The following is a 57671-nucleotide window of genomic DNA, read 5'->3' on the forward strand; positions in this document are numbered from 1 at the left end:
CCTCGGCCGGCCCGGACCTGGACTGCCACACGAGGTCGTACTCCGCGATCCCCGCTTCGGCCGCGACCAACCGGGCCGCTTCCGCGATCTGCCGCGAATAGCGCCGACCGCCTTCCACCGGCAGCCCCGCGGCGCGATCGGCCGACTCCGGCACCGAGTGCGCGGTGAACACCGTCCGCGCTCCCCCGCCAGCACTGCGGTGCGCGGCACGCACCGCATCGGCCGCGGCCGCCACGAACAGGGGGTGATCGAAGTACTGCCGGATCTTGACCATCTCCGGAGCAGCCGGGCCGGCCGCGGTCCGCGCACGGAGGATGTCCTCGTGGTACTGGCGGCACGCCGAGTAGCCACCGTAGGCGCTCGTGGGGAAGACCAGTACCCGCCGCGCTCCCTGTCGCGTCAGTTCGGCGACGGCGTCCTCGACCGTGGGCGCCCAGTTGCGGTTGCCGAAGACCACCGGCAGGTCGATCGACGCCGCCGCGAGCTGCTTCTCCACGGCCGTGATGAGCTCCCGGTTGAGCCGGTTGATCGGCGAGACCCCGCCGAAGTGGTGGTAGTGCTCGGCGACTTCGAGCAACCGGGAACGCGGGACGCCACGCCCGCGAGTGACGTTCTCCAGGAACGGCAGCACGTCATCGGGGCCTTCAGGACCGCCGAAGGACAACCACAGCAACGCGTCGTACTCGATCGGGGTCAATACTTCACCTTTTCCGGTAGTCCGAAGTGCACGGGAACGCCTTCGGAATAGAGAGCGCTGACCGGAGGTCCACTGGGAGGTGGGCAAGCCGGCCGCCGCCACGAGGTCTTCATCCAGAGAAATGATTTCGGCTCGGCGAAGGCGCCAAGGCGGGTGCACGGTGGGGATCCGCCAGGTCTGCGGTTCCGGAGACCGAAACCGACCGGGCTGGTGGGCGCGGTGCTCACCGAGGATCATCACGCCACCGCGCCCGGGTCCCTGCGGCACACAGCCCACACGGCGACTCCGCGCTCACCGCACGCCAGACGACCCACAGCCACCTCACCGCATCGATTCACCACCGATTCAAAAACATCGTAATCCTCGCACCACGTGTCCGCGCATCGACCGGCAGCGACCTTCCTCACGCAGCCCGAGGATGCGACAAGACCACCGTGAGCTGCAGATATGCGGCACTATCGACTCGCGCCGTCTTCGCGCAGTCCGAGCAGCGCGATCCCAGGGTCCGTCGTTTTGCATCGCCATCGAATCGGTCAGCCCGAGCGCGACCGGCGAGAGAGAGCCGGGCGCTTTCCGGGGTCAAGACGGCGTCAAAGTTGCGCCGGCGGGCTCGTCAAGACGGCAGAGCACGTCCATCCTCTGTCCCATGAACGATTTCGCGTGGGCGTCGGCGCTGATGGGCGGCTTCGCGCTGGTGGCCGTCCTCCTGCGGCTCGCCGGCACGTGGCTCGCCACCCCACGACGACGATCCCGGTGAGCTCGTTCAGTCCTCCAGCCCCGCGTACTCCAGGTCCAGCAGCCGCTGGATGCGGCGCCGGGTGCCGTCGGTGATCTCGCCCGCCTCGAACAGCCGGGTCAGCTCGGCCGCTTCCACGTCGATCAGCTCCCGCCGCAGGGCGCGGTAGTCGATCCCGCGCACCCAGTCCGCCGCCTCCTCGCCGGTGTCGCCGCGGATGTGCTCGAGCCGGGCCTGCCAGCCCGCCCGCAGCTGGTCGACCACGAACGGCGGCGCCGACTCGGTCTCCGCCAGGTGGTCCAGGTGGCTCAGCCCGGCTTCGGCGAGTTTCCGGCGCGCGGTGCCGTATTCGGTGCGCAGGTCGGCGGGGTCGAGCGCGATACCGGCCCGGCGGACCAGCGGCGCCAGCGTGAAGCCCTGGACCACCAGCGTCAGCACGATCACCGCCGTCGTCAGCAACAGGACGAGGTCCCGCGCGGGTAGCGCTGATCCGTCCAAAGTGGCCACCGGCAGCGACAGCACCGCCGCCAGCGGAACCACGCCCCGCGCGCCCGCCCACGAAACGACCGCGGGTACCTGCCAGGAGATCCGGCCCTCCACCCGCCGCTGCCGCAGCGCCGACAGCACGAACACCAGCAGCAGCCGCGCGAGCACCAGCGTCGCCGCGATGGCCAGCGCCTGCAGCAACCACCACGGCCCGCCGCCGGCGACCCGCCGCACCAGCGCCGGCAACTGCAGCCCGATCAGGCCGAACACGACGCTCTCCAGCAGGAACACCACGGTCTGGTACACCGCACCGACCTGCAGCCGGATCCGCGCCGTCGTCAGCCGCTCCGCCTGGGTCCCGAGGATCACGCTCGCCACCACGACCGCCGTCACGCCCGACCCGCCGAACGACTCCGCCACGACGTACCCCGCATACGGCGTGACGAGGGAGATCACCGTCTCCAGCACCGGGTCTTCGGTACGCCGCCGGATCAGGAACGCGCCGAGCGCCGTCAGCACCCCGACCGCCACCCCACCGCCCGCGAGCATCCCGAACTCCGCGAGCGTCCGCCCCCAGGACGCGGCCCCGCCGGCGACGGCCAGGAACAGCGCCACCCGGAACAGCAGCAGGCTGGTGGCGTCGTTGAACAGACTCTCCGCCTGGATCAGCGCCTGCACCCGCGGCGGCAGCGCCAGCCGCCGCGCCAAGGCCGTCACTGCGACCGGGTCCGTGCTCGCCAGCACCGCACCCAGCACGAACGCCATCCCCACCGGCAACGGCGTCACCGCGACCGCGATCCCGATCACCGCCGCGGCCGACAGCAGCACCAGCCCCACCGACAGCACCGCAACCGGCCGCCCCACCGCCCGCAGGTCGCGCCACGGCAGCTCCTCCCCCGCCGCGAACAGCAGCGGCGGGAGCACGACCAGGCTGATCACCTCCGGTGTCACCTGCACGACCGGGACACCGGGCAGCAACCCGACCATGACTCCGACGACGACCAGCAGCGACGGCGCGGGCACCCGCAGCCGCCGGGCGAACGTGGCCACCACGGTCGCCACGACCACCAGGAACAGGACGGTTTCGACCCCGCGCATCAGCCGGTCCTTCCGATCCGAAATCCGGATGCCGACCAGACTTCCCGGCGCGCCGCGCTCAGCCTACGCGACGCGCCCGCGGACGACCCGCCACCGGCCTGAGGCGGTGACGGTCGAGCCGATCCTGCTGCCGCGGGTGGCCTACCGCGGCCGGGAGATCACCGGCCCCCGCCCGCTTCGACCGGCAGCATGCCGATCCAGGCCGAGCCGACGGAGGAAGCAGCCGAAGGTCGATCGGCGGCCCTCGTGCTCAATCGAGCACCGTCAGGTCACTCCGGATCGCCGGCCGCCACGGCAGAATCCCTTGATACGGCAGCACTTCCCGCCCGGGAAGCACCACGCCCGCCCAGTCGCGCGGGCCGCCGTCGTAGACGGACACCGAAATTCGGCGGCCGATCAGCGAGGGGTCGCCAGCCGTCGTCACCGTTGCGGTGGCGATCACCGCCGGGCCGCTCGCGTCGAGTTCCGTGACCGTCGCGTCGAACTTCATTGCCGCCCCGCCCTTGACGGTGATCGTGCCCGTCGCCGCCGACGGTAGGGCTCCGGCGGGTGCCTGCGCGTTCACCGTGATCGTGCGGTCACCCAGCTCGAGGGTGCCCGCGACGTGGCGTCCGGGCAGGCCGACCCGGCTGCCGGGGACGCCGCCGTGCGGGCCCGGCACCGGTGTGCGGACGGTGAGCGTGCTCTCGTCGAGCGCGAAGAACGGCACGTGTGCCTGCCCCGGGGCGACCGGCTCGCCGGCGAAACCCCAGACGAAACCGACGCGGTCGCCGTCGGGGCGGTCGGCGACGCTCAGCGCGACCGGGGTGCCGATCATCGGAAGATCCGGGTTGTCCGGGTTGTCCTTCCAGGTGACGACGCCGTTGAGCACGGCGACCGAGCCGGCCGCCGTCAGCGTGTCGACGGTGCCGCCGAACGCCGCGTGGAGCGTGCCGTCCGGCCGGGTGTGCACCGCCTGCCACCGCCCGGTGGCGTTTCGGGGGTTCCCGGGCCGCGGTGTCGCGCGGGCGTCCAGGCCGAGGGTGATCGGGTCGCCTGCCCACATCGGGAACCGGTCCCCCGGCAGCAGCCCGCGCCCGGAACCACTGACGCTGACCGTCGTGGCCGGATCGGCCACGGCCGCGGCGGTGCCGACCGGCAGCGGCAGCGTGGCGGCGAGCGCGACAGCGAGCGCACGCAGACGTGATCGAGTGGTCATCGTGGATCTCCCCAGAGTCGTCGACGGAGTGGTAACACCGTTATAAGACGCCGGAGTTGAAAGTCCTGACCGGTTTTCTCAGCCAGCCGCCTACGCTCGGTCAGGCCGGGCGCAGGGGGACCCACGAGCCGCCGATGCGCAGGTCCGCGCGGGCGGCGTCGACGAAACCCGCGATCGCCTGGTCCAGCCGCCCCTGGCCGGCCTCCTCCTCCGCGCGGTACTTCTCGTCGACCCGGCCACCGAAACCCGGTCGGCTCCCCGCGTGGATCTGCCGGACGATTTCGACGCGGGCGTGCACCGCGGCGAGCACCCGCTCGAGGGTGGCGTTGAGCTCCCTGTCGCAGAAGAACGCCAGCTGCAGCACCGCTTCTTCGACGGTCTCCGCCACCGAGGACGGATCGACCGCGTCGCGCCCCCGCCAGACCGGCAGGCACCGGAGCCGGTGTGCCGCGGCCACGACCTTGGGGAACAGCTGGCTCTTGCGCTGCAACACGACGTACCGGTCGGCGTCGTCGATCGCGTCCGCACCGTCGATGCGTGCGGTCGCCATGACGTCGACCTGCGCCTGAGCGAGGTCGTGGCCGGAAGACTCGTTCACCGTCGATCTCCTTTCACCGGGCCGGAATTCGAGACGCTGCGTCGGGGCACGGAGGGCGGGCACCCGCGCGCAGAACGCCCGGCGAGCACGCGCAAAAGCGCCCGCAGGGCCCGCCGGACGCCCTTCGGGGCCATCGCCGCCGGAGAAGTGCCGGGGGCGTCCGGGGGCAGGCGCACCCGCAGGACACCGGGCAGGACGCCGATCCGCAACGGCGACGGGAGGCGCTGGGGTTCGCCGTCCACGGCCACGTCGATGAGCGGGTCCGCCGACTCCACCGCGAACTCCGGCGTGCTCCAGGCCCGGTAACCGGGGAACCGGGTGATGTCGCCGCACAACTCGGCCGCGACCAGCTCCGGCACGTCCCGCACCCGGCCGACCGCGACCGTGACGATCCCGAGGACACCCAGGTCGAGCCGTTCGCGGCGGCCGAGGCCGGTCAACCGCTCGAGCCGGTAGGGGCCGTTGGACACGAGCACGATGTCCGCGGCCGCCGCGGGATCGCCGTCCGGGCCGGGAAACCTCAGCGGGCGGCGGGCGTCCGGGCCGAACAGGTCGGGCAGGCAGCCGGCGATCGTGGCGGCCTTGGCCTCCCGGTAGCCGGGTGCCCGGACCAGGGCGGCGTACGCCCCGAGCGAAACGTTGTTGACGAACACCCGGCCCCCGGCCACGCCGAGATCGACCCGCCGCTCGACAGCGTGGCCGAAGGCGGCCAGCGCCTCGGCCGGTGCGTCCCGGTCCAGGCCGAGGTCTCGCGCGAAGTGGTTGCGCGTTCCCGCCGGAACGCAGACGAAGGGCAGGTCGTGCCGGCGGGCCACGTCGGCGACCACGGCCTGGCTGCCGTCGCCGCCGGCCATCCCGAGCACGTCCGCGCCGTCGGCCACCGCCTGTTCCGCGAGTTCCCGCAGGTCGTCGTCGACGTGCAGCTCGATCGGCCGGATTCCGAGCGCCCAGGCCCGCTCACCGAGCCGGGACGCGGTGGCCACGCCGTGGCCGGACAGCGGGTTGAGCAGCAGGACGCCCGCCGACGCCGGCTCCGCGCGGCGGATCCGGGGCGTGCGCGCCAGATCGTGGCCGAGAACGGTCCTGGCCGCCGCGAACGACAGCGCGACCAGCCCCGCGGCCGTCGCCAGCAGAGCGTAGGCGTGCAGGCCGGGCAGCAGCCCCAGCAGGACCGCGGCGGCGATTCCGGCCGTCGCCGCGGCCGCCCGCGCGAAGCCACGGCGCACCAGCGCGGCCCACCCGGCACCGAGCACGCTCCCGAGCAGGAGCACCGCGAGCACCAGCTGCAGCGGATGCCGGATCAGCGCGCCCAGGACCACGACCAACGACGCCGCCGATGCCGCCAACGAGATCGCCGCGGCCACCTGCCGGGTGACCGTCGGCCGCCCGTCCGCTCGCTTCGCCATCGCCACACCTCCGCGGCCGACCCTGCGGTCCGGGCGGCCCCGGGTCGTCACCCGTCGCGGGTGACCCTGCGCCGCCCACCGTCGTGGCCCGGCCCGAGGGCCACCCGATGCCGGACGAACTCGCACGATCCGGGTGAGGCGCCCGCCTCGCCCGGACCGCCGACGGCAGCAAGAGGACGTCCATGACCGCCTTCGCGCTGCGCCTGGTCGTGGCGGCCGCCGAATGCCGCAGCCTGCCGGCGTCGGCAGGGCTCGGTCATGACCGGGCCGGCCCCTACGCCGGGTTCTCCGCGACGGCGAGGTAGTCCGTGTAGATCTGCGGCGAACCGGAGAACGAGGCCAGCTGCTTCCACTCCTCGTACATCTGCTTGGTGTCGCGGTGGGCGGCCGCGAACTCCGCGGCCTCGCCGGTGGCGATGTCGGGCTCGGGGTAGAAGACGTCCAGCGCGTCCAGGCTCGCGATCTCCATCATCATCACGTACTGGTCGAGGCGGTTGCCCCGCTCGCCCTTGAGCACGTGGAACCGCCAGTCCGGGTAGTCGTCGATCCGGTGGTGGTTCTCGGCGATGAACCGGTCGAACACCTCCTCGGTGACCCCGGCGCGCAACGCCAGGTTGTGGATCCCGATGACCCGGGCGACCGGCTCCTCCCCCGGGCGGTCGCGGTAGCGGGGGCCGGGCGTGACCGTGCTCCGCGGGTTGTCGGCCAGCAGCCGGTAGTCGGTGAACAAGGTCGGCAGCTCGGCGAACGTGCCCAGCCGCCGCCACCGCGCCAGCACCTCCTCCGCCTCCGGGTGCTCCGCCCAGAACCGCCGGGCCTGCTCGGTCTGCTCACCCCGGGCCGTGACGTACCGGTCGCGCTGCTCGGCGCTCTCGATCTCGTACAGCATCAGGTACTGCCCGGTCCGCTCGCCGCGCAACCCGCGCAGCAGAGTCCACCGCCACCCCGGGTACACGGGCAGGTGGACGCCTTCGGCGCGCACGAAGGTCTCGAACTCTTCCGGCGTGACACCCGCCTCGGTGTCGATGGCGATGTACTGGAAGGTGAACACCGACGAGCGCCCCATTACGCGTCCAATCCTCGAGCCGGAAACGGGATCGCGCGTCCAAGCACGACTCCCCGCACCCCATCCTGCCCGCTCCGGAGCGGCGGGGCCACGCGCCGCACAGTCCACTCGGGCCTGATCCTTACGAAAGAAGAACACGCGCGCCGACCGGCCGCCCGGTGGAATAGCGCGGGTGCGGCGCACGTCTTTACGTCTGCACGTCCAGGTGCGTTTCACCTGGTGCCCCAGCTTCGCGCCGGAAGGCGGGGAAGGGAGAGCTGTGCCTCAGCAGGCCAAGTTCCACAAGAACCCGGAAGCCGTGTCGCGGCTGGATCCGGAACAGTACCGCGTGACCCAGCAGGACGGCACCGAGCGTCCGTTCGCGAACGCGTACTGGGACAACCACGAGCCGGGCATCTACGTCGACGTCGTCTCCGGCGAGCCGCTGTTCGCCTCGGTCGACAAGTACGACAGCCGGTCCGGGTGGCCCAGCTTCACCAAGCCGATCGTCAAGTCGAACGTCGTCGAGCGGGAAGACTTCAGCCACGGCATGATCCGGGCCGAGGTCCGCTCGCTGCACGGGGACAGCCACCTCGGCCACGTGTTCAACGACGGCCCGCTCGACAAGGGCGGCATGCGCTACTGCATCAACTCCGCGTCGTTGCGGTTCATCCACCTCGACGACCTGGAAGACGCGGGTTACGGCGACTACCGCACCCTGTTCACCAGCGACACCGACGGCCAGTGAGGGAAGCCGGCGCGGAGGAGGAGCCCATGCCGGACACGATCTCGGCCCCGGTGGAGATCGTCGCGCTGCTGGTCTCGCCCGTGCACGCCTTCGAAGGCCGTCCCGCGGACGGCCCGCGGCCCGACCCCGAACCCGTCGGACGCGACGAGGTGACCGTGCGCGCCGGGCTCGGGCTCGTCGGTGACCGGTACTTCAACCGGCCCGCCCACCGCCGGGCCGCCGTCACCCTCTTCGCCGCCGAGTCGCTCGACGTGCTCGCCCGCGACCTCGGCCTCGCCGCCGTGCCGGACCCGCACCTGCCGCGACGCAACATCGTCGTGCGCGGCTTTCCCGTCGACGAGCTGGCCGCACCGCGCGGCGGGACCGGAGCCGTCTTCGGCCTCGACTCCGGTGCGGGTGAGGTCCGGTTCCAGGCTTATCGCCCGGCCCACCCGTGCGCCTGGATGGACGTGGTGCTGGCCCCCGGCGCATTCCGTGGGCTCCGCGGCCACGGCGGCGTCCGCTGCGCTCCGCTCGACGACGGGGTCCTGCGGCTCGGTCCCGCAACCCTCACCGTGGTGCACTCCCCTACCGCCTGACGCGGCTCCCACCGCGACTAGGGCCGGTACACGGCGTCCTTGCCGTACAGCGGCTTGGTGAAGCTGGAGATGTAGGTGTGTGAGTCGCCGGCGCCGAGGTTGTACGTCAGGTACACGCCGTAGCCTTCGTTCACGGTCCGCTGGGCAAAACCGGCCGCGGTGCTGGTGGACGTCGCCCCGATCTGGACCGCCGCGGGGGAAAGGCCGGATTTGGGGAGGGCGATGTTCGGTACGCCCCAGGTGCCGTAGTACGGGTTCCAGGCGTAGTTGAACTTCGACGTGATGTCGGTGCCGCCGTAGGACAACCTCGACGCGGCCGGGCCGATGTTGTACAGCGAGATCAGCTTGGTGGGCATCGCCGCGCGCAGGGCCGTGACGAGGTGGACGAACGAGCTGGCGTTGGGCTGGCCCGTGCCGTTGTTGCCGTATTCGGCGTACTCGTCGTCGAAGTCGATGCCGTCGAGCCCGTACTTGGTCACGGTGTCGGACAGCTGTTTGGCGAAGGCCGCGGCCGCTTGCTGGGACGGGAAGTTCGCGAAGCCGGCGCCCTGGTGGTTGCCGAGGATCGACAGCATGACCTTGATGCCCTTGGCCTGCAGCGGGCGGACCTGGGTGCTCACGTTGTCGAGGACGCTCTGCACGTTCGGGTTGAAGTACAGGTACGCCGACTTCGCCGCGGTGTCGTAGTTGATGTTGGCGGCGAAGATCACGCCGATGTCGAACACGTTGCCGCCGTCCTGGGCGAGTGCGTACTTGCCCACGTTCAGCATGCTGTTGCTGTTCACCTCGACGTAGGCCACGGTGATCGGCCCGCTCTTGCGCGGCGCGGCGGACGTGCTCGCCGCACTCGTGCCCGTCGTCGTGGCCGCCAAGAGCGCGGCCCCTGCCAGCAACGCGGTGATCCGGCCCAGTTTGACCACGGTGATCAACTCCTGACGAGTGGTTTGAACCACTGCCCATGTATGTGCTTTTCCGGCACCTTGTCAAGAGAAGTGATCAAGCAACGCGGCCGGTAGCTCGATCGGCCCACGCCGTTCGTCGGACGTGGCGCCCACCGCCTCCGCAGTCACCGGGGATGGTCACTAACGGACTATCGGGGCGGCCGATCAGGTGGCAACCATCGATGGACTGTCGACGGATGGTCGACGGGGTTTGCGACTGTGGCGTCCAGCTTCCCCCGTGTGGACGCACGGGGGGTCGATCGGCTGGGGGATCCACGCATGACAGCGTTCGCGGATCGCGCACTGCGCGAATTGAGCGATCCTGCCGCACTCGGTGCGTTGCTGCTGCCGGACGGCGACGCCGGCCGGGTCAGGACGATGCTCGCGGCGACCTACGACCTGTCGGCGGCACGCATCGACCAGGTCACCGCCGTGCACGTGCGGACCGTGAGCCTGCAGCGGCCGTTGTTCCCGGTCGGCAGGCAGGACGGTTCGTGGTCCCGGCTCGTGCCGTCCTTCACCCGCGGCGAGTTCACGCTCACCCGGCCGGCGCCGGCCGATCCACTGTGGATCGACCTGCTGGCGGGGATCGACGTCACCGTGGTCACCGAGGTGGACCCCAGCGGCGCGGAATCCGTGCTGTCCCGAGCTTTCGACAGCTTCACCACGCTGGACGAGTTCCGCGCGCGGTTCACCTTCTTCGACCTCGACGCGTTCCTCGCCGAGCACCGTATCAGCACCGTCGAACAGCTGCGGGACGCGTTCGACTACGTGGTGACCGAGATCCGGTTGCGCAGGCCGGGGACCTTCGACGCGGACGACCCCGCGAACCGGCACACGCTGCCGGTCACGGTGGCCGCCGTGATCGCCGACCCGTTCGACCTCGCGGCCGGGCTGCGCGCCACGCGGCTGGTGCGGGAAGCCGCGAAGGGGTTGACGGGCCCGGCGCCCGGCGGTCTCCCGGTCGAAGCGACCGAGGCCTACGCGACGGCCGTCGTCGTCGCGGCGGACGGGCTGCCCGGCGGGCTCACCGCGACCGACGTCGAGCAGCTCTACGGCAAAGAGGGCGTCGTCAGCCTCTTTGTGCCCACAACATGAGGAGGATCTGATGGCAGTTCGGTATGTCCGGGTCGACCCGATCGTCAACCTGTTCGCGCCCGCGACCCGCGCGTTCGGCACCATCGCGGTGGTGGGGCGGACGTCGTCCACGGCCGCCGTGATCGCGAAGCCGGTGTTGTTCACCAATCCCGACGACGCGAAGGACGCCTTCCCCGGCGAGCTGGGCACCGCGATCGAGCTCGCGTTCCTGCAGACTCCCGGCCCGGAATTGGTCTTCGGCGTGCCGGTGGCCTCCACCGCACCCGACTGGGCGGCCGGGCTCGACGCCGTCGCCGCGCTGAACGTCCAGCTCGTCCTGCTGGCGAACGTTCCGGTCACCGACACCACCAAGGCCGACGGCGGGCCGATCCACCTGCTCTCCGACCACGTCACCTCGGTGTCGAACACCGGCGCCGACGGCTCGGAGCGCATGGGCGTGGCGATGCTGGAGAAGGGCGAGACCGATCCGGGGGTCATCCTGCCGAACGAGCGGATGGTCTACATCGCCCACAACAGCACCCAGGACGCGGCGGCCGCGGTCGCCGGCACCATCGCCGGCTACGAGCCCTCGGTGTCGCTGCTGCTCAAGCCGGTGAACATCACCAGCCCGCCGTTCAAACCCGCGGACATCGAGACCCTCAACGGCCCGCAGCCGGAAACCGCCAAGACCGGCCCGACCGGGGCCGGCGTCAACTGGCTGACCACCCCGGCGCTCATCCCCGGCAACGGCGTGTTCATGGGCGAGGGCTACACGGGCGACTCGAGCCACGGCAAGAAGTACATCGACGTCGTCCGGTTCACCGACGACGTGGCGTTCCAGCTCAAGGCCCGGCTGATCAACTCCATCGGCAACGTCCGGATCACCCGGTCCGGCCTGCGCACGCTGATCGCCCAGCTGGAGGCGGTCCTCACCCCGCTGCTCGAGGCGGACGTGCTCACCGGCTTCGAGGTCGTCGTCCCGCTGCTGGCCCTGCTCGACAAGGACCCGGCGACGCGGACCGCCGAAGAGACCCAGCGGATCCACGACGCCGAAGTGGCGCGGCTGGTGCAGGTACTGGCCGCGCTGCAGTACGCCGGCGCCGTGCACCGCATCTCGATCAGCCTGAAGTTCGACTAGGAGGAAATCCGATGGCCGACTGGAACACGCGGCTCGAGGTCAAGCTCGGCGACGCGACGATCACGCCGATCTCGACCTTCACGCCGACGTTCAACGTGCCGCACACCGTGCTGCACAGCATCGAGGCGGACAACACCGGCTTCGTCCGCCAGCCCTTCACCTTCACCTTCACCATGGGCGTGCCCGCGGTGGCGGCCGCGGTCGCCGACCTGACCGAACTCGCCACGAGCGGCACCGAGTTCCAGGTCGTGGTGGCCGAGAAGAAGGGCGATGACTGGGCGTTCGACTCGATCAAGTTCGCCCGGTGCGTCGTCACCTCGGCCAACCCGAGCAACGTCGTGATCGACGGTGTCCCGCAGGCGTCCTTCACCTGCATGGCGCTGACCGTCGGCCTGGAGGCGTGAGCCGTGCCGGACGAGGGGGAAGACGGTGTCGAAAGCGTGGTGATGCCGGGGTTCGCGACCGGCGGCCGGGTCGAACGCACCGGGATCGCGCTGGTGCACGAGGGCGAATACATCGTGCCGCAGCCGGGCAGCGAGGCGGCGATCTCGCCGTGGCCGGACGGCGGCGGAGTCGTCAACTACTACTTCCCCGTCCGGATCGAGGTGGTCGGGGCGTTGCCCGACGCCGAGGTCCGGCGCGTGGCCGAGCACGTGTTCGGTGAACTCGACCGCGAACTGAACACCCGCCTCTGACCGGAGAACGCCGTGACCGCACCCAACAAACCGGTTCTCGTCGGCACTGTCGCCCTGCGACACGTGCAGAGCCTGACCGTGACCGAGGGCTACCGCGTCGAGCGGATCATGGGCAGCCGGCTCGTCCAAGCCACTCAGCCGACGAACCAGACGATCGTGATCGAGGCCGTGCTGATCGGCGACGACCGGCTGGACCAGAGGAGGGAGCTGGAGCGCGTCGCCCTCGTCTCGCGGCTGCTGGTGGCCAACGGGCCCACGGGGCAGACCGCGGTCGGGATCGCCGTGGTGGCCGGGCTGACCACCACGCTGAACATGCAGGTGACTTCGTTGCGGTTCACGCAGAGCGTGGCCAAGAAGGAGGCACTCGACGTCTCGATCACGCTCGTGCAGGTCCTTCCCGCCGGGCAGGCCGCGACGCCGAGCGATGCGACGAAAGGGCGTCTCGCGAGCGCCACGGCCGCCGTGCCGAGCGCACCGCCGCCCAACCCCATCGCCCGGGTCCCGGGTGATCCGCTGTGACCGAGGAGTCAGGACATGAGCTTCCGGCGGCTGCCGATCAACCCGGCGGACGGGTTTCCGCAGGCCTTCCGGCTGACCGTGGCCGGCCGGACCTACCGGTTCCGGCTGTACGCCAACATCGCGGAGGAACAGCTCGAAAACACGACGGGGCTGCTCGAACTGCCGGCCGACGGAGCGTTCCTGGTGCTGTCGGTGGACCGCGAGGAGCCCGCCGGGCCGACCACGATCCTGCGGCGGAAGCTGGTGCCCGGGATCACCTACCACGCCGGCGAACTGGCGTTGACGTTCCCCACGATGCAGCTGGATCCCCGCAACCTCAACGGTGTCGGCGAGTTCGGCTCGCAGGTCGTCGGCGGGGTGGCGGCGCGGTGAGACGGGAGGGGAGACCATGACTTTCGCGCTCTGGTACCAGGTCGCCGTCACGTCACCGGGCAGCCTGGCGCAGCCGGTGACCGTGTCCAACGACGTCCTCGCCGGGTCGCTCGTGCTGGACGCCGAGATCACGGTGACGATGACCGAAGGGGCGGCGACCGACACGTTCGAGGTCGTGCTGATCAACCTGCCGACGGACACGGCCGACCTGGTCCGCGCCGCCCAGGCGACGACGGCGGTGACCGCGACCATTCGCCTGGGCTACTTCGACGACGTGGCGACCAGGACCGGCGACGGCGGCTTGGTGCTCGTCGGCCGGGTCACCCGCGTGGTGAACTGCGTCGGCGAGGACGGGTACGGCCGGACGATCCTCTACGGGCAGGAGGAAGCCGGCTACCTGCTGCGGAACACGCCGGCCGCGGGCCAGGCCACCGGCACGGACGCGGTGCGGTTCGCCCGAGACCTGGTACGCCGGGCGGGCGGCGTTCAGCTGGCCCCGAACTCGACGCTGCCGGGCGACCTGACCGGGTTCACCGTGCGCACCGGGTCCACTTTGGACGCCTTGCGCGCACTGGCCACGCGGGCGGCCGTGCCGCTGGTGGTGCGCGACGGCGACGTCTTCCTGGGCGACGCGGTCGGCGCGGCGACCGACACCGCACCGGTGGCCTTCGACCCCGACACCAACATCGTTTCCCTGCACAGCCTCGACGGCGAGGACACCGCGAGCACCCCGGCGCCGCCGGTGCACAGCACGCTGAGCATGACCGTGCTCGGCCATCCGCTCCTGCGGGTCGGCCAAGTCGCGAAGGTGACGGGGTTGTCCGGGGTGCCCTCGGGGACCCTGCGGATTTCCCGGGTGCTGCACCGGTTCACCACCGACGGCGGGTACGTCGCGCGGCTCGAGCTCATCGCGGCCGAAGCCGGGCGGCGGGCCCAGGTCACCACCGGCGTCCAGGTCGTCGTGGACCGGTGGCGGGAACTGGTCGACCGGGCGCAGGACGACCGCCCGGCGATCGACGTCGGCGAGGTCACCGAGTACACGGCGGACGGGCACGTGGCGTCGTTGCAGTACGCGCAGCAACCGGATCCGGCCGTCGCCGCGCCGAGCGTCGCCGGCCCGGTCGACGGCGGGACCGAACTGCACGGCAAGCCGATCTCCTCGGCGTTCGCGTTCGACCGGACGGGCCTGGTCGTGCCGGTGTACCCGCGGATGCGTGCCCTGCTGGCGCACAACCGCGGTCTCGTCAACGACGCCGTGCTGGCCGGGTTCCTCTGGACGGACGAGCCCGAGCTGCGCCGCCCGGCGAACCGGCCGGGTGACCACTGGCTGGCGCTGCCCACCGGTCTCGGTCCGGACGGCCTGCCCACCGGCCCCGGCGTCAACGACCTCACCGACGCCACCGGGCACCGGGTGATCCAGGCCGCCGGGCTGCGCGTCCAGGTCGGTGCCGGCGCGTTGCCCGAGGTGGGCACGCGCCCCGACCCGCCGGCCGACGGCTCGATCACGATCGAGCACGAGAGCGGCACCAGGATCAGCGTCGGCGCCGACGGCGGCGTCACCATCACCACGGACCACCAACCGATCACGCTCACCAACGGCGGGGTCAGCCTCAAGCTCGACGGCACGAAGGTGGCGGTGTCCTGATGGCCGCCGTGCTCACCGCCGCGTCGATCCTGGTGTGCCCGCACCGGTTCCCGTTCAAGGTCGCCCCGAGCCAGGAACTGCTCGCGGTGGACGGCGAGTTCGTCCTCCTCCGGAGCGACCTGCTCAAGGTGAAGATCGAGACCTGCGCGAACAACCCGAAGTGCACGAACATCACCGAGGTCACCGCCGGCCTGTCCACCACGCTGGCGATCGGCGGGGACCAGGTGGTGCTCGACACGGCCGCGGGAACCACGAACGCGGCACCGGGCTGGCAGGTCCAGCTCGCCGCCCAGGACAAGCTGGAGGCGAAATGACCACGCCCGACCCGTTCGGCCGGGGATTCCTCGTGCACGACGGGGATCTGGTGTTCGAGGGCGGCAGGCCGGCCGAAGTCACCGGGCTCGCCAACCTCGTCCAGGCACTGACCCTGCGGGTGCTCACCCCGTTCGGGTCCGACCGCTTCGACCCCGACTACGGGCTGGACGTGAAGCAGGCCTTCACCGCACCGAACAGCACTCGCATCGTGAAGGAACTGCTGAAGCTGAACCTGGTCGGCACGCTGACCGCCGATCCGAGGGTGAGCGCGGTCCGGCGCGTCACCTTCGACGACGACCCGGACCGGCTCGCCACCGATCCGGACGGGGGACGGGTCGCCCGCATCAGTCGCCAGTGGACGGTCGTGGTCGACCTGGAAACGGCGACCGGGGACACGGCGACGCTGCTGGCGAACGTGGAGGTGTGACGATCGTGACCGATTTCGGGGTGACCCCCAGCGGGTTCGTGCTCAAGCCCGTCGACGTGCTGCTCGACGAGGCGATCGAGCGGGCCAGGTCCGTCTTCCCCGGCGCGGACCTGACCACCACCAGCGCGCTGCGCAAGATACTGGAGACCACCGCGGCCGAGGACGGCGAGCTGTGGAAACGGCTGGAGGACCTGTACTTCGGCAACTTCATGTCCACCGCGACCGGCGACGCGCTGGACCAGCTCGGCGAGGACGTCGGGGTGGCCCGCCGTCAGCTGGCGAGCACCGGCACGGTCCGGATCACACTGGACAACCCGGCAGCCGGAGAGCGGCACGTGCTGCCGGAGGGCACCGTCGTGGTGACCGGCGAGCCGGTCCGGGCGTTCGGGACGGTCGCGCCGGTCACGCTCGACACCGCCACCCGCACCGCGGACGTCGACGTGGTGGCGTTCGGCCGCGGCCCGGACGGAGACGTCGACGCCGGTGCCATCACGGCCGTCGATCCGGCGTTCCAGGCCCAGTTCCTCACCGGCACCGCGCGGTTCACCGTGACCAACCGGGCCGCGACGACCGGCGGCACCGGGCGCGAGCCGGACGAGTCCTACCGCAACCGGCTGCTCGGGCTGGCCCGCAACCTCTGGACCGTCGACGCGGTGGCGCAGGCGGCACTGGGCGTCGACGGCGTCGTGGACGTCGTGCTGTCCGACCCGCTGGGCGGCGTCGACGTCTCCCAGAGCCTGTTCGACCTGTTCAACTTCGACCAGCGCGCGTTCAGCAGCGAACGCCGGGTGGGTGAGCCGTACTTCTTCACGGTCGTGGTGGCGCACGACCCGCTCCAGAAGTGGCACACCGTCGGCCCGGTGGAGGGCATCTTCGAGCGGGTCACCACCGCGGTGGACGCGGTGCGCCCGATCGGCATCCACGCGAACGTCGTCGAGGCCGACCACATCGAGGTCGGGGTGCGGGCGACCGCGGTGATCGCGTCCGGTTCGGACGGCACGGCCCTGCTCTCGTCGATCCGCCGCCGGCTGGCGGCCGACATCGGCGCGCTGCGGCTCGGCGGGGACGTCCTGTACTCCCAGGTGGTCCGGGCGTTCGTCGAACAGCCGGGGGTGCTGGACGTGCAGAACCTGCACCTGCGCCGCTCCCCCGCCGCGTTCGGCCGGATCACCTTCGGCGACGTCCCGTTCCAGCGGGTGGTCGCCGAGGCCGCGGTCGGGGAGAACCTGGCCATGGGCCCGACCGAGCTCGCGACCTTCGTGGCCGACGGCGACACCCTCGACGTGACGCTGGTGATCCGATGACCGGGCCGATCGCGGCGAGGCGGATGGGCCGCCGGCTGACCGCACCGTTCGAACGCGGCGCGGACACGCTTCCCCTGGGCCTGAGCCTGTTCACGAGTTCCCAGGCCAGTGTGGACACTTACGACTTCACCGACCACACGGCCCGCTTCGACGCGGCCCCGCAGCCGAGGTACGTGCTGGCCACGGCCCGGGACATCGACGTCGACACCACGGTCCGGCTGGACTACGACGAGCCCGGTGCACCGTCGGGGTTCACCGTCGTGACCGTGCCGGCGGGGTCGGTGGCCGGCACGTCGTTCCTCCTCGAGGCCCCGGTGTCGGCGACCGCCCGGCTGACCCTGCTGACGATGGGCACGGCACCGTTCGACAACCGGCCCGAACTCTGCTGGACCTTGACCGTCCTGCTGGGCAACACGGCGAAGCTGCTGTGGGCGGTGGGCGCCGAACGGGACCAGCTGCGCGGGCACGCGGTCCGGACGTTCGCGCAACGGCACCTGCCGAGCGCGGCCGGGCTGAGCCTCGACCTGATCGGGCACGACCTCGGCGTGCCGCGCTTCCCACCGCAACCTTACGGGTTCGACGGGGAAACGGTCGCGCTCTACCACCTCGGCGACGTGGCGGGGGCCGTCCCGCCGGTGGCCGACCTCACCGCCGGGTTCCCCGGCCGGGCCGGATTCCCCGGCGAACTCGCCGGAGCGGTCCAGCTCGGGGTCGCCGGGCGGTACGGCCAGGCGATGGGGTTCCGCGAGCCGGGAGCCGCCGTCCGGATCCGGACCACCGCGGCGTTCGACATCGGCGCCGAAGACGGGTTCACCTTCGAATGCTTCGTCCGTCCCGATCCGGACGCCGACGGACCGGTGCTGAGCCGGCGTTCCGCGCCCGACGGGGACGGGCCGGGCTGGGTGCTGCGGGTCGGGCGCTTCGACGGGCTGGAGCGCAACGTGCGGTTCGTGATCAGCGACGGCACCACCACGATCGACCTGTGCGCGGACGTCAGCCTGCCGACGGACCGGTTCACCCACCTCGCCGCGGGCTTCGACCGGCTCACCGGCCACGTCAGCCTGTTCGTCGACGGGGTGGTGAAGGACTTCCGGTTCCGGTTCCCGCTCGGCGCGGTCGTGACCACGGCGGATCTGCTGATCGGCGCCGCCGGTGGCGGGTTCCGCGGCGTGGTCGACGAGGTGCGGATCAGCTCGACGGCGCGGGCCGACTTCTCGCCGGCACTCGGCGAGGACGACGAGCACTACCGCCGCCGGCTGGCGCTGTTCCGCCGCTGGACCCTGCCCACCCCGGCCAACCTCGCCGCGGTGCTCAACGAGCTGGCCGGCCCGATCGGCAGCGACCCGGAAGCCGAGGGCACGCTCGTGGTCGACGACACGAACGCGACGCTGGTCCGCGGGACGCGCCTGGTGCACATCCGGCCGAAGGTCCTGCTGCCCGGGGAAAGCATCGACGCGGCCGGTCGCCGCGGAGTGGCCGAGGCGACCGTGGTGGGCAGTGCCGCCGAGGAGGACACCTTCGACCCGGCCCTCCTGCTCCGCTACGACAACGAGGACGTGGACTTCGACCCGCCGCCGGTGCGCGCGCTGGAGCCCGGTGAACGTCCGCCCGACCCGCACCTGGTCCAGATCGGCGTCGCCCAGTGCCTCGACCGGCTGTTCGCCCTCGCCGGTGCCGCCACGGCGCCGCCGGGACGGCTGCTGATCAGCTCGGCGTACGACCCCCGCGCGGCCGACCTGCGGGCCACCGGCCGGGCCGTGCTGCTCGGCCACAGCTCGCTCCCGCTCGGCAAGCTGGCCGCGCTGGCCCACCGGGCCGGCTTCGACTTCGTCGGCTTCCGGGCCAGTGCCGGGCGGGTGTACGCGGCCACCGCCCCCGGTGACTACTTCGCGATCGAACTCACCCCGGCCGGCACCGGGCCGACCGACCTGGACGTGGGCGCGACCGCGACGCTGTCACTGCGTCCCGCGCCGCCGGTGGACGCCTTCCTGCGGTGGCTGGTCGTGCCCGCCGACGGCGGCGGGCGCGCGACGCTCACCCCCGCGGGCAATCCCGGGTCGCCGCACCGGACTGCTTCGCTCGAAGCCACCGCCGCCGGACGGCTGATCGTCAAGGTCGACGTGGTCCGCGGCCGGCACACCGTCTCGGCGACCCGGTCCCTGCGCGTCGGCCTCACCGGACTGGCCGAGGGCGGCAAGATCACCGCGGACGGCACGACCGGCGTCGATTCGTCCGTGGTGGACAGACCGGAGGCTTTCTTCGATCCGGCGTTCCTGGCCGACCACGACGATCCTCGCGTCGACTACGGCTCGGACGCCGCGCACAAGGTGCAACCCGCCGTCGCCGAGCTGCTGGACGCGCTGCTGGCCGAGCTGGCCCGGCGCGGGACCGGCGGCAGGCTGAGCGTGTCGCTGCCGTCCCCGGTCACGCCGGCGTCGCGGCAGGGCAGGCAGCTCCTCCTGCGGCACAGCGTGCTGACGCCGAGCGGGCTGGCCGGGCCCGCGTTCGCGGTCGGCTTCGGCCACCTCGAACACCAGGGCACCGACCTCGTGGTCACCCAGGCACCCGGGCAGCTCGTCCAGGTGCGCGGTCCGGAAGGGATCGAGCGGGGCGCGGTCATCGAGCTGGAGGAGGGCGACACCGTGGACCTCACCGCGAAACCGACGACGGCGGCCCTGCACGACGCCGGGGTCACCGGGCAGGTGCCCGGTGCGGGGCCGAGGCTGGGCTGGGCGTCGGGCACGTTCGACAACGCCGCGATCACGCTCACGTCCACCACCCAGCCCACCAGCACGCTGCACGCCGGATCCGCCGGGACGGCGTGGGTGCAGGCGGGCTACCTGGTCGGCGGCGAGCCGACACCGTACACGTTCCGGGTCCGGCCGCGTGCGGACCTGGACACCCCGGCGACGGTGATCACCAAGGACCGGTTCGACCTGATCATGAACATCCTCAACGTGCTGCACCCGGTCGGCGTCGAGGTCGACACGGCCGCGATCCGCGCGCACGTGGTCGAGCTGCAGGGTGACCTGTCGCAGGTCAACCCCGACTTCACCTACCCGAAGTTCCGGGTCCGCGGCCCCCTGCCGCGCCAGGCGAGAGGGCCGGCCGATGGCTGACATCAGCTTCACGCAAACCTTCCACCACACGGACTGGGTGGACGACGTCGACCGCGTCCGGGCCGCCGAGCCGAACGGTTTCAACGCCCGGTTCGCCGCGATCGAGACGGATCTGGCGCAGCTGTCCGCGGTCGTCGCCGAGGTCGACGACGTGCTGAGCCACGCGGGTTCGCGGCAGCGGCTCACCCTGCCACCCACGCTGGTGCCGCCGGAAGGGGCCACCCCGTGGCTGATCGGCAGCGACGGGACGGCCACGGTGGTGCCGGGTTCGAGTGCTTCCGGGCTGCTGAACGTCGTCCTGCCGAACGGCGCCACCCTGCTGTCGTTCCGGGCGTTCGGGCTGGCGAGGGGCGCGTCGGTGTCGATCTCGCTGTCCCGCGTCCAGATCGGCAGCAGCACACCGCAGGTGCTCGCCACCGTGATCGGCAACGCGACGCCGTACAACCGGGTGGTGCTCATCGATCCGTCGGTGCCGAAAACCGCCGCGGCCACCTCGCGCTTTCTCATCCAGGCCACCGTGCCGGTCATCCCGGCCGACGCGTTCGTGTCGGTCGGCGCCTTCCAGCTCACCTACTCCCTCGACTGAACGGAAAGAGGAACACCGGTGGCACACGTGAGTTTCACCCCGACGTTCCACCACACCCCGTGGGTGGACAAGATCGACCGCGTCGAGGCCGACGGCCCGAACGGGTTCAACACGCGGTTCAACGCCATCGGCGCCGATCTCCAGCAACTGTCCACAGTGGTCAAACAGACCGGCGCGGAGGTCCAGCAGTTCCAGGCGCCGCCACCACCGCGGCGCCAGAACCGGCTGCTGAGCTTCACCCCGGTGTTCCGGAAAGCTCCGCAGGCCGGCAAGCCGTGGGCGACCGAAGCCGACGGCACGGCGGTGGCCAGGACGAACGCGATCGGCGGCGTCTACTTCGGGGTCATGAACCTGACGCTGCCCGGCCGGTTCCAGCTGGCCGCGATGAGGGTGAAGGGCATTTTCGTTCCCGACGACATCGGGGAGGCCTTCGCGGACGTGGTCCTGTCACGCAGTCCGCTTCAGCTCACGCCCGGTCCGCCGGTCGTCGAGCAGGTGGCCGCGTTCAACGTCGGGGCCACGCTCACCACCACCTTCGACGCGCTCGCGACGGTCACGGAGGCGGCCGCCGGGATCGATCCGGACGGCTTCCGCTACTTCCTCACGGCCCGGTTCGAGATGCCCGACGCCGTGCAGCTGACGACCTTGATGTCGATCGAGACGATCCAACTCACGCTCGTGCCCGCCTGAGCAGGCCAAGGACATCGGAGACAGCCATGATTGGTGTTGCCTTTTCGAGCCCGGCACCCGGCAGCAGTGTCGGCCGGACTTTCACCGTGACGGGCACCTATTTCGACGACGGCACGGTGGACAACCAAGGCCACGATCAGTTCTCCATACTGCAGATCCTGGTCGACTTCGGTGCCAACCGGTTCCCCAAGGTCGCCGCGACCATCGGGAACGGCACCTGGTCCGCCACCGGATCCATCCCGGCCGGTGTCCGGCACGGCGACGTGGTGACCCTGAGTTTCGACGCGAGCATCCTGGCCCTCAGCAGCAGCGGTGACCAGCCCGGCGGATACGACGTGATCGACACGCGCCAGGTGGTGGTGGAGCAGACCGGGCCGCAGGTCGTCATCGACCCGTTCCAGAACGACGTGACCGTCCAGCAGCTGCCGTTCCGCGTGCCGCTGCTGTCCGGCCGTGCGCTGGACGACGCGGGCGTCACCGGCGTGCAGTTCACGATCGACGGCGGGGCCCGCCAGAACATGGACTCGGTCACCGGCGATCCGGCCCAGGTCACCTGGTCGAAGGCCAACGTCGGCTTCGGCACGGGCCAGCACACCGTCGTCGTGATCGCCACCGACGCCTTCGGCAACGAAGGGACGGCGTCGACGACCGTCACCGTGCGCCTCAACACCCCACCGCCCCCGCCGCCACCCCCACCCACCGGCGACATCACCTTCACACCGACGTTCCGCCACACCGACTGGATCAACAACGTCGATCGCATCGAGGCGGGTGGCCCCAACGGCTTCAACGTGCGCTACGACGCGATCGACAGCGACCTGAGCCGGCTGTCCACCGTGGTCGGCCGGATCAACACCGCGCTCAAGTTCCCCGGCGTCGTGCTCGGCGAGCAGCGGCTCACCCCCGGCCTCGACCTCGTGTCCCTGCCCGCCGGTGAGTGGAGCTACGACGACACCGGGATGGCGCACCCGGCGGTGGCGGGCGCGCAGGCGATCATGCACCTGTCGCTGCCGGAACCGGTCGCGCTGCGGAACTTCCGGGCCATCGGGTTCTACCCCGGTCCGCCGGCCTTGTTCGTCATCCGGCTGTTCCGGTCCTCCCTCCTCGACCAGAACCTGCCCCCGGAAGAACTGGCCGAGATCCGGCTCGACTCGCCGGAAGCCAGTCCGTTCGACCACACGGTGCCCGTGCCCGACGCGGTCGCCACGGTCGACGGATCGTTCCGCCACTACGTCACGGTCTTGAGCCAGACCACCGACGTCAGCCTGGCCACCATCCAGCTCACCTACGTCGCGACGTGAGCCGGTGCGCATCGACTGCCACGTCCCGATCACCGTCCGGATCGTCGGAGTGCCGACCGACGACCAGCTGGCGGCGGTGGGCCAGGCGCTGACCCGGGCGGTGTCCGCCCGGCTGGCCGAGGCCGAGCGCGTGCTCGCCGAGCGGCACGGCGACCCGAGAGGCGCCACCACGGAGGTGCGGGAGCGGTACGACCCCGGCCGGCAGGGTGCCGACGGCTACGCCGTCCCGTCCTTCCAGCTCGCCGGCGACCCGGTCGCCGTGCCGGCGTTGCCGGATCTGAGCGCCAACGAGGCGGAAGCGCTCCGCGTGCGTTCCGCCGGTCCGAACCTGGTCGATCCCACGCGGTCCGCGGCGGACAACGAGGCCGCGGTGCGTGCGCTCGCCCTCGACATCTTCGGCTCCCGGGAAGCGGTGGAAGCGGTGTTCGCGAGCCTGTCGCCGTTGGTGCGGCAGGAGGTCGACCGGCAGCACCCGCCGGAGGGGGCGGACGCGACGGCCGACCACCACCTCCAGTTCTTCATCCGGATGCGCTTGTACTTCTCGACGTGGGAGGACCTCCTCGACCACTTCCGGAACTTCACCGAGGTGAAACGTCCGGCTACCCAGGACAATCCCGAGGTCGACGTCGTCTTGCACCGCGACGCCGCGGACCGGCTGGAACGCGTCCTGAACCTGCTGCCGAAGCACCCCAAGATCTACGGCGGGTTCCAGTTGCGCCATTTCGAGGAAGGCGAGATCCAGACCCCGGGTTTCATGATCCACGCCCTCGGCTACGCCCTCGACATCGCCGCCGCGGAGAACCCCAAGATCGGCTTCCAGAGTTCCGGCACCCGCCGCTTCGACCCCCACCAGATCGCCGCGGCCATCGACCCCCGCGGCGCCCACATGGACATGGGCAACGACTGGCCGGGCATCGTCAAGGCGATGGGACAGCGCCTGGCCGCGGACACGACAACACTCGCCGCCGACGACCAGGATCCCGTGGCGAAACGGGTCTTCCAGCTCTTCGAACAGCAGTTCCGCCAGATGCAACGGGGTTCGCTCGGCTTCATCGGCACGTTGTCCCCCGCCCACCGGACGAAACTGCTGGACGTCCGCAAACGGTATCTCGACGTGCTGCGTGAAATCGCGGCACAGCGCGGCAAGCAGACGCCGGCGAGTCTCCAGGAGCGGCGGAAGGCCATTCTCGAAGAGATCCCGCCGCTGGTCACCGAGTGGATCACCGCGCTCGACACCGAAGTCAAGGCATCGCTCGCCAAGCACCCCGGAATGGACAAGCTGCGCCCGCCCGCCGAAATCCGGGCCGATCTGCAGCACGCCGAGAAGAGACTGCAGCTGGCACAGCAGGACGAGCAACGCGCCAAGACCGCGACCGCCGCCGCGGTGCGACGCCGTGACGCCGCGATCGCGAAAACCCGCCCGGTCGGGCGTGACTGGACCCCGGCACCCGTGGAAGCCATCCGGGACGCCGCGGCCAGGCGGCAAGAGGCCGAGACCGCGCTGCGCGAAGAGATTTACGCGAAACGCGTACGCGACTCGGCCGCCGCCACCCGCGATCGGCTGAAGGCGGAGCTGGCGGCCTCCGACGTCCCGGCGCTGCGGCCCGCCTGGAAGTGGATCACCGAGGTCACCGAGCTGCGCGAAGAACTCGCCCACCCCGACCTGTCGACCCCGGCGGGCATCGGGACATTCGAAGCGCTCACCACCGGTGATCTGCGCAGCATCGCCCCGGCCGACAACCCGCCGCTGCTCCGGTTGCTGGAGGCGGGCTTCTTCAACCCGAAGGACGGGTTCGACCTCCGCTTCTTCGCAGAAATGGCGCACAGCGGGTTCGTGCCCGGCGCGACCTGGCAGTTCGGCGGCGCCGACCCGATGCACTTCGAACTGCAGGAAGGCCGGGAACGGATCAAGCCGCCCGGCACCCTGCCACCGCGTGCGCACTGACGAAGAAAGGCGAGAGCCGTGCGGAAGCACTACCACCTGCCGTCGGCGGTCACCACCGCCGACGACCTGCCGGCGCCGGAGCGGGAGCGGCTGACCGCCGTCGTGCTGGACGCGGTGGCGCGGGCGGTCCACCCGGTCGGACTCACCGGCAGCACGGTCACGGCCACCCCGGGCCGGCCGCCGGCCCGGGAGCCGTTCGCCGGCCTGCGGGTGACCGCCGACGGCAGCGCGTACGCGACGCCCAGCTACGACGACGGCGGGCGTCCGGTCGGGGTGCCGCTGCGTAGCCGGTCGTTCCCGTTCCGGGTGCGGCTGGACCGGCGGCTGGACAGTGCCGAGCTGCTCCGGGAATTCGTCCGGCAGTACCGGCACGTGGCCGGCGCCGAGGCCGCCCGGCTGCTCGACGCGGAGCACTGGCATTGGACCGGGACGCCGCCCGAGGTCACCGCCGCCGATCTGGCGCGCCGGTACAAGCTGCTGCACGTCGTCGACCACAGCCTGCGCCTCGCCCACGCCGCCCAGCAGGCGGCGAACGAGCAGGCGCTGGCCGTGTTGGGCGCCGGACAGCGCGACGAGCTGAACGCCGATGCGGACCGCCGGTTCCGGGCCGCCACCGGCCGGACCGGTCAGCTCGGCAGCGGCCAGGAGGACCGGGAACTGGCGGCGTACTGGCTGGGCGTCCGCGACGAGCTGCTCCGGGAACGGCGGGAGATCGACGCGCTGCCGCCGCGGATCCGCGATTTCCTGTTCACCGAAGGGGCACCGCGCGCGGCCGGGCCGGCCGACTACGCCGCCGTGCTCCGGCTGGCGCACAAGCTAGCCGGGCTCACCGACGCCGAGCTGGCCGGGTACCCCGCCAAGGTCGACGCGCACACGACCGACTGGCGCCGGTTCGAGGCGTCGGTTGACCGGTATCTCGCCCAGGTGGCCCGGTTCCGCGAGGCGGGCGTCACCGTGGAAAGCGCGAAGACCGCGCTGTTCGAGATGGACGGGTTGTACGAGCTGTACAAGGTTTGGCGGGCCGTGGGCGGCATGTCGGGCACGTACGCGGCGGTCGACGAGACCCGCGCGCACGCGATCGACGCCGAATTCCGGGCGGCGCTGGCGAAGCACGGGCTCGCCTCGCCCGCCGCGTTCGAGGGGCTCGTCTCCGACTTCCTCGCGGCCTTCGAGGACAAGACCGTGCTCATCGGGTTGGAGCTGCTGGACGGCTATGACCGCCTCCTCAGCCTCGAACAGCAACGGCTCGAAGCCCCCGGGTGCCGCCGACCGGCTGGTCGCGGCGCTGGCCGGTACCCGGGCCAAGGCGCTGTACGCCGAGGCCGAGGAGAAGGCCGGCACCGCCCGGGCCATCGGCCCCGATCCCGAGCTGCACCGCTACCTCGGCGACGACTACGCACGGAAGACCCGGCTGGCCGCGGAGGCCGCTCAGGCGAAAGCCGCCGCCGACGAGCTGGTCACCGCCGCGGCGGCCGGCCCGCTGGCGGCCGAGGAGGGCTTCGACCGGGCCGCGCTGGCCCAGGCGGCGAGTGCGGCCGAGGTCCTGCGCGTGGTCCGGACCTACGTCACCCGGCACCGCAACGGCGTCGCCGCCACCAGCGCCGAGCTCAAGGCGGACCGGGCGTTCGGCTACGACCTGCCGCCGCTGCACGAACTCTCGCTGAGGCTGCAGGACATCCGGGAAGGGACCCTCTACTTCCGGATCGTCGAGGACCGGCTCAAGTCGCGGCAGGCCCGCAAGAGCGTGACGGCGATCGTGCTGGCGGTGGTGACGCTCGCGATCAGCGTGGCCACGGCCGGCACCGGGACGGTGGCCCTGCTCGGCGCGCTGGCGGTGTTCGGGCTCGGCGCCTGGCAGGCGGTGGAGGCCTACCAGGAGTACCGCCGCGGGCACGGCGCCCACCTGGCCGGGCTGGTGCAGGATGACCCGTGGTTCGGCTGGGTGCTGGTCGCCGTCGCCGGTGCCGGGATCGACCTGGCCGGGGCGGCCGCGGCGATCCGCCCGGCGGAACCGGCGCTGCGGCTGGCCAAGACCACCGGCGACGCGGCCCGGCTGGCCGCGGACCTCAAGGCCGCCGGGATCTCCGAGCGGCTCGCCGCGGGCATCGTGGCCCAGTTCCGCGGCGCCGTCGGCCTGGACGCGGCGCTGCGGGACCTGGCCGCGGCCGCCGGTGGGGTGAACTCGGCCATCGGCGGCGTGCGGGGCATCGGCCCGATGGTCCGGGCGGCGTACTACGGGATCCGGCAGGGCATCGTGTCGCTCGACCGGTTCGTCCTGCGGCTGCGGGCCGCCCGGCTCCTCGCCGAGGGCGAGCTGAGCGCCGGGGAACTGATCCGGCTGCGCGCGGCCTTCGAGCAGGCCGGTACCGCCGGGCGCCGGATCCGCACGCTCGGCACCGAACTGGGCCTGTCCGAAGAGCAGCTGTCCGCCGTCGTCGATTCCTGGGGCGCCAACCCGGCCTGGACGCTGGCCGAGGTCGAGGGACGGCTGCGCGCGGTCGCCACCGGGAACGTCCGCGCGGCGTACGAGTCCGTGCTGGCGAACCGGCCCGTGCTCGACCGCGAACTGTCCACAGTGGAGCAGCGGATCGCGGCCGCCGCGGGGCGGCCGAACCCGGCGGACCTCGCGCGCTGGGACGAGCTGACCGCGCGGCTGTCGCGGCTTCGCGAGATCGACTCGGTCAGCGTGGCACCGCGCGGCGGGCGGATCGTCGAGGTGTCCCTGGACGAGGCCGCGCCGAACTTCTTCGAGACCGTGGCCCCGGTCGTCCCCGATCCCCCGGTGGTGCTCGAGTTCCCCGACGGCACCCGGGTCTGGCGGACCACCGCCGGCGGTCCCGTCCGGCACGAGTCGACGCTCGGCGGTTCGCTGGGACGGGCCGGGATGGAACGCGGCATGTATTCCGCGGGCCAGCACGGCAACCTGCCGTCGGGCCCGTCCTACGAGCGGGCGCACACCCTGGGCCAGGGAACCGGCTTCGAGAGCCCGTACGGCATCTTCTACGCCCCGGAATTCGTCAACCAGCGGGTGCAGAACGAGGGCATCGAGGCGTACCTGCGGACGGTCGCCGCCGGCGCCCACCCGGGTGAGACGTTCCGGGTGTTCACCAAGGTCAGACCCCACCCGGACACGTTGCGGCTGGCCACCATCGACTACCGCCTGGTGCGGGTCGACCAGGCCGGGGCCGAAGAGGTGGCCTCGTATTCGATCGTGGTCAGCAGTTCGGCCGAACACCCGGTGGTGACGGCGGGCGCGTTGCGGTTCGCCCCGACTTCGACCGGCCGGGCGATGGCCACCCGGTTCCCGATCCCGCCGCAGCTCACCATGGACGCCCGCTTCGCCTACTGACTTGCCTTCGAGCGCGCTCGAAGCCTTAGCGTCGCCGCCATGACGACACAGACCTGGATCATCACCGGCGCGACCCGCGGCCTCGGGCGCGCCCTGGCGGAAGCGGCGCTCGCGGCGGGCGACAACGTGGTGACCGCCGTGCGGCGGCCCGAGCGCATGTTCGACCTGGAGGCCGCGTACCCGGACCGCTGCCTGGTCGTGAAGTTCGACGCCCGCGACACCACCGCGGCCGCGGACCTGGTGAAGGACACCATCGGCCACTTCGGGCAGCTCGACGTCCTGGTCAACAACGCCGGCCGAGCGGTGGTCGGCGCCGTCGAAGAAATCGGCGACGCGCAGCTGCGGGAGCTGATGGACCTGCACCTGTTCGGCCCGGCCGCCCTGGTCCGCGCGGCGCTGCCCGCCATGCGCGAGCGCGGGACGGGGACGATCGTGCAGATGAGCAGCCAGGGCGGACGGCAGTCCTTCCCCGGCGTGTCCGCGTACTCGGCGTCGAAGTTCGCCCTCGAAGGCTGGTCGGAGGCACTGGCGGGCGAGGTCGCCGGGTTCGGGATCCGGGTCGTGCTCGTCGAACCGAGCCGGTTCCGCACCGGGTTCAACGAGGCCGACGTGCTGGAGTTCGCCGAGCCGTCCGAGACCTACCGCGACGTGCTCGCTCGAGTGCGCGCGGACATGGCAGGCGCCGACGGCCGCCAGGAAGGCGACCCGGTGCGGGCCGCGGACATCATCGTGTCCGTCGTGCACGGCGACGACGTGCCGCTGCGGCTGCCGCTGGGCAGCGAGGCCGTCGAGCGGCTCACCCGGGCCTACCGGCGCGACCTCGACGGCGTCGAGCGGTGGGCCGAAACCGCCCGCAGCGCCGATTTCGCCGACGTCCCGCCCTCGTCGCGGCCGATCTAGGCTGGACGGCATGGCCACGGACGAACTGCTGACCAGGGCGCTGGCGATGCTGGGCGAAGACGACGTGTCGGTCGAGGCGATCCACCGGCTCACCGACGTGGGCGGGATGACCGAGCCGATGACCATCGCCGAGGTCGCCGACATGCTCGACATCTCGCCGCACACCCTCCGCTACTACGAACGCGCCGGGCTCGTCGAGGTCGGCCGCGACCGCAGCGGATACCGCGTCTACGACGAAGAAGCGGTGCGGCGCCTGGTGTTCCTGACCCGGATGCGGCTGTCCGGGATGCCGATGCGCGACCTGCAGCACTACATCGGGCTCGTCGACGCCGGGGCGGGCACCGTGCCCGAGCGGCTCGACATGCTCGTCGAGCACCGCGACACCATCCGGCGGCGCATCCGCGAGCTGACGCTGTCCCTCGCCGCGACCGAGTACAAGATCGCCACGTACGGCGGTTCGACCGGGCCGGAGGTGACGCGCACGCCACCCGGTCCGGAGCGGCCCTAGCAGGCGGTCAGTCCGTCCACTCGATGTGGTGCTGGGTGAGCCACGCCGCGGTGTTGCGCGGGCCGCTCTTGAGCCGCCGGGAGATCGCGATGTCGCGGATGAGCCGCTTGACCGGCCCCGGCGTGGCCGTGCCGCCCATCTTCGCGCTGGTGGCCACCAGGCGCTCGACCCGCTCCCGGCGCAGCTGCTCGTAAGCCCGGAACGCCGCCGCCGGCTCACGGAGGTCACGCAGGCACTTGGCCAGGACCACGGCGTCCTCCATGGCCATCGACGCCCCGTGCCCGGCGTTCGGCGCCGCGGCGTGGGCGGCGTCGCCGATGACGATCATCGGGCCGGCGTGCCACCGCGGCGCCGAGGCGATGTCGTAGCCGTTGTTCGCCCGGATCTGCTCCGAGGCCGCCACGATCGCCGCCGCCGGCGACCGGTCCCGCCGGAGCACGGCGATCGCCTGCCGCTGCCACTCCTCCAGCGACGTCGACGCCAGCTCCGCCTTCGACACCTCCGGGCGCGGGATGTTCACGAACCACCACGTCTCACCGTCCGGCGCGGTCGTGTACGCGAAGAACACACGCTTGCCGTAGATCATCCGGTACACCCCGGGCAGCGGCTCGACCGGCGCGTGCCGGGCGTAGCCGCACAACACGACCGTCCCGGTGTAGCGCGGCTGCGGCGCGTGCGGGTCGATGATTTCGCGGGTGGCCGAGTGGACGCCGTCGGCGCCGATCAGCAGGTCGCCTTCGCGGCGGGAGCCGTCCTCGAAGAACGCCGCGATGCCGCGCTCGGCGTAGATGTCCACGTCGCCGAGCCGTTCGCCGTGCTCGATCGTGATCCCGCGGCGGGTGGCTTCCTCGTGCAGGACCCGGTACAGCTCGGAGCGCTTGATGGTGTGCGGCCCGTACGAGCCCGCCGTACCGCCGCCGATGGGTGCTTCGCCGAGCTTCTTGCCCGAGCCGCTCCAGAAGAACGCGCGGTCGGCGGGGAACGACGCCTGCAGCACCGGCTTGTCGGCGTCGATGGCGTGCAGGGCGTCGAAGCCGTTGTTCATGATCGTCATGAACGCGCCGACGTCGTCCGCGCCCGGCTCCTCGGCCTCGTAGACGACCGAGCCGATGCCCGCCTTCTGCAGGGCCATGGCCGTGACCGGCCCGGCGATGCCCCCGCCGATGATCAATGCCCTGGTCATCCCGCTCCCCTCGGCTCCCGCCCCGCCCCGGCCACGTGGGTGGCGAGCGGCACTCGACGACCCGGGATGGTAGCGGCGATGCGCGCGTCGCCGGGCGAAAGACCCGACCTCGGGTCAACGGCTGCGTCGTCGCCGCGCCACGGCGAGCAGCGTCAGGCCGGTGCCGAGCAGGACCAGCAGCGCGGCCGCCTGGGCGGGCAGGCCGCCGACGCCGGTTCCGGGGAGGCCGCCGGTCGTCGGCGGGCTGCCGGGCGAGCCGGGCACCGGAGAGGCGGCCGAAGAAGTGCCCGACGTGGTCGTCGGCGTCACGGTGACGCCGGAAGGACCGGTCGTCGTGGCCGAAACCGAGGTCGAGGTCGAGGCCGAGGCCGAGGCCGAGGCCGTGGCCGAGGTCGAGGCCGAGGCCGAGGTGGAGGTGGAGGTAGAGGCCGAAGTCGTGGCCGAAGTCGAGGTCGAGGCCGGTGTGGAGGACGTGGTCCGCGTGGTCGTCTTCGCCGTGGTGGTCGAGGTGACCGGGGTGGTCGTCGGCGGCCGGGGCTCGCAGTGTGCCTCGGTTTCTCCGAGCCGCAACGAGGTCAACGGCCCGTCGTACACGGCCTTGCCGTCCTTGTCCTTCAGCGACGCGGTGACGTCGATGTCCAACCAGGCCCGGGCGTAGCCCTGGCGGCTCTGCGCGGACGGGTCCTGCAGCGGCGTCACCACCACCGTCAGGGTGCTCTTGCCGATCTCACGGGCGCCCAGCTGGGCGCCGGTCACGCTCAGCTCGTTCCGGCCCGTTCGCACGAGGTGCCCGAGCACCTCGATCGCGCCGCCGTTGGTGCGGTTGTACGCCAGCGCCCACGGGCCCACCGGCGGCGGGACGCATTCGGCGTAGGAATCGAGCGAAGCCACCTTGAGGAACGGCTTCCGCCCGAGCTTCACCTCCAGCGCGGTCAGCTGCGCCTGCGCCCAGTTCTTGGCCGGGTCGGCGGCGGTCCGCACCTCCTTGGTGGCGACGCCGATCCGGCTCAGCATCCCGTCGGGGTCGCCGAAGTCCCCGTTGTCGGTCTGTCCGGGACCGGAGGACTCCGCGACGCCGTACCGGCCGGTGTAGGCCTCGAGTCCGAGCGCCTCGACCGGCGAAGTCGTCAGGCGGACGAGGGTCGCGGAGGCGGGCGCGGAAGACCGCGCGACCGGCACGACCGCCGGTTCGGCGACCGCGAGCAACCCGACGCCCGCGGAGAGAACCAGGCCGGTCAGCACGGGGGCGAGGCGAAACGAAGGCACCGGATCAACGAAACACAGGTGATCACGCCCGGCGAGCGGGATCCCTGGTTCGGGTTCGGTGATCAACCGAAGGAGTGAGACCGCCGCTCGGATGGTTCGACCGGTCAGTGTCCGACGTCGACCAGCGAGGTGAGGCCGCTGATGGTGAGCACCGGCCCGAGCACCGGGTTGATGACGAGGCTGATCTGGTCGGCGTGGGCGAAGAGGGCGTTGATCGCGCCGCTGTCGAGGTAGTCCACCGCTCGCAGGTCGACGATCACCGGGCCGTCGGCCGTGGCGTCGCCGAGGGCGCGGCTGAAGTCGGCGACGTTGCTGAGGTCGATCTCGCCGGTCGCGGTCAGCACGCGGTTGCCGTCGCCGCGGCGGGACGTTTCCAGGGTGAGCGGTGTCATGCCGGGATCCTCGCGTGCAGGTGGACGGTGGTGCCGTCGGCGGTCGGGTGGACGCTGACCTCGTCCACCAGTTCCCGCATCAAGGTCATGCCGCGGCCGCGCCGCGAAGTCGCGCTCGGCTGCGGGGGCTTCCACGTGCCGGTGTCGGTGACGGTCACGTGCACCCGGTCGGCCAGCGCGATCGCGTTCAGCCGGATGGGACCGCCGGGGGTGTCCCGGTGGCCGTGTTCGATCGCGTTGGCCACGGCTTCGCCGGTGGCGACCAGGACGTTCTGGATTTGTTCGGTGTCCAGGCCGCACCGGTCCAGCCAGCCGCGCAGGGCCCGGCGGGTGGGCGCCAGCTGGCCGGCGTCGGCCAGGAAGTCCAGCTCGAGCGGGCCGGGCTGGCGGTAGATGAGCACGGCGACGTCGTCTTCGTAGCCCGCCGCGGGCGCCAGGCCGGTCATGAGCTTGTCGGCGAGTTCGTCCGGCGTCGTGGTGGCGCTGCTTTCCAGGAGCTCGGCGACGCGGGTGATGCCCTCGTCGAGGGGGCGGCGCCGGCGTTCCACGAGGCCGTCGGTGTAGAGCAGCAGGGTGCCGCGGGGCGGGATGACGACCCGCGCTTCGGGCCGGTCCAGGTCGGCGCGGACGCCCAGGGGCAGGGAGTGGCCGTCCTCCAGCAGCCGCGTGGTGCGGTCGGCGTGGACCAGGACCGGCGGCGGGTGACCCGCGCTGGAGTAGGCCAGCTCGCCGGTTTCCGGGGTGAGCACCGCGCAGAAGGCGGTGGTGCAGGCGGCGCCGGGCAGCCTCGCGGCGAACCGGTCCAGTGCGGCCAAGGCGGCGGCCGGAGTGGGGTGCTCGAGCAGCAGGGCGCGGCAGGCGCTGCGCAGCTGTCCCATGACGGTGGCCGCGGCCAGGCCGTGCCCCACGCAGTCGCCGACGACCAGGGCGATGCGTCCGCCGTCGAGGTCGACCAGGTCGTACCAGTCACCGCCGACCTGGAGGGGCCGGGTGGCCGGCTGGTACCGCACGGCGAACCCGCCCGGCAGCTGCTGCGGGCCGAGGATGGCGTGCTGCAGCGCCAGCGCGGTCTCCCGCTGCTGGTCGTGCTGGTGGACCCGCGAGAGCCCCTGGCCGAGCCGGCCGGCGAGCACCGTCAGCAGCGTCTCGTCCTCCGACGTGACCCGCCGCCGCTCGGCCGGCTCGAGCCACAGGACCAGTACCCCCTCGGGGTGTTGCAGCGCGATGCCGACGGCCTCGGCGTCCCCGGTGGCGGGGGTGAGCGGGTCACCCGCACGCAACGCTTCGATCGTCTGCCGCACCTCGGGCGCCAGCTGGGCCCACCGCACCGGCTCGCCGGCGCACACCAGCCGCGGCTCGGCCACTTCGGCGGCGGAGGTGGGGAAGGTCAGGGCGACCACCCGGTGGGCCTTCCACAGACGGCGCAGCTCTTCGACCGACGCCGTCATCGCCTCGGCCACCGTGTCGGCTTGCGAGAGCTGCTGGCTGAGCGCGGACAGCGCGGCTTGGCGCTGCACCAGGTAGTGCTCGGCGGTGACGTCCCGGAAGGTCCCGACCGTGACCCGGCGGCCGGTCTCCGGGTCGTCGACGTGGTTGAAGCTCGCCGTGACCCACACGCGGTGCCCGTCGCGATGGGTGACCGGAACGGTGTAGCTGCCGTGCGGATCACCCACCATGCCGGCAAACGCCTCGGCGGCCTGCTCGTGCGCGTCCGGGTCGGTGCCGGCGTCCGGCCACCAGGGGTGGAGCGGCTCGTAGGGCAGGCCTTCCGGACCGAACCCGAGGATGTCGGTGAACGTCGCGTTGATCTCGATGACCGAGCCGCTCTCGTCGCAGACGAAGAACGCCTCCTGCAGGGAATCCACCAACGCGGTGCGCCAGCGGGCGTGGTGGTTGCGCAGGCGCGCGAGTTCGACGTTGGCCCGGACCCGAGCCAGCAGTTCGGCGGCGGCGAACGGCTTGACGAGGTAGTCGTCGGCCCCCGCCTGCAGTCCTTCGATGGAGGCTTCCTGCCCGGCGCGCGCGGAGAGCAGCAGGACGGGCACCGCGGCGGTGCGGGCGTCCCCGCGCAGCTCGGCCACGAGGGCCAGGCCGTCCAGCTCCGGCATCATCACGTCGCTGATCACCAGGTCCGGCGGATCCGTGCGGGCGGCCTCGAGCGCCTTCCGGCCGTCGACGGCCGTGGCGACCAGGTAACCGGCGTCCGTCAGCAGCCGCGTCAGGTATTCGCGCATGTCGGCGTTGTCGTCGGCGAGCAGGACACGCGCCGGGACGGCGGCGCTGGTCTGCGCCGGGCGCGGTGCGTCCTCGACGCGGGCTTCGTCCGGCAGCCAGCGCAGGGCTTCCTCGACGTACTGCTCGGCGATGGTGGAGGGGGCGACGCGGGTCGCGGCCGGCACGAGGAAATCGGCGGGCAGGTGGGTGGACCCGAAGGGGAGGCGGATGACGAACGTGGTGCCCGCGCCTTCGGCGCTGTCGGCGGCGATGGTGCCGCCGTGCAGCTCGACCAGCTCGCGGACCAGTGCCAGGCCGATACCGCTGCCCTCCCCGGAGCGGGCGCGGGCGTTCTCGATCCGGTGGAACCGCTCGAACAGCCGCGGCATCTCCGCCGTGGGCACGCCGACGCCGGTGTCGATGACCTTGACGACGGCGCGTCCGTCGTCGCGGCCGACGGTGACGGTGACCGAGCCGTCGAAGGTGAACTTGAGGGCGTTGCTGAGCAGGTTGAAGACCACCCGCTCCCACATGCCGCGGTCCAGGTACACCGGCTCGCGCAGCGGCGGGCACTCGACGGTGAACGTCAGCCCGGCTCGTTCGACGGCGGAACGGAACACACTGGCCAGCTCGGCGGTGACCGCGGCCAGGTCGACCGGCTCGTACCGGGCCTGCATGCGGCCGGCCTCGATGCGGGAGAAGTCCAGCAGGGTGTTGACCAGCTTGCTCAACCGGAGGCTGTTGCGGTGCACGACCTCCAGCTCTTCGCGGGCCCGCTCGTCGCCTTCGGCCCAGCGGCCACGCAGCTCCTGCACCGGACCCAGGATCAGTGTCAGGGGCGTGCGGAACTCGTGGCTGATGTTGGAGAAGAACGTCGTCTTCGCCCGGTCCAGCTCCGCCAGTTCTTCCGCGCGGCGCTGCTGGGCCTGGTAGCTGCGGGCGCTGGCGATGCCCGCGGCGATGTGCCCGGCCACCAGGTCGATGAAGCCGCGGTAGCCGTCGTCCAGTTCGCGGTACCGGTTCAACGCCGCCACCAGGAACCCGTACGGGGGGCTGCCCTGCTGCCGCAGCGGCACGACCAGGGCGCGGGTGGGCGGCTCCGGCCACGAGCCGGACGGCAGCCCGGGGAAGACCGCGCTGTCCAGGTCGACCAGCACCGCCTCTCCCCCGGCCGCGGCCTCGACCGGCCACACGGTGGCCGACGGCGCCGCCTCGATGCCGGTCGCCGCGGCGAGCACCGCGTCCGGGCCGTCGAAGAGGTAGGTGAGGGTGAACGGCAGGTCACGCAGGTCCTGGCCGAGCTGACGGCCGGCGAAGGCGAGCACCTGCCGTTCGGTTTGCACGACGCTGGGGTCCGAGCCGAGGTCCCGCAGCAGCGCCATCCGGCGCTCGCCGATGACCCGCTCGGTTTCCTCGGCGACGACGCAGAGCATGCCGACCACCCGGCCGGTGTCGTCGCGCAGCGGGCTGTAGGAGAAGGTGTGGTAGGTCTCCTCCGGGTAACCCGAACGCTCCAGGAACAGCAGCAGCGCCTCGTCCCAGGTCGCCTTGCCGGTGGAGAGCACCGTCCGGATCCGCGGACCGATGTCGTCCCAGATCTCCGCCCACACCTCGCTCGCCGGCCGCCCCAGCGCCCACGGGTACTTCCGGCCCAGTGTGTCCCGGCGGTAGGCGGCGTTGCAGAAGAACGTCAGGTCCGGGCCCCAGGCCATCCACATCGAAAACCGCGACGACAGCAGGATGCTCACGGCGGTCCGCAGGCTCTGCGGCCAGTCCGCCGGTGCGCCCAGCGGCGTCGACGTCCAGTCCACCCGCGCCAGGTCGCGCCCGATCTCGTCGTCGGCGGCGAACACCCCGCTCAACGGACTGCCTTCAGCAACTTCGGAACGCACTCGAGGCCTCTCATGGTCACCTGCCGGGCGTGGGCATTCTGCCGCGGTTCCCTGGTCCGGGCGCGTACACGATGGTGTTCGGAGCCGTCGGCGCACCGGTTCGGCGCGGCTCGGGCACGGGAGGCGACCCTGCCGGCCCCTCGGGTTTGGAGCCGGCAGGGTCTAGACCCGAAGGAGCCCGTACGGGAGATCCGGATCCAAGATCTCCTTACCCGAGCGGCAGGCACGGAAAACACGAATTGCTCTCGGAACCAGGTCCGGTGCGCGGTCGGCCGGCGGGGCGGCGGCTAGATTGGTCTCTGCGATGGTTGAGCAGGCAGCCGTCCTTCTCGCGTTCTCAGGAGGATGGGCATGACTGGTGAGCAGGACTGACAGCTCGACCGAACGGCGTTCGCGTCCGGCTCCGACGGGTCCCGGCCCGGCCTGGGGCCCTTGGCCGAGCAGTTCGCCCAGCTGACGGCCACGCTGCTCGCCGCTCCCTCGGTCAAAGACGTCCTGCAGCGGGTGCTGGACGCCGCGACGGTGATGGTCCCGGCCGCCGACGTCGCCAGCTTCACCCTGCTCGATCCCGACGGCGGCTTCCACACCCCGGCCGAAACGCACGACCTGGCCACCGACCTGGACGTGCTGCAGTACCGCTTCCGCGAAGGCCCCTGCGTCGAGGCGGCCATCCCCGGCGGCCCGGCCGTGGCCGTCTGCCCGGACCTGGCCGGCGAACGCCGCTGGCCGCGGTGGGCGCCCGCCGCGGCGGACCTCGGTGTCCGGTCCGTGATCGCCACCGCCCTGCTGCCGGGCGCGCCGACCGGTGGTTCCGTCGGCGCCCTCAACGTGTACTCGAGGGTCCCCGGCGGGCTGGACAAGGCCGACCGGGACGTCCTGCTCCTGCTGGCCACCCACGCGTCGCTGGCGCTGGCCACCACCGACGCCGTCACCCGCGCCGAACTGCAGGCCGCGCACCTGCACAAGGCGATCGAGAGCCGCGACGTGATCGGGCAGGCCAAGGGCATCATCATGGCCCGCCGCGGCGTCTCGGCGGAGGACGCCTTCGACGTGCTGCGGCGCACCTCGCAGGACCTGAACGTCAAGCTGGCCGACGTGGCATCGACGTTGGCGACGCGCCACACCGAAATCGACCTCCCGGCCCGTTGACCGACTGCCGCCGCCGATCGCCGGGCGGGTGATCGACGTCAGGCTTTGCCCATGGCGGCTTCCCCGCCCGGTCCGGGAGACCACGGCATCGCGCGCGCTCGAAATCGGGCACCTCACGGAGGTCGTCACGGTCACCGGAAGCGTCGCACAGGCCCGGGCGTGGATCCTCGCCCAACCCGGCCGGCCGTGAGTCACTGACCGAAGGCGCCCGTTCGACCGCGCTACATTGAGTGCGTGAGCTCCGTCCATCCCCCGGAACTGGCCGACCTGGACCTCTACGCGGTCTGGGTTTCCGCGGCGGAGCTGACGGACCGGTTCGACCCGTTCCGGTTCGAGCACCGGATGGCGGCCTACCGGCAGCTGATCGAGGCCACGAACACGGGCGGGCTGTTCGGCGCCGACAACCGGGACAATCCCTTGTGGGCGTGGACGTTCCAGCTCCAGTGGCAGTGCCGCACCGGGCGGCTGGGCACCACCACGCACGCCGACGGGGCGATCGATCCGGACTCGCCGTGGGCCTACGGCAACTACACGCTGAGCGTGGTCCCGTGGCTGGGCGCGGAGCGCGCCGGCGTGGTCGCTCCGCTCGAAATCGCCGACGCGCCCGCCACGGCCCGGTTCCGGTACGTGCGGGGCGGCGTGGTGCCGGACGAGCTGGCGCCCAGTGTCGAGCAGTGGCAGCGCTACTTCGCGATGGTCGAGGACACTCCGGCCACGACCGACTTCGAGCCGCTCCGGATCGCGCTGTGGAAGGCGCACAAGACCTGTCTCGACGTCGTGGTCACGACCATCGCGGACATCGACCCGGCCCCGTACGCCCCGCTCGAACTGACGTTCCTGCGCGGCTGGTGCCGGATGGTCGACTACCTCGGGGCGGCGGCCTGGCGGACCGACTTCGGCTTCATGACCGAGCACGGTCTCGATGTGCTGCCGGAGATACTGCTCGAGCAGCGTTCCGACCTGCGCAGGCTTCCGGACAGCGTCCGGCGCAACGTCGCCAACGTGCTCCGCCTGGCCACCACCTCACCCCGCCGCCACGCGCTGAACCTGGGGCTGTGGCGGCGGATCATGCGCACCAGGGCCGCGCGGGACGAGGTGCTGACCCTGCTCGACGCGGTGTTCGACCCCCGGCGGGACAACGCCGCGGCCCGCCGGCGGGTGATCGCCCACCTCCTGCGTCCGTGACCACCCCGGACACCGACGAGCCGACGTCCGGCCGGCCGCGTGGCCGGGTCGGCGATCCCGGCCACGACCGGCCCGGACGCCCGACGGCGAGCGTCCCCGCCCCGACGTCGGCGGCGCAACCCGCTTCCGGCGCGGGTTTCGACCGCAAGGCGTGCAGACCGTCCACATCGGACGCTGGACGTACGGCGGCTAGCTGCGGGTTTCGATGTTGACGCTGCGGGGCGAGAACGGGTCGCACGAGCCCTGCGCACTCGTCGGCGTGCTGGTCAGCGTCATCCAGTTCGAGCGGTAGTCCCAACCGGCGAGGCAGTCGAGCCACAGCCGCCACTGGCCGCCGGACCCGGGTTTGGTCGGCCGGCCCCGGCACTCGAGACGCTGCTGTGGCAGCCCATTGCCCGGGTGGCCAACCCGGCGTAATGTTCATCATGCGGACACATTGTCTCAATATTTGAGAAAAGGGTTGGCCATGGCAGCGAAGGACGTCTACACGCACGGCCACGCCGAGGTCGTCGTCGCGAGCCACGCGGCGCGCACCGCGGCCAGTTCGGCGGCCTACCTCCTGCCCCTGCTCCGCCCGGGGCTGGACCTGCTCGACGTCGGCTGCGGTCCGGGCAGCATCACGGTCGACCTCGCCGAAGCCGTCGCGCCCGGGCGGGTGCGCGGGATCGAGATCACCGAAGCCCCGCTCCCCGCCGCCCGGGCGAACGCGGCTCGGCGTGGGGTGTCCGTCGAGTTCGCCGTCGACGACGCGTACGCGCTCTCCGATCCCGACGACAGCTACGACGTCACCCACGCCCACCAGGTGCTCCAGCACCTGTCCGACCCCGTTGCCGCTCTCCGCGAGATGCGGCGGGTAACGCGCCCCGGCGGGGTGGTCGCCGTGCGCGACGCCGACTACGGCGCGTTCCGGTGGTGGCCAGAGGACCCCCGGCTCGACGACTGGCAGGACCTGTACCGCACCGTGGCCCGCGGCAACGACGCCGAGCCCGACGCCGGCCGCCGGCTGCTCGCGTGGGCGCACGAAGCCGGGTTCACCGAGATCAGGCCGTCCGCTTCCGTGTGGTGCTACGCAACTCCGGACGAACGCTCGACGTGGGGCGACATGTGGGCCGAGCGAATCCATTCCTCGGTCGGCAAAATGGCCCTCGAACGCGGCCTGGCCACCCAGGCCGACCTCGACGCCATCGCCCAGGCGTGGCAGAACTGGGCGGCCCACCCCGACGGCTGGCTGCTGATCCCCCACGGAGAAGTCCTCGCCCGCGCCTGACGCCGGAACCTATTCGGCCTTTCCTCCGGAGAGCGCCGGGTGAACAGCGGGCCCGCGGTGCGGCCGGTGACGAAGATGGCCACCACGGAAACGGCGCCGGCCCCGAGCGCCACGCTCGCTTGCGTCGGCGCACCGTGGCCGATGAACTGCACGGCAACCAGCGCGAACACGACGAGCGCACCGAAGCCGAGCAGCGCCGAAGCCACCCGGAAGCCGAACCACGCCCATTCGAGCCGCCGTCGGTGCCGGTGGTGGACGACCTCCGCGTCGTGACGCTGTTGAAGCCGTGTCTCGACGAGCTTCAGCACCCGGTCCGCGCTGTCGGGCTGCTCCTTGTACAGGTCACGCACGTGCTCGAGGACTCGCATGCCCAGCCACTCGTCGACCAGCGAAGCACCGGGCGTGGTCTGTTCGGTCATGACCGGTCACCGCCCTGCCGCGCGACCGCGTCATGCTCCGAGAGGACACGAGCTCGAACGGCTGCAGTGGCTGAACGTCGAAGAATCAGCTGATCGCTCGGATCATTCTCCGGGCCTTACCCCGCTTAAATACCGACGATGTTTCGGAGGGGCCCGCGCTCGCAAAGTTTTCTTGAGTTCTCCGCGAGCTGAATTCCTGAGGCGGGCCGGCGGTCTCCACGGAGTTCTTCCCTTGGCTTCCCGACGGGCATATCGATGGCCTTCGCGACCTCGGCGTAGTTCATGCCGCCAGATGAATCAGCTGGAGCAGCCGGTGCTCACCGGAGGACAACCGGGCGAAAGCCCGGTCGATCCGGGCGTACCAAAGGGGCCGAGCTCCTGCGTGTATCGGACCTCGGACCATGCGCTCCCGTCTCCGCCTGCAACACGGGCGACCCAGCGCAGCAGCTCGCTTCCATCGTGGATCTCGTCCAGGTCTCGCACCATCCGCAGGTACACCTGCTCCACGATCCGATCTGCGGCTTCCTTGCCGACCTCCGCGGATCGGAGCACCGCCCACAGCAAGGGCGCGGTCCGGTCGACGAGCTCGTCCCAGGCGGCCTCGTCACCGGAGCGCGCGGCGACCAGAGCGGCCGCGACCCGGTCCTGGCCGCTCTGCTCCCACCATGGAGGAGGTGACACGGACGTCCGCCCAGGCTCGTTCATACCTGTCACTGTCGTGGTTGCCCGCCCCCATGGCTAGAGCCGGACCGGTGACGCGGGTGACCGAGCCGTGGCGGCCCTGCGCACGATGATCAGCATCCTCCTTTGTGGACAGATTTCCCGAGCAACTCCTTCACCGGGATTCGACTCCCGACGCCGTGTAGCGCCAGAACGGCCGCACCAGGAAGGCGCCGCCCAGCACGAGCGCCACGCACACCAGCGCGGTTCCGGACCACGCCACCACCAGCGGCAGCGCCGAGGCCATCATCCCCGCGCGCAAATCACCGAGACGGGGACCTCCCGCGACGACGACCGTGTACACCCCCTGCAGCCGGCCACGCATCCGGTCGGGGACGGCGGTCTGCAGGATCGTCTGCCGGTACACCGCGCTGACGAAGTCGGCCGCGCCCGCGACGACGAGCAACGTCACCGCCGGCCACAAACTCGGGGCGACGCCGGCCAGAGCGACGGCCCCCGCCCAGACCGCGACCGCCACCGCGAGGGCAGCGCCTTGGCGCCGCACCCTTCCGATCCAGCCGCTGGACAGCCCGGCGAGGACCGAGCCGGCCGCGATCGACGCGTACAGCAGGCCGACTCCGCCGTGCCACCTCGTCTCCGCGGCTTGCGGGAACAAGGCCGTCGGCATGGCCAGCACCATCGCGGCGATGTCGACCAGGAACGACATCAGCAGGACCCGGCGGCCGACGAGGAAGCGCAGGCCGTCGAGGACCGATCGCAGCCCCGGACGGCCGATCGGATCCGTTCCGGGCAGCGGCGGGAGCCGGAAGGTGGCGTAGAGCGCCGCCGTGAACAGCACCGCGTCGACGCCGTAGGCGTAGCAGAACCCGTCCGGGAGGCCGAGGAGCGCTCCCGCGAGCAGGGGGCCCAGCACCTGGCCGACCGTCGAGGCGGTGAACGTGAGCGAGTTGGCCGCGGGCACCACCTCCGGCGGGACGAGGGCCGGGGTGATCGCGCCGCGCACGGCGGACGAGACGGCGAAGCCGCCGGACTGGACGGCGACGAGCCCGAGGATCAGCGGCACCGACCCGATCCCGGCCATTGCCTGGGCGAACAGCGCCAGCGTGACCGTCCAGGTGAGCCCCGAGGAGGCCAGGTACAACCGCCGCCGGTCCACGGCGTCGGCCACCGCGCCGCCGTAGAGCCCGAACACGAGGATCGGGGCGAGACCGGCCAGCCCCGCGAGACCGACGTCGAACGAAGCGTGCGAGAGGTCGTAGACCTGCACCGGAACGGCGACTTCGGTGACCATCGTCCCGATGACCGCGGCGCCTTGGCCGAAGAACGTCCGGCGGAACACCGGATGCGCCAGCGGCCGGGTGTCCATCGCGATGCGGCGCAGCCGGTGGGTCGTCATGCGCTCACCGTCGCAGGAGCCACCCGTGTCGAACTTCCGATAAGCTGTCTTCTTGTGTCGGAAAACCGCCACCGGCACGCGGCCGGGCACGTCATCGAGCGCCACCGCCACGACGAGCACCAGCTGGTGTACGTCCACCGGGGTGTGCTCGCCGTCCGCACCGACCACGGCACGTGGGTCGCCTGCGCCGACCGTGCCGTCTGGATGCCGGCCGGCACCTGGCACGAGCACCGCGTCTACGGCGATTCCGAGGTGCTCACCCTGATGTTCGCCACCGGCGACGCGCCCTTGGACGGCACCGCGCCCGCGGTCATCGGCGTCAGCGCGCTGCTGCGCGAACTGCTCGTCGCCACCACCGAACCCGGTCTCGGCGACGCCGACGCCGCCCGGATCCACGCCGTGCTGCGCGACCGGCTCCGCCGGGCCCACGGCCGGCCGCTGACCCTGCCCGAGGCCCGCGACCCGCGGCTGGCCCACGCGTGCCGGCTCGTCACCGACGACCTCAGCCGGCCCCGCACGACGGCGTGGCTGGCCCAGCGCACCAGCACCAGCGAGCGCACGCTGTCCCGGCTGTTCCGCCTCGAGTTCGGCACCACCTACCCCCAGTGGCGCACGACGACCCGCGTGTTCCACGCGATGATCCACCTCGCGGAGGGCGCCACCGTCACCCAGACCGCACACCGGTGCGGCTGGGCCACCCCGAGCGCGTTCGTCGAAACGTTCACCCACGTCATGGGCCGGACACCGGGCAGCTACCGGACCCGGTGAGCCGGGATCGTGTGGGCTCGCGGCGTGGGAGAGCCATGGACTCTCCCCCGGGGAGAGAGTCCAGAATGGAGGGGTGCTGAGCATCGGGGAGTTTTCGCGGCTGACCCAGTTGAGCGTGCGCACCCTGCGCCGCTACCACGAGGCGGCCCTGCTGGAGCCCGCCGTAGTGGACCAGACCACCGGTTACCGCTACTACGGCGTCGACCAGATCCCGGCCGCGCAGGTCATCCACCGGCTCCGCGAACTCGACGTCCCCCTGAGCGACGTGCAGCGCATCCTGCGGACCCCCGACCCCGAGGTCCGGGCGGCCCTGGTCGCGGACCACCTGCAACGCCTCGAAGACGTGCTCGACCGCACCCGCGCCGCGGTCGTTTCGCTGCGGCGCCTGCTCCGGCCCGACCCCGCGCCGATCGACGTCGAGCTGCGCGCGGAGCCCGCCCGGACGGTCGCGGCGGTGGAAGCCGTGGTCGGCCACCGCGACGTCGCGGCCTGGTTCGCCGGCGCGATGGCCGAACTGGAGGCGGCCGTCGGCGCCACCGCGACCGGACCACCGGGCGGCTGCTACGACAACGCGCTGTTCGAACAGGAACGCGGGCACGCGCTCGTCTACCTGCCGACCGCCGAGCCACCCAGCACCGGCCGCGTGCACCCGGTGGTGCTTCCGGCCGCGGAACTGGCCGTCACCACCCACATCGGCGAGCACGACGGCGTCGAGGTCACCTACGGCGAGCTGGGGACCTGGGTGGTGGAGAACGCGATGTCGGTGGCCGGGCCGGTGCGGGAGGTCTACCGCGTCGGCCCTCGCGACGTGAGCGATCCCGCTGCGTGGCGCACCGAGATCGGCTGGCCGGTCTTCCGGGTCACCTGAAGCGCTCAGCACTGCCGCGCGAATCCGTCACGGGCCGTTGAACGTGCGTTCCCGCGTCCGGCCGTCGGCGCTGTCGCCGAAGAGGCGGGCGTCCTGGCCCGGCGCGTGATCCGCGGCCGCCGGGACCGGAGCCGCCTGCAGTTGTTCCGTGCGCAGGCGTGGCAACGCGTACGGGTGCGCCCGGCGCACCCACTGCACGAGCTGCTCGCGGACCAGGCAGCGCAGGTCGAACAGCGTCGGCGCGTCGGCCGCGCTCACCAGCGCGCGCACCCGGATCAGGGTGTTCACCGCGTCGGTCACCTGCAGCACGCTGACCCGGCCGTCCCAGAGGTCGGTGTCGGCGAGGATCCGGCGCAGCTCCTCGCGCATCTCCTCCACCGGGACCGACCAGTCCAGGTCCAGCTCCACCGTGCCGAGGAGCGCGGCTTCGCGGCGGGTCCAGTTTTCGAACGGCTGGGACATGAAGTACGAGGTGGGCATCACGAGCCGGCGGTCGTCCCACAGGTGGATCACCAGGTACGTCAACGTGATGTCCTCGATGCGGCCCCACTCGTTCTCCACGATCACCACGTCGTCGAGCCGGATCGCGTCGCTGAACGCGATCTGGATGCCGGCGAACACGTTGCCGAGCAGGGACTGCGCGGCCAGCGCCGCCACCGCACCCACCACGCCGGCCGAGGCGAGCAGGCTGGTGCCGGCGGCGCGCGCCGCCGGGAAGGTCATCAGCATCGCGCCGAACGCGAGCAGCGCGACGCCGGCCACGGTGATCCGGCGGACCAGGGTGACCTGCGTCTGCAACCGGCGGGCGTGCCGGTTGTCCGGGACGTCGACCCGCAGCCTCGACAAGGCGGCCCGTTCGATGGACGTGAGGACGCCGGCGACCAGCCACCCGCCGACCCCGATCAATGCCAGCCCGAGCCCGTGGCTCACCGGCCCCCGCCAGGGCCCGTCCGGGAGGCCGAAGGTGCACGCGCTGCGCACCGCGACCACGGCGGCGAACCAGAGGAACGGCCGGTGGGCGTGCACCGTCAGCTCGGCCAAGACCGCGGAACGCCGTCCCGGCCGCCGGATCAGCCGCCGGAAGAGGTGCTCGGCGATGAGGAACAGCCCGAACGCCGACGCCGCGACGACCACCGCGGACACCAGCCGACCCCATCCGTCGGACACACCTCTCCCTTCGTTGCCCGTCCCGGGGCGGATACCCAGAGCCGTCGCGGGCCGACACAGTGGGCGTTCTCACAGCCGCGAAGGGGGCTGCCAGCCGCGGGTGAGGATGTCGAAGACCGCCTCGACGGCGGCCCGGCGGTCCTGCCTGCCGCGCGCCAGCGACGGGATGTCCAGGACGAACCGGGCCAGTGCGACGCAGTTCAGGTCGTCGTGCGCAACGCCGAACTCGTCGGCGATGGCCGCGCCGAGGCTGTCGGCGTGCCGGGTCCACATGCTTTCGCTGTACGCGCGCAGCGCCGGCGTGGAATCGATCAACGCGCTGTACGCCGCCATCTGCGGGTGCGCCGCGATCGGCAGCCAGGTGTCCAGGACGTGCTGCCGGAGGGCGTCGACCACGCTCAGGCCGGCGGCGCGCTCCCGCACCGCCGCCACGAGTCCCGCCTCACGGTCGCGGTCCTGGTCGAACGCCAGCGCCTCCTTGCTGGGGAAGTGCTTGAACAGCGTGGTCGTCGACACGTCGGCGGCGTCGGCGATCTCGCGGATGCCGACCTGGTCGTAGCCGCGCTCGAGGAACAGCCGCAACGCGGCATCGGCGATCGCCTGACGGGTGGCCGCCTTCTTGCGTTCTCGGCGGCCCACGGGGGCCTCGGTCATGGCGTGAGCATAGCCGAAGGTGGCACCGAGCACTAAGTGGAACGGTTGCACTTTTGAAGTCGTTCTGCTTTTCTGGTGCGGCCAGCCCACCGCACCGAAGGGACAAGACCATGACCTCGCCCAGCACCGCCCGGATCAGCATCATCGGCGCCGGCCCCGGCGGCCTCACCTGCGCCCGCATCCTCCAGCGGCACGGCATCGCGGTCACCGTGTACGACCGCGATCCGCACCGCGACGCCCGCAACCAGGGCGGCACCCTCGACCTGCACGCCGACGACGGCCAGCTCGCCCTGCGCGAAGCCGGCCTGCTCGACGAGTTCTTCGCGCTCGCCCGCCCGGAAGGCCAGGAGATGCGCGAGCTGAACCCCGCCGGCGAGCTCCTGACCCACCACGTGGCCGCCCCGGACGAGTTGTTCAAGCCCGAAATCGACCGCGGGCAGCTGCGCACCCTGCTGCTCGACTCGCTCCAGCCGGGCACCGTCCGCTGGGGCCATTCCCTGCACCGGGTGAGCGGACCCGCCGACGGCCCCCGGACCCTGCACTTCGCCGACGGCACGACCGCCGAGACCGACCTCGTCATCGGCGCCGACGGTGCCTCCTCGCGGGTCCGCCCGATCCTGTCGCCCGCCGTCCCGCAGTACACCGGCGTGCACTTCCTGGAGGCGTGGTTCGACGACGTGGAGACCCGCCACGCCGCACTGTCCGAACTGGTCGGTCAGGGCGGCGCCCACGCGGCCGACGGGGAACGCGCCTTGTTCGCCCAGCGCAACAGCGGCGGCCACCTCCGCGTCTACGTCATCCGGAAACGCCCGGCCGACTGGCTCACCGCCGCCGGACTGTCCACAGAGGACACGGCGGGTGTCCGGGCCCACCTGCTCGCGGAGTTCGCCGACTGGTCACCGCGGATGCGGCAGCTGATCGCCGACAACGACGGCCCCTACGTCGACCGGCCGATCTTCGCCCTGCCGGTCCCCCACACCTGGGCGCACCACCCGACGGCCACCCTGCTCGGCGACGCCGCCCACCTGATGCCCCCGCTGGGCGTCGGCGTCAACCTGGCCATGCTCGACGCCAGTGACCTCGCCCTCGCGCTCGCCCGGTCGGCCACCGTCGACGAGGCGATCCGCGCCTACGAGAACACCATGCTGCCCCGCGCCACCGACATCGCCAAGATGCTCGAAGGCCGCGCCGAAGACCTGCTGTCCACCGACGTCCCCGACTTCGGCGACGACGACACCCGGCCCTGAGCCGCGTCAGGCGAGCCCTGCGACGAACTCCAGCGTGCGCCGTCGCTCCTCGTCGGTGCCGACCGGGCTGACCAGCAGGTCGGTGACGCCCGCCTCGCCGAACCCGCGGACCGTGGCGGCCACGAGGTCCTCGTCACCGGCCGTCACGGTCTCCTCGAGCCCGCTCTTCCCCTGCTGCCGGAGCAGCCGCCGGTAGCTCGCGAACTCCCCCGCCGCGCCGAACCGGGCGCGGATGTCGTCCCGGACGCGGTCCGGCACCGCCGTCACCGACAGCATGGCCGCCGCGACCACGCGCGGAGCCGGCCGCCCGGCGCGGCTCGCGGCGTCGGTGATCTTCGGGACCACCTGCTCGCCCAGCACTTCCGGCCCGGCCCACACGGTCACCGTGCCGTCGGCGAGCTCGCCCGCGATGCCGAGCATCACCGGGCCGAGCGCGGACACGAGCACCGACGGCGGCTCGGCTCCGGGCACCTCGACCGTCCCCGACACCGAGAGCGTCTCGCCGCGGAACTCGACGGTTTCCCCGCGCAGCAACGAAACCAGGGCTTGCAGGTACTCGCGGACGTGCCGCGCCGGCCGGTCGAAGGACAGCCCGTACACCCCTTCGACGACCTCGCGGTGACTCGGGCCGACGCCCAGCGTCAGCCGTCCACCGGTGGCGGCCTGCACGGTCAGGGCTTGGCCGGCCAGCGCCAGCGGGTGCTGGGCGTAGGTTCGCACGACGGCCGTGCCCAGCCCGATCCGCGGGACCCGCTGCCCGGCCAGTGCCGCGACGGTCAGCGCGTCCCACGCCGTCAGCTGCGGGAGGAACGCACTGGCCAGCCCCAGTTTCTCCGCCTCCGCGACGTCGCCGACGATCCCGTCGAGTCCCGTCTGCCCCGTCCCGTACAGCCCGATCCGCATGCCGCCTCCAAACGGAATTTCAGATTCACCTTCTGTCCCGAACGTAGCATAAGATGAACCTGGGATTCCGCTTCGAGAGAGGAGGCCGCCATGCGGGCCGACGCGGTGCGCAACCGCGAGCGGATCGTCACCCAAGCGGTGCGGCTGTTCGCCGAACGCGGCCCCGACGTCCCGATGTGCGAGATCGCCGACGCGGCCGGGCTGGGCGTCGGAACCCTGTACCGCCACTTCCCCGACCGCCGATCACTCGCACTCGACATCGGCCTCGGCGCGTTGCGCAACCTCGCGGACTTCGCCAGGGCGACCCGCGAAGACTCGGCGTGGGCCGAGCTCGTGACGATCATCCGGCACTGCGCGACACTCCCGCTGGCGCTCGCGAAGTCGCTGGCCGAGCTGCTGCCCGAGGAGGAGGCGCAAGCCGAGCTGGAGCAGACGGTCGACAGCCTGCTGGCCGACGTCGTCGTGCGGGCCCAGGGAGAAGGAACCCTGCGCGCGGACATCCCGGTTGCCGAGGTGCAGCGCCTGCTGAGCACGATCATCTGCCGCCCGGGCGCCCGCCCCGACGACTACCTGACCGTCGTCATGCTGGACGGCCTCCGAGCCCGGCCCGGGTCCGGCTGACGGTCCGCGCAGCCGACACACCACAGCCGTTTTCGCCCGCCACCGGTACCCTCAGTCACTGGCCGCCGGATCGGGTCGTCGACCGGTATCCTTTCGTGGAAAGTCGAACCCATGAGCACAGACCTGCCGGAGATCCTCGGCGAGCTGCCGGTCGTGGTGTGGGCGGCCGAAGCCGGCGGCGGGGTGTACTCGTTCGTCTCCGCAGGTTGCCAGGCCCTGCTCGGGTACCCGCCCGCCGCCTGGCTGGCCGATCCCGGCTTCACGACGACCGTCGTCCACCCCGATGACCGCGACCACTACGCGCGGACGCGGGCGGAGCGGTGGGCCCGTGGCGGCGACTACGAACTCACCTACCGCGCCACCGCCGCGGACGGCCGGGTGGTCCGGCTGCAGGAACTCGGCCGGGTCCGGCCCGGCGGCACGGTCCACGGCGTCTTGGCCGACGTCTCCGAACGGCGCTCCGAAACCGGGCGGCAGCGGTTCCTCGCCGAGTTCGAGCGCGGGTTGCAGGAGTTCGACGACGCCGAGCAGATCATGGTCCACGCCGCGCAGAGCCTCGGCGAGTACCTCCGAGCCGACCGCTGCGCCTACGCCGAGGCCGAAGAGGACCAGGACCACTTCCTGATGAGCGGCGACCACGCCACCGGCCTGCCGCCGCTGCCCGGCCGGTTCGCCATGTCCGCGTTCGGCGACGGCTGCGTGACCGCGATGCGCGCCGGCCAGTCCTGGGTCGTCCACGACAGCCGGGCCGACGACCGGCTCGCCCCGGCCGACCTGCACGCCTACCGCGTCACCGGGATCCGTGCGGTGATCTGCGTGCCGCTGCTGCGCGGCGGGCGGTTCGCCGCCGCGATGGCCGTCCACCAGGCCACCGTCCGGCACTGGACCACCGAGGAAATCGAGCTGGTCGAGCTCGTCGTCAGCCGGTGCTGGGAGTCCATCCAGCGCACCCACGCCCTGCGGGCCCTGCGCGACAGCGAGCAGCGTCACCGGCTGCTGGTCGAACGCGCGACCGACGCGATCTGGGTGCTCGACCGCGACCTGCGCTTCGTCGAAATCAACCCGGCGGCCTGCGAGCTGCTCGGCTACACCCGCGAACAGCTCATCGGCACCCCGATCACCACGCTGCTCGACGACGACGGCGACCACCGCTGGCGGCAGGTGATCGCCGACCCCGGCACCGTCCTGGAAGTCAGCGAAATCCACCAGGTCCGCCGCGCCGACGGCACCGAAATAGCCCTCGAACTCAGCATCCAGGCCACGCCCTCGGGCGTGCAGGCCATCGGCCGCGACGTCACCGAGCGCCGCCGCCGCGAAGCCGAACGCGACCTGCTCCTGCAGCGCGAGCACGAGATCGCCGAGACGCTGCAGCGCAGCCTCCTGCCCCGCGACCTGCCCGAACTCCCCCGCCTGGCCGCGGCCGCCCGGTACCGGCCCGCGACCGGCCACGCCCAGACCGGCGGCGACTGGTACGAACTGATCTCCCTCGGCGGCTCCCGGGTGGCGCTGTCGGTCGGCGACGTCGTCGGCAAGGGCCCGCAGGCCGCCGCGGTCATGGGGCAGCTGCGGACCGCGCTGGCCGGCAGCCTGCTCGACGGGCACGGCCCCGCGGCCGCACTCGACCGGCTCGACGCCTTCGCCGCCCGGACCGACGGTGCGGCCGGCACCACCTGCGCGTGCCTCACCCTCGACCGGGACACCGGCGAGCTGACCTGGGCCTCCGCCGGCCACCTGCCACCGGTCGTGGTCGAAAGCGGAACCCCGCGGTTGCTGACCGCCGGCGGGAGCGTCCTCGGCACCCCGGACCCCGCGCGGCACGAAGAGCGGACGGCCCCCCTCTCCCCCGGTGCCTCGGTGCTCCTCTACACCGACGGTCTCGTCGAACGCCGCGACGAGCCGATCGACGACGGCCTGCGGCGGCTGTGCGAAGCCGCGGCTCAGGCTCACGCCCTGTCCCCGGACCACCAGGTCGCCGCGATCACCGACGCCCTGCTGAGCGCCGGCCAGGACGACGACGTCGCGGTCCTCGCGGTCCGGTTCCTGCCGCCTCCGCTGCACCGGCGCGCGACCGCCGACATCGGCCTGCTGCGCACGGTCCGCGACGACCTCGCCCGCTGGTCGGCCGAGGCGGGGTTGTCCCGCGAGCTGCACGAAGACCTGAACCTGGCGCTCGGGGAAGCCATCGCGAACTCCGTCGAGCACGCTTTTCCCGGCGCACACGGCGAAGCGGGCTACACCGTGACGCGGACGGCGGACGGCAAGCTCGACGTCGTCGTCCACGACAACGGCCGGTGGCGCCCCGAACCCGCCGACAACAGCCACCGCGGCCGGGGAATCGCCATCATCACCGCCCTGTCCGAGCGGTTCGACCTCGGCCACGACGACCACGGCACCACGGTCAGCTTCACCATCGCCGCCGAGCCCGGCCCCGCGTCCCCAGCCGCGCCGGCCGCCGCCACGCGCGCGGCACCGGCCGCCCTGTCCGCGGACGACGCCACCCCCGGACGCTTGATCCTGCACGTGTCCGGCGACGTCGACCTCACCACGATCGGCGACCTCCGGCCCGCCGTCCTGCACCACCTCGAGTCCACCAGGGCAACCGACGTCGTGCTCGACCTCGCCGAGGTGACGTACCTCAGCAGCTGCGGCGTCGCACTGCTGCTGGACTCCGCTGCGGCGGCGAAGCAGCGCGGGATTTCCCTGGGTGTCCACTCGCGCGCCGGCTCGCCTCCGCGCCGGATCCTCGAGCTGGCCGGCCTGGCGGGGATGATCGCCGCGCCGGCCGTGCAGGCCACCGAGGCCGAGTGACCCCGTGCCGGCCGGTCGCGCCGGCGTCGATGTTCCTTAGGTGATTCCAAAGTCGGGTGAAAGTCCCGCTGAAGTGCCGTTGGTGTGGTGGGGGCAGCACCGGACGGGACCGGTGCCCGGCATCGAGCGAGGACACATGGGGATTCGAACCAGACTGGCCGCCGCCGCCGTCGTGGCCGGCCTGACGGCCGTGACCGGCGCGGCCGCCGCCTCGGCAGCGGCTCCGGCGGCTCCGTCGTCGGCGCAGCCCGACCACAAGAAGGACGGTGGCAAGAAGGACGAAGGCAGGACGAACGACGAGCAGCTCGCCAAGGTCGCCGCGAGCCTGCACGTGACGGTCAAGCAGCTGACCACCGCCTTGGACAACCTGAAACGCGCTGTGGGCAACGGAACCGGCAAGGCCACGGCCATCGCCGCGTTCGCCAAGGAACTGGGGATCACGGTCGCCCGTGCGGAGAAGGTGCTGGCGGCACTGTCCGGCAAACCCGGCCCCGGCAAACCCGTTCCCGGCAAGGAGGCGGGCGTTCCGGCCAAGGCGGTCAAGCTGCTGGCCGCCGAGCTGAAGATCGGCGAGGACCGGGCCCGGCAGGTGTTCAAGGACCTCGACAAGGTCGGCGGCAAGGGCGGCGACGTCACGAAGGAGCCGGCGTTCATCGCCATCGCCAAGGGCCTGGGGGTCACCCCGCAGCGGCTGCTGGACGTGCTGCGCAAGGTCAAGGAGGAGTTCGCCGAGAAGGAGGGCGGCAAGCCCGAGGATGGGGCGCCGAGCGGGAAGTGATCCTCTCCGCCGGGGTGTCCGGGCCGGCCGACGGCCGGTCCGGGCACCGTGGTGTGCTCCATACTGGGCACGTGCGGGTACTGGTGGTCGACGACGACGAGGCCGTCCGCCGCTCTCTTGAGCATGCGCTGCGCCGGGACGGCTACCAGGTGTCCCTCGCGGCTGACGGCGGGCAGGCGCTGGACGAGCTCGGCCGGTCGCGGCCCGAGGTGATCGTGCTGGACGTGCTGGTTCCCGAACCGAACGGCCTGGAGATCTGCCGTCGGCTGCGCCGCCGCGGCGACCAGACGCCGATTCTCATGCTCACCGCGCGCGACCTGATCGAGGACCGCGTCGCCGGGCTGGACGCGGGCGCCGACGACTACCTGGTCAAGCCGTTCGCGCTGGACGAGCTGCGGGCACGGCTGCGAGCCCTGCTGCGGCGCAGCGGCGCGGTCCGGGAAGTGCTGCGGTTCGACGGCATCGAGATGGACACCACCACCTGCCGGGTGCAGCGCGACGGCCGGGCGATCGAGCTGACGCGCACCGAGTACTCGCTGCTGGAGTTGTTCCTGCGCAACCCACAGCGCGTGCTGAGCCGCGAGCTGATCTTCGAATCGGTGTGGGGCTACGACTTCGGGCCCGCATCCAACCAGTTGTGGGTCTACATCTCCTACCTGCGCGGGAAACTGGAAGCCGCCGGTGAGCCGCGGCTGATCCAGACCGTGCGCGGCCTGGGATACGTGTTGCGGGACCAACCATGACCTTGCGCACCAGGGTCGGCCTCGCGGGTGGGGTTGTCGTGCTGCTGGCGCTCGCCGTGGCGTCGCTGGTGGTCTACCCGGCCGTGCGGTCGATCATGCGGCAACAGGTCGACGCGTCGCTGAAGCAGAGCATCGGCGAGGGTGATTCCCTCGCCCGCCAGCTCAAGCAGAAGGTCGCCGAGTCCGGCGACAAGATCCCGATCGACGAGCCGGTCGAACTGGGCAGCACGCTCGTCCAGTTCGTCAGCGGCCCGGTGTACCCCGGCTCGAACCGGGCCTTCGTCGAGATCACCCAGCGGGACGCCGACGTCGCCGACGGCACGCAGCCGGCGTACTTCCAGGACACGGTCTACCACGGCGTCGAGTACCGCCTCCTCACCTCCGGGATGGGCAAGCAGCCGGGTGGGCTGATGCGGGTCGCCCACCGGCAGGACGACCAGGCCGCCGTCCTGGCCTCGCTGGCGGCGTTGCTGGTCGCGCTGACACTCGGCGGCGGCCTGGTGGCCGCGGTGACCGCGCGGCTGGCGGCGCGCCGCGTGCTGCGGCCGGTCCGGCAGCTCACCCGGACCGTCGAGCACATCACCGCGACCCACGACCTGACCGCGCCCGTCGACCACCTGACCGGACGTGACGAGATCGGCCACCTCGGTCAGGCTTTCGCCGCCATGACAACGGCTTTGGACGCGTCCATGCGGGCGCAGCGGCAACTGGTCGCCGACGCCTCGCACGAGCTGCGCACCCCGTTGACGAGCCTCACCACCAACCTCGAACTGCTCGCCGACGGCGACGGCCTGCGCGCGCCCGAGGCCCCGGCGCTCGTGCAGGACGCGATCGGCCAGGCACGGGAACTGCGGTCGTTGATCAACAACCTGGTCGACCTCGCCCGGTACGGCAAGAACACCGCCCGCACCGAGGACACCCGGCTCGACCTGGTGGCGAAGACCGTGATCGCCAAGGCCGCCACGCGCACCTCGGCCCCGCGGTTCACGTCCACCCTGACCCCGTGCCTCGTGCACGTCGACCCGGACGCGATCGAGCGGGCCATCGGCAATCTCGTGGAGAACGCGGTGAAGTGGAGCCCACCCGACGGCGAGATCACGATCACCGTGGCCGACGGCGAGTTCGCGGTCACCGATGAGGGCCCCGGCATCCCCGCGGCCGACCTGCCGTTCGTGTTCGACCGGTTCTACCGCTCCACCCAGGCCCGGTCGATGCCGGGTTCCGGGCTGGGCCTGGCGATCGTGCGCCAGGTGGTGGAGACCCACGGCGGGCAGGTCGCCGCCGAACCACTGGAGAACGGCCTGCGCATGCGGTTCCGCCTGCCGGTCGTGCCCGGCTGCGACCCGTAGGGTCTCGCTCGAGACGTCAGTTGCGTACGAAGCTGCGGTATCCGGCTGCCGGGTGGTCATGGCGCGGCGGCGTATTCCGCCCTGGGAGACGTCGTGTTGTCGCCGGACTGGGCTGGTTGGGCCCGCCACAGGGAGATGCCCAAGCCGATCAGCGCTACTCCGGCCGGAACGGCCAACGGCCGGTTGAACGACTCCGGGAGCACCGCGAGCGCGAGCGTGGCGACGGTGCCCGCGGCGAGCAGCGCCGAAGCCCACCGGGCGAGGACGCGTGCCCGGAACAGCGCGATGCCGAACAGGCAGCCGCCCGCGAGGTAGCCGACGGAGCTGACCACGAAGACGGTCTGCATGGCGCCGATGCCGTGGGACGCCGTGCCACCGAAGGCGACGGCGAGGACGTCCGCGACGTAGCCGGGCGCCGTGTGCGCCAGCGCCGGCAGAACGGCGGCGGCGACCACCTCGACGCTCAGCATGGACAGATAGCCGACGGCGAATACGACGTAACCGAGGAAGCCGAGGATGCCCGTCTCCCACACCTGGCGCAGGTACATGCCGGTGATGCCGGCGAGCGCCAGCGCGGCCATGAGCGCCTTCGCCGTGCTGCGCACGGCCCAGTCGGTGGTGGTGACCGCCGAGACGTCCATGGCCGGATGGCCGATCTGGACCGCGATGAACAGTGCCCCCGCGATCGCGGCAGCGGCTCCGGTGGCCCGCGAAAGGCCTCTTGCGCCGGGCGCCGTGGGTGACTGCTTCGCCTTGCCGGGTCTTCGTGTGGCGGTCATGCGTTGCTCCTCCGAGGCGGTACGGCGGAGGTGTACGCCGTACACCTCTAGTGCGCCCAAGCTAGGCGTACGATGTACACCTGTCAAGACCGGGCACGAGCTGGAGGATCCGGATGCAGGACACCGCCACGACCGGCGGCCGGGAGCGGCTCAACCGCGCCAAGGTGCTGCGCGCCGCCGTCGAACTGGCGGACGAAGGCGGCTTCGAGGGCTTGACCATGCGCAGGCTCGCGGACCGGCTCGGCGTCGTGCCCATGGCGCTCTACAAGCACGTGGCGGACAAGCGCGAGCTCCTCGACGGCATGGTCGACCTGGTCTTCGCCGAGGTCGAGGTCCCGGTCGACGTCGACTGGCGGACCGCCATGCGCCTCCGCGCGGGGTCGATGCGGCAGGCTTTGCTGCGTCACCCGTGGGCGGTCGGCCGGATGGAAACGGGTACCCCGGGACCGGCGAACCTGCACCACCACAACGCGGTGATGCGGTGCCTCCGCAGTGACGCGGGCTTTCCCTTCCGCATGGCCGTGCACGCGTACAACTTGTTGGACGCCTACGTCTACGGATTCGCCCTGCAGGAGAAAACCCTGGCCGGCGACATCCCGGCGGAAGCGGCGCGACGGAAAGAAGCCGTCGTCGACCGGCAACCGTCGGGGCTCGAGGACTACCCCTACCTCGCCGAGGTGGTCACCGAACTGGCGAAAACGGGGTTCGCCTTCGCCGACGAATTCGAGTTCGGGCTCGCCCTCATCCTCGACGGCCTCCAGGATGCCTCAGCCCGGTGAAGCCGAGTCCTGAAAGCCCTGCGGCCACTGCAACGGCTCTCGTGGACGGCTGGCGATAAGGGCAGCGCGAACTCGGGCACAGTCTCCCCGACCAGGTGCAGCTGGCCACCAAGTTCGGCATCGACCGCAGCGCCGGCGACCGGGCACGTCGCATCCGCGGTGCGCGCGATTTCGTGCTGCGCTCCTGCGACGCCTCGCTGCTGCGGCTGGGCGTCGACGTGATCGACCTGTACTACGCCCACCGCCCGCCGCAGGACGTGGAGATCGAGGAGACCGTCGGGGCGATGGCCGAGCTGGTCCAGGCGGGCAAGGTCCGCCACCTGGGCCTGTCCGAGGTCGACGGCGAGCTGCTGCGCCGGGCGCACGCGGTGCACCCCATCACCGCGGTGCAGAGCGAATACTCGCTCTGGACCCGCGACGTCGAGACGGTCACCCCGGTGATGGCTGAACTGGGAGTCGGGCTGGTGCCCTACTCGCCGCTGGGACGGGGATTCCTGACCGGCACCCTGGACCGGTCCGCGCTGAGCGAGAGGGACTTCCGGCGGACCAACCCCCGATTCGCCGGCGAGGCGGGCGAAGCCAACGAGAAGATCGCGCAGACCGTGCGGGAGGTGGCCGATCGGCTGGGTGCCACCCCGGCCCAGGTCGCGCTGGCCTGGGTGTACGCCCAAGCCGACCGGCTCGGGGTGGCGGTGGCGCCCATCCCGGGCACCCGCAACCCGGCCCGCCTGGAGGAGAACGCGGCCGCGCTGGAGCTCACCCTGGACGCCGAGGCGCTGGCCACGCTCAATCCGCTGAGCGACCAGGTGACGGGCGAGCGCTACACCCCCGCGCACACCGCCGAAGTCGCCCGGGGCTGACCGGTGCACGCGACGTCGGCGAGCGGACTTTGCCGGGTCGATCGGCGCTGAACGGTCACCAGCCGACGGGGCCGAGGCGATCGATGAAGATCCCGGTCGGCCCGTCCGCGCCGAGTGTCGCGAGTTCGATGATCGGGTCGGTGCCCTCGGTGACCGTCAGCTGGCCGGTGTGGTTGTTCATGTCGGTGGCGGTGTACTTGCGGTTGACGACCTCGCCGGGGGTGATGGCGTTGACCTTGAAGTTCGGCAGCGCCTGGGCGTACCGGACGGTGATCATGTTCAGCGCCGCTTTCGACGAGCTGTAGGCGAGCTCGTGCATCTTCGAGACGGGCTGCGTCGGATCGGCCATGACGGCGAAGGAACCGCCACCGCTGGACACCATCACCACCCGCGGAACGTCCGCCGCGCTCAGCAGGGGAAGGAACGCGTGCGTGACCCTGACCGGCCCGTACACGTTGGTGTCGTAGACGGAATGGATCTCCTCGGCCGTGGCATCCGCGGGCGGGACGGCGTTGCCCGGCGCACCGGCGTTGTTGATCAGCACGTCCAGCCGGTCGGTGTGCTTTCGCACGAGCTGCACGGCATCGGCCACCGACTCGTCCGAGGTCACGTCCAGCGGGACCATGACCACATTCGCCCCACCGGCAGCCAGCTTGTCGGCGGCCGCCTGGCCCCGGCCTTCGTCCCGTGAGCCGAGGAAGATCGTCCAGCCCCGCTCGCCTGGAGGTTGGGTTCCACGACGTAGGCCGCGGTCACGCCCTGGAGTGCGGGTGCCCAGGTCGCCGGATCCGCGAGGTCGAACGCGATGTCTCCGCCGGCGCGGCAAGCCGATCGCACAGCCTGGTCGGCCGCCTTGAGGCGCCGGGTGATGCGGCGACCGGT

At 71.9% G+C, this 57671-nt stretch carries 54 protein-coding genes (2 of these 54 cut by a window edge); 35 read left to right on the forward strand and 19 right to left on the reverse strand.

All coding sequences use genetic code 11. The annotated features are described in order from the left end of the window. The 5 genes from ABZX11_RS20830 to ABZX11_RS20850 all read right to left on the reverse strand — a co-directional run. On the reverse strand, positions 1–688 hold the 5' portion of the coding sequence (locus tag ABZX11_RS20830; RefSeq protein ID WP_354915353.1) for a ferrochelatase. It extends 350 nt beyond the left edge of the window; 688 of the gene's 1038 nt are visible here — the first part of the coding sequence; its start codon is at positions 686–688; its stop codon lies off the left edge, out of view. A gap of 772 nt (positions 689–1460) precedes the next feature. Further along, positions 1461–3017 carry a Na+/H+ antiporter gene (locus tag ABZX11_RS20835; protein ID WP_354915110.1) on the reverse strand — a complete coding sequence of 519 codons (1557 nt, stop codon included), beginning with the start codon at positions 3015–3017 and terminating at the stop codon, positions 1461–1463. 250 nt (positions 3018–3267) lie between these two features. Continuing rightward, positions 3268–4215: a hypothetical protein gene (locus ABZX11_RS20840; RefSeq protein WP_354915113.1), complete on the reverse strand. Its 948-nt coding sequence runs from the start codon at positions 4213–4215 to the stop codon at positions 3268–3270. A gap of 100 nt (positions 4216–4315) precedes the next feature. Continuing rightward, a complete protein-coding gene (locus ABZX11_RS20845; RefSeq protein ID WP_354915116.1) occupies positions 4316–4813 on the reverse strand; it encodes a hypothetical protein in 498 nt (165 codons plus the stop codon). Then, positions 4810–6219, reverse strand: coding sequence for a diacylglycerol kinase family protein (locus tag ABZX11_RS20850; protein WP_354915119.1), 1410 nt, complete (start codon positions 6217–6219; stop codon positions 4810–4812). Before ABZX11_RS20850 ends, ABZX11_RS20845 begins: the two co-directional genes overlap by 4 nt. Positions 6220–6401: 182 nt before the next feature. Between ABZX11_RS20850 and ABZX11_RS20855 the strand changes: the two genes are divergently transcribed. Beyond that, on the forward strand, positions 6402–6524 hold the full coding sequence (locus ABZX11_RS20855; protein ID WP_354915122.1) for a hypothetical protein: 123 nt from the start codon (positions 6402–6404) through the stop codon (positions 6522–6524). On the opposite strand, the gene ABZX11_RS20860 is transcribed toward ABZX11_RS20855, so the two are convergent. Then, positions 6494–7285 carry a hypothetical protein gene (locus ABZX11_RS20860; RefSeq protein WP_354915125.1) on the reverse strand — a complete coding sequence of 264 codons (792 nt, stop codon included), beginning with the start codon at positions 7283–7285 and terminating at the stop codon, positions 6494–6496. The genes ABZX11_RS20855 and ABZX11_RS20860 overlap by 31 nt on opposite strands. Before the next feature lie 259 nt (positions 7286–7544). Here ABZX11_RS20860 and msrB point away from each other — a divergent pair, with 259 nt between their 5' ends. Both msrB and ABZX11_RS20870 read left to right on the forward strand, forming a co-directional pair. Continuing rightward, the gene (gene msrB, locus ABZX11_RS20865; protein WP_354915128.1) at positions 7545–8012 is read left to right on the forward strand and encodes a peptide-methionine (R)-S-oxide reductase MsrB; all 468 of its coding nucleotides are present in this window, start codon (positions 7545–7547) and stop codon (positions 8010–8012) included. 26 nt (positions 8013–8038) lie between these two features. Then, positions 8039–8590, forward strand: a complete 552-nt coding sequence (locus tag ABZX11_RS20870; protein WP_354915131.1) for an MOSC domain-containing protein — start codon at positions 8039–8041, stop codon at positions 8588–8590. Between the two features lie 17 nt (positions 8591–8607). Here the strand turns inward: ABZX11_RS20870 and ABZX11_RS20875 are convergent, their stop codons facing one another. After that, positions 8608–9510 carry an endo-beta-N-acetylglucosaminidase H gene (locus tag ABZX11_RS20875; protein ID WP_354915134.1) on the reverse strand — a complete coding sequence of 301 codons (903 nt, stop codon included), beginning with the start codon at positions 9508–9510 and terminating at the stop codon, positions 8608–8610. A gap of 300 nt (positions 9511–9810) precedes the next feature. Between ABZX11_RS20875 and ABZX11_RS20880 the strand changes: the two genes are divergently transcribed. The 18 genes from ABZX11_RS20880 (at position 9811) to ABZX11_RS20965 (ending at position 29421) form a co-directional block, all read left to right on the forward strand. Continuing rightward, on the forward strand, positions 9811–10629 hold the full coding sequence (locus ABZX11_RS20880) for a hypothetical protein (protein ID WP_354915137.1): 819 nt from the start codon (positions 9811–9813) through the stop codon (positions 10627–10629). Positions 10630–10639: 10 nt separating this feature from the next. After that, entirely contained in the window at positions 10640–11746 is a 1107-nt protein-coding gene (locus ABZX11_RS20885) for a hypothetical protein (protein ID WP_354915140.1), read from the forward strand. A gap of 11 nt (positions 11747–11757) precedes the next feature. Continuing rightward, complete coding sequence (locus ABZX11_RS20890; RefSeq protein ID WP_176177062.1) at positions 11758–12150, forward strand: hypothetical protein; 393 nt, start codon at positions 11758–11760, stop codon at positions 12148–12150. 3 nt (positions 12151–12153) lie between these two features. Next, positions 12154–12441 carry a hypothetical protein gene (locus ABZX11_RS20895; RefSeq protein WP_354915143.1) on the forward strand — a complete coding sequence of 96 codons (288 nt, stop codon included), beginning with the start codon at positions 12154–12156 and terminating at the stop codon, positions 12439–12441. A 12-nt stretch (positions 12442–12453) separates the two neighbouring features. Further along, positions 12454–12960: a hypothetical protein gene (locus ABZX11_RS20900; RefSeq protein WP_354915146.1), complete on the forward strand. Its 507-nt coding sequence runs from the start codon at positions 12454–12456 to the stop codon at positions 12958–12960. Positions 12961–12975: 15 nt separating this feature from the next. Then, the gene (locus ABZX11_RS20905; protein ID WP_176177059.1) at positions 12976–13332 is read left to right on the forward strand and encodes a hypothetical protein; all 357 of its coding nucleotides are present in this window, start codon (positions 12976–12978) and stop codon (positions 13330–13332) included. A gap of 16 nt (positions 13333–13348) precedes the next feature. Continuing rightward, positions 13349–14977: a hypothetical protein gene (locus tag ABZX11_RS20910; protein WP_354915149.1), complete on the forward strand. Its 1629-nt coding sequence runs from the start codon at positions 13349–13351 to the stop codon at positions 14975–14977. Next, a complete protein-coding gene (locus ABZX11_RS20915; RefSeq protein WP_354915152.1) occupies positions 14977–15291 on the forward strand; it encodes a hypothetical protein in 315 nt (104 codons plus the stop codon). Before ABZX11_RS20910 ends, ABZX11_RS20915 begins: the two co-directional genes overlap by 1 nt. Continuing rightward, positions 15288–15719: a hypothetical protein gene (locus ABZX11_RS20920; RefSeq protein ID WP_176177056.1), complete on the forward strand. Its 432-nt coding sequence runs from the start codon at positions 15288–15290 to the stop codon at positions 15717–15719. Before ABZX11_RS20915 ends, ABZX11_RS20920 begins: the two co-directional genes overlap by 4 nt. Beyond that, positions 15716–17023, forward strand: a complete 1308-nt coding sequence (locus tag ABZX11_RS20925; RefSeq protein WP_354915156.1) for a baseplate J/gp47 family protein — start codon at positions 15716–15718, stop codon at positions 17021–17023. The genes ABZX11_RS20920 and ABZX11_RS20925 overlap by 4 nt, the downstream gene beginning before the upstream one ends. Then, entirely contained in the window at positions 17020–20142 is a 3123-nt protein-coding gene (locus ABZX11_RS20930; protein WP_354915159.1) for a LamG domain-containing protein, read from the forward strand. The genes ABZX11_RS20925 and ABZX11_RS20930 overlap by 4 nt, the downstream gene beginning before the upstream one ends. Next, positions 20135–20728, forward strand: a complete 594-nt coding sequence (locus ABZX11_RS20935; RefSeq protein ID WP_354915162.1) for a hypothetical protein — start codon at positions 20135–20137, stop codon at positions 20726–20728. Before ABZX11_RS20930 ends, ABZX11_RS20935 begins: the two co-directional genes overlap by 8 nt. A gap of 18 nt (positions 20729–20746) precedes the next feature. Then, positions 20747–21418 (forward strand): hypothetical protein, encoded by a 672-nt coding sequence (locus ABZX11_RS20940; RefSeq protein WP_354915165.1) that lies wholly within the window; start codon positions 20747–20749, stop codon positions 21416–21418. Positions 21419–21504: 86 nt separating this feature from the next. Beyond that, positions 21505–22719: an Ig-like domain-containing protein gene (locus ABZX11_RS20945; protein WP_354915168.1), complete on the forward strand. Its 1215-nt coding sequence runs from the start codon at positions 21505–21507 to the stop codon at positions 22717–22719. 4 nt (positions 22720–22723) lie between these two features. Beyond that, positions 22724–24664: a hypothetical protein gene (locus ABZX11_RS20950; RefSeq protein WP_354915171.1), complete on the forward strand. Its 1941-nt coding sequence runs from the start codon at positions 22724–22726 to the stop codon at positions 24662–24664. A 1213-nt stretch (positions 24665–25877) separates the two neighbouring features. After that, positions 25878–28013 (forward strand): polymorphic toxin type 4 domain-containing protein, encoded by a 2136-nt coding sequence (locus ABZX11_RS20955; RefSeq protein WP_354915174.1) that lies wholly within the window; start codon positions 25878–25880, stop codon positions 28011–28013. Between the two features lie 39 nt (positions 28014–28052). Then, positions 28053–28913 (forward strand): SDR family NAD(P)-dependent oxidoreductase, encoded by an 861-nt coding sequence (locus tag ABZX11_RS20960; RefSeq protein WP_354915177.1) that lies wholly within the window; start codon positions 28053–28055, stop codon positions 28911–28913. 10 nt (positions 28914–28923) lie between these two features. Further along, positions 28924–29421: a MerR family transcriptional regulator gene (locus tag ABZX11_RS20965; RefSeq protein WP_354915180.1), complete on the forward strand. Its 498-nt coding sequence runs from the start codon at positions 28924–28926 to the stop codon at positions 29419–29421. A 7-nt stretch (positions 29422–29428) separates the two neighbouring features. On the opposite strand, the gene ABZX11_RS20970 is transcribed toward ABZX11_RS20965, so the two are convergent. The 4 genes from ABZX11_RS20970 to ABZX11_RS20985 form a co-directional block, all read right to left on the reverse strand. Continuing rightward, positions 29429–30604, reverse strand: coding sequence for an NAD(P)/FAD-dependent oxidoreductase (locus ABZX11_RS20970; protein ID WP_176177046.1), 1176 nt, complete (start codon positions 30602–30604; stop codon positions 29429–29431). Between the two features lie 114 nt (positions 30605–30718). Then, a complete protein-coding gene (locus tag ABZX11_RS20975) occupies positions 30719–31870 on the reverse strand; it encodes a hypothetical protein (protein WP_354915184.1) in 1152 nt (383 codons plus the stop codon). A gap of 104 nt (positions 31871–31974) precedes the next feature. Next, a complete protein-coding gene (locus ABZX11_RS20980; protein ID WP_176177044.1) occupies positions 31975–32262 on the reverse strand; it encodes an STAS domain-containing protein in 288 nt (95 codons plus the stop codon). Next, complete coding sequence (locus ABZX11_RS20985; RefSeq protein WP_354915356.1) at positions 32259–36329, reverse strand: SpoIIE family protein phosphatase; 4071 nt, start codon at positions 36327–36329, stop codon at positions 32259–32261. The genes ABZX11_RS20980 and ABZX11_RS20985 overlap by 4 nt, the downstream gene beginning before the upstream one ends. A 471-nt stretch (positions 36330–36800) precedes the next feature. On the opposite strand from ABZX11_RS20985, the gene ABZX11_RS20990 reads away from it, so the two are divergent. The 4 genes from ABZX11_RS20990 (at position 36801) to ABZX11_RS21005 (ending at position 40481) form a co-directional block, all read left to right on the forward strand. Beyond that, entirely contained in the window at positions 36801–37517 is a 717-nt protein-coding gene (locus ABZX11_RS20990; protein WP_354915188.1) for a GAF and ANTAR domain-containing protein, read from the forward strand. A gap of 234 nt (positions 37518–37751) precedes the next feature. Then, positions 37752–38702, forward strand: coding sequence for a Leg1-related protein (locus ABZX11_RS20995; RefSeq protein WP_354915191.1), 951 nt, complete (start codon positions 37752–37754; stop codon positions 38700–38702). Between the two features lie 466 nt (positions 38703–39168). Further along, positions 39169–39969: a methyltransferase domain-containing protein gene (locus ABZX11_RS21000; protein WP_354915194.1), complete on the forward strand. Its 801-nt coding sequence runs from the start codon at positions 39169–39171 to the stop codon at positions 39967–39969. Positions 39970–40103: 134 nt separating this feature from the next. Continuing rightward, on the forward strand, positions 40104–40481 hold the full coding sequence (locus ABZX11_RS21005; protein WP_354915197.1) for a hypothetical protein: 378 nt from the start codon (positions 40104–40106) through the stop codon (positions 40479–40481). Between the two features lie 204 nt (positions 40482–40685). Here the strand turns inward: ABZX11_RS21005 and ABZX11_RS21010 are convergent, their stop codons facing one another. After that, on the reverse strand, positions 40686–41093 hold the full coding sequence (locus ABZX11_RS21010; RefSeq protein WP_354915200.1) for a hypothetical protein: 408 nt from the start codon (positions 41091–41093) through the stop codon (positions 40686–40688). A gap of 130 nt (positions 41094–41223) precedes the next feature. Next, positions 41224–42465 (reverse strand): MFS transporter, encoded by a 1242-nt coding sequence (locus tag ABZX11_RS21015; protein WP_354915203.1) that lies wholly within the window; start codon positions 42463–42465, stop codon positions 41224–41226. A gap of 54 nt (positions 42466–42519) precedes the next feature. Here ABZX11_RS21015 and ABZX11_RS21020 point away from each other — a divergent pair, with 54 nt between their 5' ends. Both ABZX11_RS21020 and ABZX11_RS21025 read left to right on the forward strand, forming a co-directional pair. Beyond that, positions 42520–43233, forward strand: a complete 714-nt coding sequence (locus ABZX11_RS21020) for a helix-turn-helix transcriptional regulator (protein WP_354915206.1) — start codon at positions 42520–42522, stop codon at positions 43231–43233. Between the two features lie 73 nt (positions 43234–43306). Continuing rightward, positions 43307–44101, forward strand: coding sequence for a MerR family transcriptional regulator (locus ABZX11_RS21025; RefSeq protein ID WP_176177035.1), 795 nt, complete (start codon positions 43307–43309; stop codon positions 44099–44101). Positions 44102–44128: 27 nt separating this feature from the next. On the opposite strand, the gene ABZX11_RS21030 is transcribed toward ABZX11_RS21025, so the two are convergent. Together ABZX11_RS21030 and ABZX11_RS21035 are read right to left on the reverse strand one after the other, a co-directional pair. Beyond that, positions 44129–45268 (reverse strand): mechanosensitive ion channel domain-containing protein, encoded by a 1140-nt coding sequence (locus tag ABZX11_RS21030; protein ID WP_354915209.1) that lies wholly within the window; start codon positions 45266–45268, stop codon positions 44129–44131. A gap of 69 nt (positions 45269–45337) precedes the next feature. Further along, complete coding sequence (locus tag ABZX11_RS21035; protein WP_354915213.1) at positions 45338–45922, reverse strand: helix-turn-helix domain-containing protein; 585 nt, start codon at positions 45920–45922, stop codon at positions 45338–45340. Between the two features lie 110 nt (positions 45923–46032). Here ABZX11_RS21035 and ABZX11_RS21040 point away from each other — a divergent pair, with 110 nt between their 5' ends. Then, a complete protein-coding gene (locus tag ABZX11_RS21040; protein WP_354915216.1) occupies positions 46033–47169 on the forward strand; it encodes an NAD(P)/FAD-dependent oxidoreductase in 1137 nt (378 codons plus the stop codon). Between the two features lie 6 nt (positions 47170–47175). Here the strand turns inward: ABZX11_RS21040 and ABZX11_RS21045 are convergent, their stop codons facing one another. After that, positions 47176–48072: a TIGR03564 family F420-dependent LLM class oxidoreductase gene (locus tag ABZX11_RS21045; RefSeq protein WP_354915219.1), complete on the reverse strand. Its 897-nt coding sequence runs from the start codon at positions 48070–48072 to the stop codon at positions 47176–47178. Between the two features lie 90 nt (positions 48073–48162). Between ABZX11_RS21045 and ABZX11_RS21050 the strand changes: the two genes are divergently transcribed. The 5 genes from ABZX11_RS21050 to ABZX11_RS21070 all read left to right on the forward strand — a co-directional run bounded on the left by ABZX11_RS21050 (position 48163) and on the right by ABZX11_RS21070 (position 54371). Next, positions 48163–48693 carry a helix-turn-helix domain-containing protein gene (locus ABZX11_RS21050; protein ID WP_354915222.1) on the forward strand — a complete coding sequence of 177 codons (531 nt, stop codon included), beginning with the start codon at positions 48163–48165 and terminating at the stop codon, positions 48691–48693. Between the two features lie 111 nt (positions 48694–48804). Continuing rightward, a complete protein-coding gene (locus ABZX11_RS21055; RefSeq protein WP_354915225.1) occupies positions 48805–51501 on the forward strand; it encodes a SpoIIE family protein phosphatase in 2697 nt (898 codons plus the stop codon). 136 nt (positions 51502–51637) lie between these two features. Continuing rightward, entirely contained in the window at positions 51638–52279 is a 642-nt protein-coding gene (locus ABZX11_RS21060; RefSeq protein ID WP_354915228.1) for a hypothetical protein, read from the forward strand. Between the two features lie 71 nt (positions 52280–52350). Next, positions 52351–53022, forward strand: a complete 672-nt coding sequence (locus ABZX11_RS21065) for a response regulator transcription factor (protein ID WP_354915231.1) — start codon at positions 52351–52353, stop codon at positions 53020–53022. Continuing rightward, positions 53019–54371, forward strand: a complete 1353-nt coding sequence (locus tag ABZX11_RS21070; protein ID WP_354915234.1) for a HAMP domain-containing sensor histidine kinase — start codon at positions 53019–53021, stop codon at positions 54369–54371. Before ABZX11_RS21065 ends, ABZX11_RS21070 begins: the two co-directional genes overlap by 4 nt. A gap of 56 nt (positions 54372–54427) precedes the next feature. Here ABZX11_RS21070 and ABZX11_RS21075 read toward each other — a convergent pair whose 3' ends face one another. After that, positions 54428–55150, reverse strand: a complete 723-nt coding sequence (locus ABZX11_RS21075) for a hypothetical protein (protein ID WP_354915237.1) — start codon at positions 55148–55150, stop codon at positions 54428–54430. Between the two features lie 113 nt (positions 55151–55263). On the opposite strand from ABZX11_RS21075, the gene ABZX11_RS21080 reads away from it, so the two are divergent. Both ABZX11_RS21080 and ABZX11_RS21085 read left to right on the forward strand, forming a co-directional pair. Continuing rightward, positions 55264–55929 (forward strand): TetR/AcrR family transcriptional regulator C-terminal domain-containing protein, encoded by a 666-nt coding sequence (locus ABZX11_RS21080; RefSeq protein ID WP_354915240.1) that lies wholly within the window; start codon positions 55264–55266, stop codon positions 55927–55929. Between the two features lie 95 nt (positions 55930–56024). Beyond that, entirely contained in the window at positions 56025–56789 is a 765-nt protein-coding gene (locus ABZX11_RS21085; protein WP_354915243.1) for an aldo/keto reductase, read from the forward strand. A gap of 55 nt (positions 56790–56844) precedes the next feature. Here ABZX11_RS21085 and ABZX11_RS21090 read toward each other — a convergent pair whose 3' ends face one another. Both ABZX11_RS21090 and ABZX11_RS21095 read right to left on the reverse strand, forming a co-directional pair. Next, positions 56845–57492: an SDR family NAD(P)-dependent oxidoreductase gene (locus tag ABZX11_RS21090; protein ID WP_354915358.1), complete on the reverse strand. Its 648-nt coding sequence runs from the start codon at positions 57490–57492 to the stop codon at positions 56845–56847. After that, on the reverse strand, positions 57396–57671 hold the 3' portion of the coding sequence (locus tag ABZX11_RS21095; protein ID WP_354915367.1) for a hypothetical protein. The gene runs 36 nt beyond the window's last position; 276 of the gene's 312 nt are visible here — the last part of the coding sequence; its start codon lies beyond the right edge, outside the window; it ends in the stop codon at positions 57396–57398. Before ABZX11_RS21095 ends, ABZX11_RS21090 begins: the two co-directional genes overlap by 97 nt.

The organism is Amycolatopsis sp. NPDC004169 (genome assembly GCF_040610315.1).
GTDB lineage: Bacteria > Actinomycetota > Actinomycetes > Mycobacteriales > Pseudonocardiaceae > Amycolatopsis.

Coding starts and splice junctions, on each gene's coding strand:
- ABZX11_RS20835 (WP_354915110.1), bottom strand. CDS start 3,017: ATGCGCGGGGTCGAAACCGTCCTGTTCCTGGTGGTCGTGGCGACCGTG.
- ABZX11_RS20840 (WP_354915113.1), bottom strand. CDS start 4,215: ATGACCACTCGATCACGTCTGCGTGCGCTCGCTGTCGCGCTCGCCGCC.
- ABZX11_RS20850 (WP_354915119.1), bottom strand. CDS start 6,219: ATGGCGAAGCGAGCGGACGGGCGGCCGACGGTCACCCGGCAGGTGGCC.
- ABZX11_RS20855 (WP_354915122.1), top strand. CDS start 6,402: ATGACCGCCTTCGCGCTGCGCCTGGTCGTGGCGGCCGCCGAATGCCGC.
- ABZX11_RS20860 (WP_354915125.1), bottom strand. CDS start 7,285: ATGGGGCGCTCGTCGGTGTTCACCTTCCAGTACATCGCCATCGACACC.
- ABZX11_RS20870 (WP_354915131.1), top strand. CDS start 8,039: ATGCCGGACACGATCTCGGCCCCGGTGGAGATCGTCGCGCTGCTGGTC.
- ABZX11_RS20880 (WP_354915137.1), top strand. CDS start 9,811: ATGACAGCGTTCGCGGATCGCGCACTGCGCGAATTGAGCGATCCTGCC.
- ABZX11_RS20885 (WP_354915140.1), top strand. CDS start 10,640: ATGGCAGTTCGGTATGTCCGGGTCGACCCGATCGTCAACCTGTTCGCG.
- ABZX11_RS20890 (WP_176177062.1), top strand. CDS start 11,758: ATGGCCGACTGGAACACGCGGCTCGAGGTCAAGCTCGGCGACGCGACG.
- ABZX11_RS20905 (WP_176177059.1), top strand. CDS start 12,976: ATGAGCTTCCGGCGGCTGCCGATCAACCCGGCGGACGGGTTTCCGCAG.
- ABZX11_RS20910 (WP_354915149.1), top strand. CDS start 13,349: ATGACTTTCGCGCTCTGGTACCAGGTCGCCGTCACGTCACCGGGCAGC.
- ABZX11_RS20915 (WP_354915152.1), top strand. CDS start 14,977: ATGGCCGCCGTGCTCACCGCCGCGTCGATCCTGGTGTGCCCGCACCGG.
- ABZX11_RS20920 (WP_176177056.1), top strand. CDS start 15,288: ATGACCACGCCCGACCCGTTCGGCCGGGGATTCCTCGTGCACGACGGG.
- ABZX11_RS20930 (WP_354915159.1), top strand. CDS start 17,020: ATGACCGGGCCGATCGCGGCGAGGCGGATGGGCCGCCGGCTGACCGCA.
- ABZX11_RS20935 (WP_354915162.1), top strand. CDS start 20,135: ATGGCTGACATCAGCTTCACGCAAACCTTCCACCACACGGACTGGGTG.
- ABZX11_RS20955 (WP_354915174.1), top strand. CDS start 25,878: ATGACCGCCTCCTCAGCCTCGAACAGCAACGGCTCGAAGCCCCCGGGT.
- ABZX11_RS20960 (WP_354915177.1), top strand. CDS start 28,053: ATGACGACACAGACCTGGATCATCACCGGCGCGACCCGCGGCCTCGGG.
- ABZX11_RS20965 (WP_354915180.1), top strand. CDS start 28,924: ATGGCCACGGACGAACTGCTGACCAGGGCGCTGGCGATGCTGGGCGAA.
- ABZX11_RS20970 (WP_176177046.1), bottom strand. CDS start 30,604: ATGACCAGGGCATTGATCATCGGCGGGGGCATCGCCGGGCCGGTCACG.
- ABZX11_RS20980 (WP_176177044.1), bottom strand. CDS start 32,262: ATGACACCGCTCACCCTGGAAACGTCCCGCCGCGGCGACGGCAACCGC.
- ABZX11_RS21000 (WP_354915194.1), top strand. CDS start 39,169: ATGGCAGCGAAGGACGTCTACACGCACGGCCACGCCGAGGTCGTCGTC.
- ABZX11_RS21010 (WP_354915200.1), bottom strand. CDS start 41,093: ATGAACGAGCCTGGGCGGACGTCCGTGTCACCTCCTCCATGGTGGGAG.
- ABZX11_RS21015 (WP_354915203.1), bottom strand. CDS start 42,465: ATGACGACCCACCGGCTGCGCCGCATCGCGATGGACACCCGGCCGCTG.
- ABZX11_RS21035 (WP_354915213.1), bottom strand. CDS start 45,922: ATGACCGAGGCCCCCGTGGGCCGCCGAGAACGCAAGAAGGCGGCCACC.
- ABZX11_RS21040 (WP_354915216.1), top strand. CDS start 46,033: ATGACCTCGCCCAGCACCGCCCGGATCAGCATCATCGGCGCCGGCCCC.
- ABZX11_RS21045 (WP_354915219.1), bottom strand. CDS start 48,072: ATGCGGATCGGGCTGTACGGGACGGGGCAGACGGGACTCGACGGGATC.
- ABZX11_RS21050 (WP_354915222.1), top strand. CDS start 48,163: ATGCGGGCCGACGCGGTGCGCAACCGCGAGCGGATCGTCACCCAAGCG.
- ABZX11_RS21055 (WP_354915225.1), top strand. CDS start 48,805: ATGAGCACAGACCTGCCGGAGATCCTCGGCGAGCTGCCGGTCGTGGTG.
- ABZX11_RS21060 (WP_354915228.1), top strand. CDS start 51,638: ATGGGGATTCGAACCAGACTGGCCGCCGCCGCCGTCGTGGCCGGCCTG.
- ABZX11_RS21070 (WP_354915234.1), top strand. CDS start 53,019: ATGACCTTGCGCACCAGGGTCGGCCTCGCGGGTGGGGTTGTCGTGCTG.
- ABZX11_RS21075 (WP_354915237.1), bottom strand. CDS start 55,150: ATGACCGCCACACGAAGACCCGGCAAGGCGAAGCAGTCACCCACGGCG.
- ABZX11_RS21080 (WP_354915240.1), top strand. CDS start 55,264: ATGCAGGACACCGCCACGACCGGCGGCCGGGAGCGGCTCAACCGCGCC.